Annotated in this window: 51 protein-coding genes (1 of these 51 running past the window's edge); 14 read left to right on the forward strand and 37 right to left on the reverse strand. The window is 51.4% G+C overall.

The window, feature by feature from the left end:
• Positions 1–255: 255 nt before the first annotated feature.
• Positions 256–579: a cupin domain-containing protein gene (locus INP79_RS00005; protein WP_194752429.1), complete on the reverse strand. Its 324-nt coding sequence runs from the start codon at positions 577–579 to the stop codon at positions 256–258.
• A 102-nt stretch (positions 580–681) separates the two neighbouring features.
• Here INP79_RS00005 and INP79_RS00010 point away from each other — a divergent pair, with 102 nt between their 5' ends.
• Both INP79_RS00010 and INP79_RS00015 read left to right on the forward strand, forming a co-directional pair.
• Positions 682–1,638 carry an L-threonylcarbamoyladenylate synthase gene (locus INP79_RS00010; RefSeq protein ID WP_194752430.1) on the forward strand — a complete coding sequence of 319 codons (957 nt, stop codon included), beginning with the start codon at positions 682–684 and terminating at the stop codon, positions 1,636–1,638.
• Positions 1,639–1,710: 72 nt separating this feature from the next.
• Positions 1,711–2,073: a hypothetical protein gene (locus INP79_RS00015; RefSeq protein ID WP_194752431.1), complete on the forward strand. Its 363-nt coding sequence runs from the start codon at positions 1,711–1,713 to the stop codon at positions 2,071–2,073.
• 67 nt (positions 2,074–2,140) lie between these two features.
• Here the strand turns inward: INP79_RS00015 and INP79_RS00020 are convergent, their stop codons facing one another.
• The 4 genes from INP79_RS00020 to INP79_RS00035 all read right to left on the reverse strand — a co-directional run bounded on the left by INP79_RS00020 (position 2,141) and on the right by INP79_RS00035 (position 7,450).
• Positions 2,141–2,374, reverse strand: a complete 234-nt coding sequence (locus tag INP79_RS00020; protein WP_194752432.1) for a hypothetical protein — start codon at positions 2,372–2,374, stop codon at positions 2,141–2,143.
• A 181-nt stretch (positions 2,375–2,555) separates the two neighbouring features.
• Positions 2,556–4,040 (reverse strand): TolC family protein, encoded by a 1,485-nt coding sequence (locus tag INP79_RS00025; protein WP_194752433.1) that lies wholly within the window; start codon positions 4,038–4,040, stop codon positions 2,556–2,558.
• On the reverse strand, positions 4,037–6,160 hold the full coding sequence (locus tag INP79_RS00030; RefSeq protein ID WP_194752434.1) for a peptidase domain-containing ABC transporter: 2,124 nt from the start codon (positions 6,158–6,160) through the stop codon (positions 4,037–4,039). The genes INP79_RS00025 and INP79_RS00030 overlap by 4 nt, the downstream gene beginning before the upstream one ends.
• A 21-nt stretch (positions 6,161–6,181) precedes the next feature.
• Positions 6,182–7,450: an HlyD family secretion protein gene (locus INP79_RS00035; RefSeq protein WP_194752435.1), complete on the reverse strand. Its 1,269-nt coding sequence runs from the start codon at positions 7,448–7,450 to the stop codon at positions 6,182–6,184.
• Positions 7,451–7,801: 351 nt separating this feature from the next.
• Between INP79_RS00035 and INP79_RS00040 the strand changes: the two genes are divergently transcribed.
• Positions 7,802–8,905, forward strand: a complete 1,104-nt coding sequence (locus INP79_RS00040) for a porin (protein ID WP_194752436.1) — start codon at positions 7,802–7,804, stop codon at positions 8,903–8,905.
• A gap of 59 nt (positions 8,906–8,964) precedes the next feature.
• On the opposite strand, the gene INP79_RS00045 is transcribed toward INP79_RS00040, so the two are convergent.
• The 9 genes from INP79_RS00045 to msuE all read right to left on the reverse strand — a co-directional run bounded on the left by INP79_RS00045 (position 8,965) and on the right by msuE (position 17,629).
• Entirely contained in the window at positions 8,965–9,531 is a 567-nt protein-coding gene (locus INP79_RS00045; protein ID WP_194752437.1) for a PEP-CTERM sorting domain-containing protein, read from the reverse strand.
• Between the two features lie 98 nt (positions 9,532–9,629).
• Positions 9,630–10,403, reverse strand: coding sequence for an ABC transporter ATP-binding protein (locus tag INP79_RS00050; RefSeq protein WP_194752438.1), 774 nt, complete (start codon positions 10,401–10,403; stop codon positions 9,630–9,632).
• Positions 10,404–10,519: 116 nt separating this feature from the next.
• Positions 10,520–11,866: an ABC transporter substrate-binding protein gene (locus INP79_RS00055; protein WP_194752439.1), complete on the reverse strand. Its 1,347-nt coding sequence runs from the start codon at positions 11,864–11,866 to the stop codon at positions 10,520–10,522.
• Positions 11,867–11,983: 117 nt separating this feature from the next.
• Positions 11,984–13,051: a branched-chain amino acid ABC transporter permease gene (locus INP79_RS00060; protein WP_194752440.1), complete on the reverse strand. Its 1,068-nt coding sequence runs from the start codon at positions 13,049–13,051 to the stop codon at positions 11,984–11,986.
• A gap of 22 nt (positions 13,052–13,073) precedes the next feature.
• Entirely contained in the window at positions 13,074–13,955 is an 882-nt protein-coding gene (locus INP79_RS00065) for a branched-chain amino acid ABC transporter permease (RefSeq protein ID WP_194752441.1), read from the reverse strand.
• Positions 13,956–13,964: 9 nt separating this feature from the next.
• Positions 13,965–14,756: an ABC transporter ATP-binding protein gene (locus INP79_RS00070; protein ID WP_194752442.1), complete on the reverse strand. Its 792-nt coding sequence runs from the start codon at positions 14,754–14,756 to the stop codon at positions 13,965–13,967.
• Positions 14,753–15,919, reverse strand: a complete 1,167-nt coding sequence (locus tag INP79_RS00075) for an AMP-binding protein (RefSeq protein WP_194752443.1) — start codon at positions 15,917–15,919, stop codon at positions 14,753–14,755. Before INP79_RS00075 ends, INP79_RS00070 begins: the two co-directional genes overlap by 4 nt.
• Before the next feature lie 19 nt (positions 15,920–15,938).
• Positions 15,939–17,027: a dimethylsulfone monooxygenase SfnG gene (gene sfnG / locus INP79_RS00080; RefSeq protein ID WP_194752444.1), complete on the reverse strand. Its 1,089-nt coding sequence runs from the start codon at positions 17,025–17,027 to the stop codon at positions 15,939–15,941.
• A 26-nt stretch (positions 17,028–17,053) separates the two neighbouring features.
• A complete protein-coding gene (msuE, locus tag INP79_RS00085) occupies positions 17,054–17,629 on the reverse strand; it encodes an FMN reductase (RefSeq protein WP_228519648.1) in 576 nt (191 codons plus the stop codon).
• 443 nt (positions 17,630–18,072) lie between these two features.
• Here msuE and INP79_RS00090 point away from each other — a divergent pair, with 443 nt between their 5' ends.
• A complete protein-coding gene (locus INP79_RS00090) occupies positions 18,073–19,305 on the forward strand; it encodes an SfnB family sulfur acquisition oxidoreductase (RefSeq protein ID WP_194752445.1) in 1,233 nt (410 codons plus the stop codon).
• 74 nt (positions 19,306–19,379) lie between these two features.
• On the opposite strand, the gene ribB is transcribed toward INP79_RS00090, so the two are convergent.
• The 4 genes from ribB to ssuD are packed head-to-tail and all read right to left on the reverse strand — an operon-like array spanning position 19,380 to position 23,344.
• Positions 19,380–20,087 carry a 3,4-dihydroxy-2-butanone-4-phosphate synthase gene (gene ribB / locus INP79_RS00095; protein WP_194752446.1) on the reverse strand — a complete coding sequence of 236 codons (708 nt, stop codon included), beginning with the start codon at positions 20,085–20,087 and terminating at the stop codon, positions 19,380–19,382.
• A gap of 20 nt (positions 20,088–20,107) precedes the next feature.
• Positions 20,108–20,962 carry an amidohydrolase family protein gene (locus tag INP79_RS00100; protein WP_194752447.1) on the reverse strand — a complete coding sequence of 285 codons (855 nt, stop codon included), beginning with the start codon at positions 20,960–20,962 and terminating at the stop codon, positions 20,108–20,110.
• A gap of 19 nt (positions 20,963–20,981) precedes the next feature.
• The gene (locus INP79_RS00105; protein WP_194753777.1) at positions 20,982–22,202 is read right to left on the reverse strand and encodes an acyl-CoA dehydrogenase family protein; all 1,221 of its coding nucleotides are present in this window, start codon (positions 22,200–22,202) and stop codon (positions 20,982–20,984) included.
• An 8-nt stretch (positions 22,203–22,210) separates the two neighbouring features.
• A complete protein-coding gene (gene ssuD / locus INP79_RS00110; RefSeq protein ID WP_194752448.1) occupies positions 22,211–23,344 on the reverse strand; it encodes an FMNH2-dependent alkanesulfonate monooxygenase in 1,134 nt (377 codons plus the stop codon).
• 381 nt (positions 23,345–23,725) lie between these two features.
• On the opposite strand from ssuD, the gene INP79_RS00115 reads away from it, so the two are divergent.
• Genes INP79_RS00115 through ribA form a run of 3 tightly spaced genes read left to right on the forward strand, consistent with a single transcriptional unit; the run spans position 23,726 to position 26,710 of the window.
• Positions 23,726–24,934, forward strand: a complete 1,209-nt coding sequence (locus INP79_RS00115) for an acyl-CoA dehydrogenase family protein (protein WP_019880623.1) — start codon at positions 23,726–23,728, stop codon at positions 24,932–24,934.
• A gap of 5 nt (positions 24,935–24,939) precedes the next feature.
• The gene (locus INP79_RS00120) at positions 24,940–26,055 is read left to right on the forward strand and encodes a sigma-54-dependent Fis family transcriptional regulator (protein ID WP_194752449.1); all 1,116 of its coding nucleotides are present in this window, start codon (positions 24,940–24,942) and stop codon (positions 26,053–26,055) included.
• Positions 26,042–26,710 carry a GTP cyclohydrolase II gene (gene ribA / locus INP79_RS00125; protein ID WP_194752450.1) on the forward strand — a complete coding sequence of 223 codons (669 nt, stop codon included), beginning with the start codon at positions 26,042–26,044 and terminating at the stop codon, positions 26,708–26,710. The genes INP79_RS00120 and ribA overlap by 14 nt, the downstream gene beginning before the upstream one ends.
• Here the strand turns inward: ribA and INP79_RS00130 are convergent.
• From INP79_RS00130 to INP79_RS00140, 3 genes are all read right to left on the reverse strand, one after another.
• Complete coding sequence (locus tag INP79_RS00130; protein WP_194752451.1) at positions 26,707–27,315, reverse strand: hypothetical protein; 609 nt, start codon at positions 27,313–27,315, stop codon at positions 26,707–26,709. The two genes, ribA and INP79_RS00130, sit on opposite strands and share 4 nt — an antisense overlap.
• A gap of 73 nt (positions 27,316–27,388) precedes the next feature.
• On the reverse strand, positions 27,389–27,922 hold the full coding sequence (locus tag INP79_RS00135) for a single-stranded DNA-binding protein (protein ID WP_024930123.1): 534 nt from the start codon (positions 27,920–27,922) through the stop codon (positions 27,389–27,391).
• Between the two features lie 7 nt (positions 27,923–27,929).
• Entirely contained in the window at positions 27,930–29,321 is a 1,392-nt protein-coding gene (locus INP79_RS00140; protein WP_019880654.1) for an MFS transporter, read from the reverse strand.
• 77 nt (positions 29,322–29,398) lie between these two features.
• On the opposite strand from INP79_RS00140, the gene uvrA reads away from it, so the two are divergent.
• The gene (uvrA, locus tag INP79_RS00145; RefSeq protein ID WP_194752452.1) at positions 29,399–32,233 is read left to right on the forward strand and encodes an excinuclease ABC subunit UvrA; all 2,835 of its coding nucleotides are present in this window, start codon (positions 29,399–29,401) and stop codon (positions 32,231–32,233) included.
• 142 nt (positions 32,234–32,375) lie between these two features.
• Here uvrA and mtgA read toward each other — a convergent pair whose 3' ends face one another.
• Genes mtgA through INP79_RS00160 form a run of 3 tightly spaced genes read right to left on the reverse strand, consistent with a single transcriptional unit; the run spans position 32,376 to position 34,388 of the window.
• On the reverse strand, positions 32,376–33,062 hold the full coding sequence (gene mtgA / locus INP79_RS00150; RefSeq protein WP_194752453.1) for a monofunctional biosynthetic peptidoglycan transglycosylase: 687 nt from the start codon (positions 33,060–33,062) through the stop codon (positions 32,376–32,378).
• Between the two features lie 10 nt (positions 33,063–33,072).
• Positions 33,073–33,897 carry a shikimate dehydrogenase gene (gene aroE, locus INP79_RS00155; protein WP_194752454.1) on the reverse strand — a complete coding sequence of 275 codons (825 nt, stop codon included), beginning with the start codon at positions 33,895–33,897 and terminating at the stop codon, positions 33,073–33,075.
• 41 nt (positions 33,898–33,938) lie between these two features.
• Positions 33,939–34,388, reverse strand: a complete 450-nt coding sequence (locus tag INP79_RS00160; protein ID WP_194752455.1) for a rhodanese-like domain-containing protein — start codon at positions 34,386–34,388, stop codon at positions 33,939–33,941.
• 351 nt (positions 34,389–34,739) lie between these two features.
• Between INP79_RS00160 and glnA the strand changes: the two genes are divergently transcribed.
• The 4 genes from glnA to ntrC all read left to right on the forward strand — a co-directional run bounded on the left by glnA (position 34,740) and on the right by ntrC (position 39,387).
• Complete coding sequence (glnA, locus tag INP79_RS00165; RefSeq protein WP_024930129.1) at positions 34,740–36,149, forward strand: type I glutamate--ammonia ligase; 1,410 nt, start codon at positions 34,740–34,742, stop codon at positions 36,147–36,149.
• 125 nt (positions 36,150–36,274) lie between these two features.
• A complete protein-coding gene (locus INP79_RS00170; RefSeq protein ID WP_194752456.1) occupies positions 36,275–36,766 on the forward strand; it encodes a DUF4124 domain-containing protein in 492 nt (163 codons plus the stop codon).
• Positions 36,767–36,875: 109 nt separating this feature from the next.
• Complete coding sequence (gene glnL, locus INP79_RS00175; protein ID WP_194752457.1) at positions 36,876–37,976, forward strand: nitrogen regulation protein NR(II); 1,101 nt, start codon at positions 36,876–36,878, stop codon at positions 37,974–37,976.
• A 19-nt stretch (positions 37,977–37,995) separates the two neighbouring features.
• Positions 37,996–39,387: a nitrogen regulation protein NR(I) gene (gene ntrC / locus INP79_RS00180; protein ID WP_194752458.1), complete on the forward strand. Its 1,392-nt coding sequence runs from the start codon at positions 37,996–37,998 to the stop codon at positions 39,385–39,387.
• A gap of 1 nt (position 39,388) precedes the next feature.
• Here the strand turns inward: ntrC and INP79_RS00185 are convergent, their stop codons facing one another.
• A complete protein-coding gene (locus INP79_RS00185; RefSeq protein WP_194752459.1) occupies positions 39,389–40,063 on the reverse strand; it encodes a DUF6445 family protein in 675 nt (224 codons plus the stop codon).
• Between the two features lie 106 nt (positions 40,064–40,169).
• Entirely contained in the window at positions 40,170–41,396 is a 1,227-nt protein-coding gene (locus tag INP79_RS00190; protein ID WP_194752460.1) for a porin, read from the reverse strand.
• A 433-nt stretch (positions 41,397–41,829) separates the two neighbouring features.
• On the opposite strand from INP79_RS00190, the gene INP79_RS00195 reads away from it, so the two are divergent.
• Positions 41,830–42,252: a hypothetical protein gene (locus tag INP79_RS00195; RefSeq protein ID WP_370583198.1), complete on the forward strand. Its 423-nt coding sequence runs from the start codon at positions 41,830–41,832 to the stop codon at positions 42,250–42,252.
• A gap of 8 nt (positions 42,253–42,260) precedes the next feature.
• On the opposite strand, the gene mutY is transcribed toward INP79_RS00195, so the two are convergent.
• From mutY to katG, 4 genes are all read right to left on the reverse strand, one after another.
• On the reverse strand, positions 42,261–43,298 hold the full coding sequence (gene mutY, locus INP79_RS00200) for an A/G-specific adenine glycosylase (protein WP_194752462.1): 1,038 nt from the start codon (positions 43,296–43,298) through the stop codon (positions 42,261–42,263).
• 2 nt (positions 43,299–43,300) lie between these two features.
• Positions 43,301–45,991, reverse strand: a complete 2,691-nt coding sequence (locus INP79_RS00205) for an AsmA family protein (RefSeq protein ID WP_194752463.1) — start codon at positions 45,989–45,991, stop codon at positions 43,301–43,303.
• A 19-nt stretch (positions 45,992–46,010) separates the two neighbouring features.
• Entirely contained in the window at positions 46,011–46,814 is an 804-nt protein-coding gene (locus tag INP79_RS00210) for an undecaprenyl-diphosphate phosphatase (RefSeq protein ID WP_194752464.1), read from the reverse strand.
• Positions 46,815–47,684: 870 nt separating this feature from the next.
• Positions 47,685–49,868: a catalase/peroxidase HPI gene (gene katG, locus INP79_RS00215; RefSeq protein ID WP_194752465.1), complete on the reverse strand. Its 2,184-nt coding sequence runs from the start codon at positions 49,866–49,868 to the stop codon at positions 47,685–47,687.
• A gap of 346 nt (positions 49,869–50,214) precedes the next feature.
• Between katG and INP79_RS00220 the strand changes: the two genes are divergently transcribed.
• Positions 50,215–51,105 (forward strand): hydrogen peroxide-inducible genes activator, encoded by an 891-nt coding sequence (locus tag INP79_RS00220; protein WP_194752466.1) that lies wholly within the window; start codon positions 50,215–50,217, stop codon positions 51,103–51,105.
• A 25-nt stretch (positions 51,106–51,130) separates the two neighbouring features.
• Here the strand turns inward: INP79_RS00220 and INP79_RS00225 are convergent, their stop codons facing one another.
• The 7 genes from INP79_RS00225 to dsbD form a co-directional block, all read right to left on the reverse strand.
• The gene (locus INP79_RS00225) at positions 51,131–52,000 is read right to left on the reverse strand and encodes a DUF3426 domain-containing protein (RefSeq protein ID WP_194752467.1); all 870 of its coding nucleotides are present in this window, start codon (positions 51,998–52,000) and stop codon (positions 51,131–51,133) included.
• Positions 51,991–52,893, reverse strand: coding sequence for a 50S ribosomal protein L11 methyltransferase (prmA, locus tag INP79_RS00230; RefSeq protein ID WP_194752468.1), 903 nt, complete (start codon positions 52,891–52,893; stop codon positions 51,991–51,993). Before prmA ends, INP79_RS00225 begins: the two co-directional genes overlap by 10 nt.
• A gap of 2 nt (positions 52,894–52,895) precedes the next feature.
• Positions 52,896–54,245: an acetyl-CoA carboxylase biotin carboxylase subunit gene (accC, locus tag INP79_RS00235; protein WP_194752469.1), complete on the reverse strand. Its 1,350-nt coding sequence runs from the start codon at positions 54,243–54,245 to the stop codon at positions 52,896–52,898.
• A 124-nt stretch (positions 54,246–54,369) separates the two neighbouring features.
• Complete coding sequence (accB, locus tag INP79_RS00240) at positions 54,370–54,828, reverse strand: acetyl-CoA carboxylase biotin carboxyl carrier protein (RefSeq protein WP_194752470.1); 459 nt, start codon at positions 54,826–54,828, stop codon at positions 54,370–54,372.
• Positions 54,829–54,860: 32 nt separating this feature from the next.
• A complete protein-coding gene (gene aroQ, locus INP79_RS00245) occupies positions 54,861–55,298 on the reverse strand; it encodes a type II 3-dehydroquinate dehydratase (RefSeq protein ID WP_194752471.1) in 438 nt (145 codons plus the stop codon).
• A gap of 194 nt (positions 55,299–55,492) precedes the next feature.
• Positions 55,493–56,026, reverse strand: coding sequence for a TlpA disulfide reductase family protein (locus INP79_RS00250; protein WP_194752472.1), 534 nt, complete (start codon positions 56,024–56,026; stop codon positions 55,493–55,495).
• Positions 56,019–57,671, reverse strand: the 3' portion of a protein-coding gene (gene dsbD, locus INP79_RS00255; protein WP_194753778.1) for a protein-disulfide reductase DsbD. The gene runs 171 nt beyond the window's last position; the window shows 1,653 of its 1,824 coding nt (coding positions 172–1,824); its start codon lies beyond the right edge, outside the window — the gene reads right to left on this strand; its stop codon occupies positions 56,019–56,021. The genes INP79_RS00250 and dsbD overlap by 8 nt, the downstream gene beginning before the upstream one ends.

Here is a 57,671-nt window from a genome sequence, read left to right on the forward strand (position 1 = left end):
TTTTTAAAGAACATCAGCTTTTCGCTGTTTTCGTTACCGTTATTTCGTAACGAGGTGCGCATTATACAGAGGTTTTTTACCGCGTCAACAGCAATTTAAAAACTCATTTCAAATCACTATCAACCCACCCCGCTAAAGGCACTTCCTGATAACTCAACATGTCGTTTCGTTTAAGGAAGCCGCGCATTCTACAGCGATGAGGATTGCGGTCAAGCCCCCATTCGCCACTATTACAATTCTGTTACAAATTGATGATTATTTCTTGAAAGCTGCTTTGAGTCGCAACCATGTTTGCGTCAAGACATTGCCATCCAGATGATAATGCTTATGCAAAGGCTGCTTCACTTCCCAGCTGACTTTGAGGCCTGCCGGAAAAGTAACGAAGTCACCCTTGCCAAAACTGACAGGTGTGCCGCCTACCGGAGTGACCACACATTCGCCATCTAATATATATGCCTGCTCTTGTTCATGGAATGTCCAGTCAAAAACAGACACTTCTTTTTGCCAGGTGGGCCACTTGGCAACACCGAGTGTCTTTAATTGTGTTTCGGCAGGATTATGTTGAACTTGAATTTGCATTTTGCTGCTCCTTATACTGAACCGCGCATTTTATAGGAAGCCATGCTTTAGCACGCATGGTTTTCGATAGTAAAATAGAATTTTTACAAAAAAACAGAGTGCATGATGCGTATCAGCCCGGCAAAGGCGATTGAACTGTTAAAGCGTGGTGAGGTGGTCGCCATCCCGACAGAAACGGTATATGGATTGGCGGCTGATGCACGCAACGAATTGGCCATTGCCAAAATATATGCGACGAAGCAGCGCCCGGCCAACAATCCACTGATTGTGCATATTGCCAGCTCAGCACAAGTGGTGGACTGGGCGAGTGAGTTTCCACCATTGGCACAACAACTGGCACACGCATTCTGGCCAGGACCGCTGACATTAGTATTACCAGCGCGCGCTGAGGTATCGCAAACCGTACGTGCTGGCGAACCAACCGTGGCTTTGCGCGTGCCGGCACACCCGGTGGCACTTACCCTGTTAAAAGATAGCGGTCTGGGGCTTGCCGCGCCTTCTGCCAATAAATACACACAGTTGAGCCCGACCACGGCTAAGCATGTGGAGTCCGGTCTGGGCCATGACATTCCGGTATTGGACGGCGGTGCCTGCCAGGTAGGGATAGAGTCAACCATAGTCAGCGTGCACGGAGACGAGTGGCAATTATTGCGCCCAGGCATGATAGAGGCTGCAGCGATCGCCGCGATTGCAGGCAAACCGGCCACCCAGCAATCGGTGCCAACACCGAAGGTACCTGGCCAGCATTTGCTGCATTATTCGCCACGTACCCCCTGCCTACTATTTGCGTCAATCCCAGCCATGTTGCACTACGCCCAAACCAGGCCAGCAGCCGCTGCGCTGTTGTTTGACAATGCACAGCAGGTGACAGCCAAAGATGTTTACCTGCCGAATAACCCAGCGCAAGCAGCTGAGCAACTCTACGCCGCACTACATACACTGGACACCGCACAGGCTGAGGTGATCCTGATTGAATCGCCACCAGCCAGCCCGGAATGGGATGCATTGCGTGACCGCTTGCAGCGTGCTGCCTACCAGCCCCACGACCAAAACAATTGAGTCTGTGAGGCATGACTGGCACAATATGGTGCATATTTATTTATAGCCTCTGATTAGAACAAGATACACACAATGAAAAATACCTATCAACATTTGATGATCGCTGCCGCCTCTGCCTTATTGTTTGGCTGCGCCAGCTTTGAGTTTCCCAGCATGTTTGACAAAGGCACCAAGGAGATACCGCGCTATGGCAAAGAAGCCATCCATTACCAATGCGACAACTACCAGTCTTTTGGCCTGAAACTATCTGCAAATGGTGACGAAGCCTGGGTCATGCTGCCTGATCACGAAATTGGCCTGGCCAGAGATGCGAGCGATAAGCAGCTTTATCACTATGGCACCATGGATTTGCGCCTGAACGGCGAGCAAACCACGCTGGATGACAGTGATCATTTACACCTCAAAAACTGCAAACCTGCCGAGACCAAAAAGTAAGTAGCTTTTGGCACAAAAAAGCCCTGCAAAAGCAGGGCAAATACATCGGAGGGGAAAACCGAGTCTGTTAAATGCTGACCAAGCCGCCAAACAGGCCAAGCACGCTACCTAAGAGGGGGCCAACCAATGGGATCGCCGACAGGGTACTGACCAAACCGTTGACCGTGCCGCCGGTAGAACTGGTCGCACCGCCCAGCAAACCACCTAACAACGGAATGCCACCCAGCAAACCGGACAGATCCAAGCCCGCACCGCCAGAAACCGCTTCAACTTCAACCTTTTTCAAGTTTTGAATTGCCATTTACTTCTCCTCATTTACGTTATTAATGTGCTCTTTCTAACCATGCAATCCTTGACGACTGCACAATTAACTCGCACCCACCATCACCTTGATTCAAGATAATTCAGACGGTGATATCGCTGCATAACAGCCACATCACAGCAACATAATATTAACTAAAATTAACAATTACGTAAACAGGTTAACGGCCATTGATGTTCAAAGGTTCGACAATCGCCCACAAGCCGACATTGCCCATATTGGCAGCGAGTTTCAATCTGGCCGCACGCAAGGCCGCCAGCGACTTGATATGCTGCTGCCTGGCGCTGGACAGTGCATTTTGCGCCCCCAGCAACTCGATCATATTGCCCACCCCGGCCTGATAACGCCCTTGCGCGACCTGAAACGCCTCTTGAGCATGGCGCACGAGCTCCTCCGTCGCACGCAGATTTTCGCGTTCTGACATCAAAGCGTGATAGCTTTTCCATACCTCCAGCGAGACCTGTTGCATGATGCGATTCAGTTCTGCCACGCGTGTTTGACGCTCTGCTTCGGCAGATTGCATCTGATAGCTACGCGAAAACCCTTCAAATAAAGGCATATTCAGCTGCAAACCGACGGTGGCCGTGGTCGAGTACACACTACTGGCCGGAAAGTTTGCCAGTTGCTGATAGCCCATCTGATCCGAACGACTCAATTCAGTATTAAGGTTTAAGGTTGGCAGTCCTTCTGCACGCACAGCCTTCATATTTTCTTCAGCGGCCTGTACTTTAGATTTCGCGGCAAGAATGGCCGGATGCGATTCGAGGGCCTGTTGGATCAGCACATCCACCCGGTTAATAAAATCCGCCTGCTCCAGCGGTTGGCTGCGTTTTAACAGCTGAAAGGGGGTATTGGCCATTAAGCCCATGGCGGCGGACAACGTGCCATGGGCATTTCTCAGGTCGCCTTCGGCTTTGATTCTATCTAGCCGTGCTTGTGCATAAGCGGTTTGCGCTTGTAACTGGTCGGTGAGTAAACCGACACCAGCCTTGAATTTGGCCGTTGCCGCGGCCAGGCTCTCCTTGGCCAACGATTCGGCATCCTCAAAAGCCGTCAAGGTGACCTGTGTGGTCAGGTTGTCGAAATAAGCCTGGGCAGCGGTGATAAACACTTCTTGCAAGGCAGCATCATGCGCAGCATTGGCGGCATTTAATAAGGCCTGTGCCTGACCAAGCTTAGCCGAGCGCTGCCCTAGGTCAGCCAGCAACCAGCTCAAGCGCAGGCTGGCCGTGCGGTTAGTAATGTTATTGTCCTGGTCCAGCGAAGAGAACAATGAGTTTTCAACGTGATTTCTCACTTTGGCCGTGCCTGCCGTGACATTGATACGCGGTAAATAATTGGACTTTTGTACCGCCACTTGCGCGGCCTGCGCTTTGGCGATGGACCAGGCCTCGGCACTGCGTGGACTATTACATAAGGCCTGCTCAACCACATCAAGCAGTGTCAGCGGCCGTTGCGGCAAGGCCGCGGCACAGGGGGCTAATTCAGATTCAGCCGCTGTCGTTAACATCTCTTTGGCCGGGCTACCGGCGACGCGCCCCTGGAACTCAGTAAAGTCGGTCAATTGCAGTGCCATGGCGCTGACTGGCAATACAAGCCCCAGCACCCAGCATAATGGCAATGCCTGGCGCAAAGATACGTTCATGCGCCTGCCACCGCCGTCATATGGACTTTACCCGCCACCATCACAATCACGCGCTTGGCCGAAGCGATGGTCTCGGGCCGGTGCGCTATAATCACGCGCGTCATATCTAGCGCCTGTATGGCCTGGTTGACCATGGCTTCACGCGCCACATCTAGGTGGCTGGTTGCTTCGTCGAGGAACAGGATTTTGGGCTTTTTATATAAAGCGCGTGCCAGCAGGATGCGTTGTTTTTGCCCGCCAGACAGCGCTGCGCCCATATCGCCGATCAGGGTATTAAAGCCCATGGGCATGACGGCAATTTCTTCATAGACTGCCGCCTTGCGCGCACATTCTTCCACCCACGCCATATCAACTTGCTGATCAAAAAAGGCAATATTGTCAGCAATCGAGCCTGCAAACAGCGCATCGTCCTGCATCACCGTACCGACCATATTGCGCAGATGCGACAAGCCCAGTTTGGACAACGGTTGCCCGCCCACCAATATCTGCCCTTCTTTAAAAGGGCGCAGCCCGAGCATAATGCTCATCAAGGTCGACTTACCGCAACCAGAAGCGCCGACAATGGCCACCGATTCGCCTTCAGCAATCTCAAGGTCAACACCATCCAGCACCCAGGGCTCGCCATCCGCATAACGGTAACGCAGGCCCTGAATCACAATATTGGCAGGCAGTTTTTCAATCTCCTGCTTGCTCATGGTATCCACAACTTCAGGCTCTTGCTCGGCCAGGGCAATATCCGCCAGGCGCTCACCTTGCAAATGCAACATACGCATCTCAACCATGCGGTCAATCAGGCCGCTCACGCGCGTCACAAACTGGTCTTTATAGGCAATAAAAGCCAGCAAAACCCCAATCGTGAACGCACCATCCATCACCAATTTGGCGCCCAGCCAGATAATGAGGATACGTTCCACACCGAATAACAATCCATTCAGCAAGCGATACATCACCTGCAACTTTTGCGTACGTAAGTCAGCATTCACTTGCTCGACAAACAAGCCTAACCAGCTACTCCTGCGCTCATCTAATCGCTGAAATAATTTAAGCGCACGCACACCGCGCACGGTTTCAATAAAATGGGTTTGCTGTTTGGCGGCATGCACAATTTGCTCTTCGGTCGCATTGCGCAGGGGCCGAAACCAGGCCCAGCGCCCGAGGCCATACAACAGCATGGCACCGATGGCGATCCAGGCCATGGTCGGGCTATACAAAAACATCATGGCCAAGGTCGCCACCGTCAAGACACCATCCAGAATGGCTTCGACAAAGGTGCTGGTCAGCGTATGCTGGATTTGATCAATAGCGCCAAAGCGCGACACCACATCGCCCAGATGCCGCTTTTCAAAAAAGTCGACCGGCAAGCGGATCAAGTGCGCAAATAAATTGGCCCGCCATTGCACGTTGAGCGTGGTAGACATATGCATGATGACCCAGGCGCGCACCGTACTAATGGCCTGCTGCATGAAGACCAGCAGGCCAAAGCCAAGTGCCAGCGTGGTGAGCAAATCCCGGTCTGCCGACACCAGCGCATGGTCAACGACCCATTGCATATAAAACGGCGACACCAGCGCAAACACCTCCAACGCCAGCGCTAACAGCAACACCTGCCCCAGCGAACGGTAAAGGCCAGTGACATGCCCCATCATGTCACGCAATTTCACGCTTTGTTTAAAGGTCACCTGCTTAAAGCCTGGGTTGGGCCACAACTCGAGCGCAACCCCCGTAAAGGCAGCCGATACCTCCTCAAAGGTCAGCTTGCGTATACCCATGGCAGGATCATGAATCACCACATGACGCGCGCCCACTTCTTTCAACACCACAAAGTGGTTGAAATTCCAGTGCAAAATGCACGGCCGCCGTAAATCTTTCAGATCTTCGAGCTCCAGCTTGACCGGGCGTGTGGTAAAACCCACGGCTTGCGCCATGCCCATCAGGTGACTCAGGGTCGTGCCCTTGATTGAGATCAGGAACAATCGGCGCATGGTCGCCAGGTCGGTGCGAAACCCATGATAGTTTGACACCATGACCAGGCAGGCCAAGCCGCACTCGCTGGCCTCGGTTTGTAACGTGATAGGCAGCGTACGCCCCAGACCAAAAGACAGCTGACTAAGAAAAGACATGACTCACTTTCGTTTCCATGGCTACAGCTTGCCAGTCAAACTAATTAATGGCTCCAGCACCCACTCATACAAGCGCCGACGTTCGAGCATGACGTCAGCATCCAGCAACATGCCTGGCTGCAAAGGCTGCTTGACGCCATAAGCGACGATGGCTTGCTGGTCTAGCACGACTGAAATACGGTAATAAGGCTCACTGCTTTGATTATTGCCAGACAGATTACCCATGGTAAAAATCTCACTGGCTGGCAACGCGGTCCTGGATACTGACACTACTCGACCAGTGGCCTGGCCAAATTTCTGGTAGGGATACGCCTGGTAACGCAAACGCACTGGCACACCGGGGCGGACGAACCCCACGGCGCGGCTGGGTGCAAACAAATGCGCTTCCAGCCTGGCGCCGCGCGGCACAATACTCAGCAGCGGCCGACTGCTTTCGACCGCCATGCCGACATTTGTAACGACGGCAGTGGCCGTGCCGGACTCAGGCGCACGGATCACCAGGCGCCGCTTGGCTTCGCTTTCGGTCAGTTGTTGATTCACACTGGACACGCTGCGCTCCAGTTGCGCAATCTGGTTTTGATGCTTCGCGCGTAGGCTGGACAACTCGTCCTGACGGGCAAGCACATCACGTTGCATGCGCACCTGTTCGCGCGCCATGGACTCTAGCCGCGAAGACTGCTCTATCCAGTCCTCTTGTTTTTGCTGCGTTTGCTCACGTGAAATATAGTTTTTCTCCAGCAATCCCTGATAGCGCTGATACGCCTCTTCGCTCAATGTCACGCGCGTCTGCTGCGCTTTATATTGTGCTGCCAGCCGGGTCAGCTCTTCCTGAATCCCTAGCAGACGTGACTGCAATGCCTGTTGTTCATCATGCTGTTGCAGCCTGGTTTTGACGATTTCGTCGCGCAGCGATTGCCGTTGTTGGGTATGTTGTGCGCTGATGGAGGCCTGCACAGAACCCTGCGCATCAGAATAACGCTCACTGGAAAGCACAAACAGGATATCGCCCTGCTTCACCAGCTGCCCTTCCTGCACTTTCTTTTCAACCACCAGCCCTAATTGCGGCGCATAGACTTTCAGTAAGCCAGTTTCTGGCACCAACTGCCCCATGACCGTACTACGCTTGGTATAAGTCGCACACGCCATAAACAGCACCACAATCACCGCAAAAACGATGGCCATACCGGTGAGCAACAAGTAACTGACAGGACGCACCAGCAGGATAGTGCCCAGCCAATGGTTTTTTTGTGCGTTGAGCGCAGCGTGACGGAATAAAGGCTGATTGGCCATGACGGTAGATGCCAGCGACGGAGATTACACCTGGTAAATTGAGATAATATTTATTAACAAACCAGCGAATTATAGGGGTGTGACAAATTCAATGTCAATCTATGTTAAGAAAAACATCGCCACCAAGTCGGACAGTACACATGCTGATTGCAAGGCAGGCTAACAGCACCCTGCGGATAAGCCAGCATCCGCCATTCCCACAAAACAACTCAAGCCATTGATTTTTATAACTTAATTTTGTGGCACACATTCTGCAATTAAACATTATGGAACGTGACCTCATCACGCCTGCGCGTGATGAGGACGACTGATATCCATTGATAACCGAATGACTAATCTCAGAGTGAATACATGAAAAACAAACCTACCCTTCACAGCCTGCACCGTATTTCTTTATTAACCAGCCTAGCCCTGCTCAGCAGCCAGACATTTGCCGAAGCCACCATACAGCGCAATGACAACCAGTTCATTAATATCGGCATTGCCTCACGCGTCAGCTTTAGTTCGATTAAAGACGCCGCCCCCAGTGGTAAAGACCGTTCTAATGACTTTGAAGTGGAAGAAGCGCGTTTATATACCAACGGCAAACTGCACGAAAACGTCTCGTTTGAATTTAACTTTGCCCGCAATACGGCAGACGACAAAATAGAGTTACTGGATGGTCACCTGGGCCTGGAGTTCAACAATTACGCCAATTTCTGGATTGGCCGCTTTTTGCCAGCCGCCAGCCGCGCCTCTGCCGTTGCGCCCATGTATTCGACCACGTTTGACTTCCCTATTGCCGAGCAAGGCTCTTACCAGTTTGGCGGCCGTGACAATGGTGCTGTCTTCTTTGGCTCAGACAGCAGCAATGCCTTTAAATACTATGTCTCGGCCACCAATGGCCGTCAGGGCGGCTCTAACCAGGCTGACAACCTGTCTTACGCCACACGCCTGCAATACAACTTCTGGGATACCGAGCCTGGCTTTTACAATTTATCCAGCTACGACGGCAAGAAGTCCATCCTGTCGGTTGGCGGTTCGTATCGCTACCAGAAAGATGGCACCGGCACCATTTTGAATAAAGGCGATTCCAAGTATTGGAACCTGGATGCGCGACTGGAAAAGCCGTTGAGTAATGGCGCTGTGCTGGGCGCGGAGGCCTCATATTACAACTACGATAACGACAATACCGGTGATACCGTATTGCCGGAAGCCAAAGGCTTTTTCATCAACGGCAGCTATACGTTTGCTGACAAAGTGGGTATAGGCAAATTCCAGCCCAAAGTGATTTACCAGGAATTCAACAATGACACCACTGGCCTCGACCGCAAACGTATTGATGTGGGTGTAGGCTATTTAATCGACGGCGACAGCAACAAGCGTATTGATGTGTTCTACTTCAGGGAAAATCGCAACAACTTGCCGGATATTGACGGCATTAAAGCCATTTTCCATGTCGCACACTTCTTCTAAGCCTTTGTTCAGACAATAAAAAACGGCCTGCAAGGCCGTTTTTTATACTGCTGCAATACTTATTTACCAGCTTTTCTTCTGGCGGCAAAGCCTACCAGGCCTAAACCAGCCATCAACAAGCCATAAGACTCTGGCTCAGGGACAGTGGTCACGGACAAGTTTTTAACACCCCAGCCCTCATCACCCAACCCTTGTGGAATGGCACTGGCGTAACTGAAAGTCAGGTTATTGCTACCTAATACCAAAGTGACTGGCAGTGTAATGGTCAACGAGCCGCCGTTATTAAAACCGTTGTAGACATAATTTGACACGTAACTTGCGTCACCTTGAGTAATCGTGATCGGACCACCATCACCACCCAGGTTAAAGCTCGCAGAAAACACAGCGCTGCCGTTCACTGACAGGGTGAAATAGTCTTCATAATTGTTATCTGGAAACCCATCCAGCGTTGCGTAACCAATCAGGTCAAATGAAACGGTCCCAGCCGTCGCAGCCGCATTAAACGAATAGTCTACAGCGGCCGGACTGGCCAAAGCAGTACCATCAAAGTCATAAGCCATGGCCATCGGCGTCATGAAGGACGTGATTGCAATAAATGAAAAAGCACTAGCAAGTTGTTTTAGCATCGAAAGCTCCCAAAGTGTTTACAGTTAGTTTTATATAATTGCAACAAATATGTTACACAATTTATTACTAAATTGTAACTACCTGAATGGGTCATGCATTAGCGGCCACCCAGATAAGCGTCACTTAAGACCTGGCTGCTGGCAATGGTTTGCGCATCGCCGTGGTGGGTGATTTGCCCGCTTTCGAGCACATAAGCATAGTTGGCATAACGCAACGCCACGGTGGCATTCTGCTCAGCCAGTAAAAAGCTCAACCCTTGCGCCTGCTGTAGCTGATGCACAATCTCAAAAATTTCTTCGACAATCTGTGGTGCCAGACCCATAGACGGCTCATCGAGCAAAATCAGCTTCGGATTAGCCATCAGCGCACGGCCGATGGCGACCATCTGCTGTTCTCCGCCTGAGGTATATCCCGCATAGTTTTTGCGCAGTAATTTGAGGCGTGGAAAAAAGGCATAGACCCTTTCCAGATCCTGTGCCAATGCCTTACTGGAAGGCCGGCGGATAAATGCGCCGGTCAGCAGGTTTTCTTCCACGGTTAAATGCCCGAAGCAATGCCTGCCCTCCAGCACCTGTACCAGGCCTTGTGCCACCAACTGACGTGGTGTGGCTTGGGTGATCTCCTTGCCGCCATAGACAATCTTGCCTTGCACGACTTCTCCGCGTTGCGCCGGTGCCAGGCCGGAAATTGCTTTCAGGATAGTGCTTTTACCGGCGCCATTCGCACCCAGCAACGCAACGATAGACTGCCGCCCGACTTGCAGTGAAATATGTTTAATGGCAAAAATGACCTTTTCATAGATCACTTCAATATCATCCAGTTGCAACAGCGGCTCACTCGCCAGATTTATTTTTTCATGTGCTTGTGACATCACAATCTCCTCAATTCGATCGCGTCGGCAATCTATGCACAGTGCCCACGACATCAAACTGCACATGCACACCGCCTAAGCGATGTGCATGTCTGTTTTAAACGTTGCCGAACAATTTATTTGGCAGCAACTTCTTCTTTGCTGCAATCACGCGGCGTGATGCCTTTTTCCTTGGCATACTCGTGTGAAGACTTTTCAATAATCGGGCGCAACAACTGGCGGTCGGCCTGTACCCACTCTGAAATCACTTTCCACTTGCTGCCATCCCATTGCTGGAAGCGCACCGCACCACCACCTTCATGGTCAGCGCAACTGAGTTTCAATGGCTGCACCAGGCCCAATGCACCCAGTTCTTTCAAACGCTGGTCGTCAAGTTTGATGTTCTCAAAGCCCCAACGTACTTCTTCACCGGTGAGCGGACGTTTGCCAAATTTGGCTTGTGCCACGCGCACGGCTTCGACGTTCAAAATGCCGTTGACCACGCCCAGGTTGTAATACACATTGCCAAAGCGTTTAGGGTCTTGCAGATTGCCTTTGCCAGCTTTAATCACATATTGGTTAATGCCCTGCAATACCGGGAAGCTGGTGCCAGAAGGATGGGTGGTAATCGAGATAAACCCTTTGGCCGCATTGCCTGCAGGCGCCGCGTCGTCTTCGGAGTTGCTCCAGATGTTGCCGATGATATGGTCAGCCGGGAAGCCAGTCTTTTGTGCGGTCTTCAAAGCCACTGGGTTCATCACGCCCCAGCCACGCAGAATCACCCAGTCTGGTTTAATACGGCGGATGCTCAGCCACTGTGACTGCTGCTCGTTGCCTGGGTGCGGCACTTCAATCAGCGTCAACTCAAAGCCATATTTCTTCGCCAGCAGTTCCAGAATCGGGCTGGTTTCCTTGCCGTAAGGTGAGCCGTGATACAGCGTGACGATCTTCTTGCCTTTGAGTTTATCGAGGCCGCCAGATTGTTGGGCGATGTAGTTCACAATCGCCGACACTTCGCTGTAAGGATTCAATTGCAGCGGGAAGGCATACGGAAACACGCTACCATCGGTGGAGTCGGTACGACCGTGGTTAATGGTAATCAACGGCAATTTGTCAGCGGTAGAACGATCCAGCGTGGCATAAGCAATGCCTACAGACAGTGGATTGGTCGCCGCCGCTGGTGCGCCGTTCAAGCCTTTTTTCAGGCGCTCGTAGCACTCGACGCCTTTTTCCACCACGTATTCAGTTTCGCACTCGCTCCAGGTGAATTTCACACCGTTCACGCCGCCGTCTTTGGCATTGACGTATTGCAGGTAGTCAATAAAGCCACCAAAAAAGCCGGAGCCACCCGCGGCATAAGGCCCGATGCGGTAACTCTGTAACGGAAAATATTGCTCATTGGCGGCCTGCACTTGCGTGCTCACACTGCTCACTGCCAAGCCGAATGCTAGCCATAGCCAGCGATGTTTAGCTAAAAATTTCACTCTAAAACTCCTTATTAAAAATATAAAAACAGCCACTAATCGTTTTTAGTTATATAAAAGTCCGTATTAAGCGTTCAACACATGAAAAGTCTCCTTTATTCGATGGGAATGAACGGCCTAAAAACGCAGCGGCCAGACCCGCAACCGTTGCTTGATGGTTTGCCAGACTTGGGCCAAACCATTGGGTTCTTTGATCAGGAAAAAGATAATCAGCGCGCCAAAGATCATTTTCTGGAAATTCTCTAGCTGCCCTGGGTCTATAGACCCAGCCAGCAGGCCAGAAGACAAGTTGGAAAGCAAGATAGGAAACAGCACAATAAACGCCGCGCCGAGAAAACTACCCAAGATGCTGCCCATGCCGCCGATGATAATAATGAACAAAATCTGGAAAGAACGAGATAGATCAAAGCCATGTGGCTCAACCGTCCCCAGGTAAGTGAATGCCCACAACGCGCCAGCAATGCCCAGGTAAAATGAACTGATGGCAAACGCTAACAGTTTGGTTTTGGGCACCGAAATACCGATGACGGCAGCGGCAGTATCCATATCACGCACGGCCATCCACTTTCTGCCCAACTCGCCGCTGACAATGACTTTTGCCAGCACGCCGAATGCCAACACCACGGTTAATGTCAGCAGGTAGCGGCCGACGGGCGAACTCAAGTCGGTGCCTAATAGTTGCAACGGCGGTGCCGTAATGACCCCAGAAGAAGAGTTGTTCGAAAACCAGGAGAAGTTGGTGAATACCCATTGCACCAAAAACTGTGCCGCCAGCGTAGATACAATCAGGTAAAAGCCTTTGATACGCAAACTGGGTAAGCCAAACAGCAAGCCCACGCCCCCCGCAGTCAAGCCACCTAGAATCAGGCTGGCCACTAGGGGCAAACCTTCAATGCGCAGATGAAAGTTATAGGTGGCAAACGCGCCCACGGCCATAAACGCAGCTGAGCCTAGCGACAACTGCCCGGCATAGCCCGTGAGCAAGTTGAGGCCCAGGCCTGCCAGCGACAGCACCAGGAAAGGGATGAGAATGGCGCTAAACCAGTAATCATTGCCGATGACAGGCACCAGCAGAAACGCGAATGCCAGCAATGCCGCAAACGCCCGGCGCTCCTGCTTAAGCCTGAAAAAGCGCTTATCCTGCTGGTAAGCGGTGACAAATTGTCCGGATTCTTGATACAGCATAGTGTTGATACCTGCGCCTTATTTACACACGTTCTATAGCTTTGTCGCCAAACAACCCATATGGCCTGACCAGTAAAAACAACATGGCCAGCACATAGGGAAACCAGTTTTCGATACCGCCACCAATGAGTGGCCCGATAAACACTTCGGCCAGTTTTTCGCTGGCACCGACGATCAGGCCGCCAACAATCGCACCTTCAATCGAAGTGAAGCCGCCGATGATGAGCACCGGCAAAGCTTTAAGCACGATGAGCGACAGTGAAAATTGCACACCCACGCGCGCCCCCCACAACATACCAGCCACCAGCCCGACAAACCCGGCCACCGCCCACACAATCAGCCATAAGCGCTGCAGATGTATGCCGACCGCCAGCGCGGCCAACTGGTCGTCAGCCACGGCGCGCAAGGCAATGCCAATACAGGTTTTATTGAACAAAAAGCCCAGCAACAGCACCAACCCACCCGCAATCGCGGCGGCAAACAGGTCAAACTGAGACAGCAAAATGCCAAACACTTCATAAGGCTCATCGTTAATGCCGATATCCAGCGCATGTACTTGCGCGCCCCACACCGCTTGCGCCAGGCCCTCAACGATATAGCTCAATCCCAATGTCGCCATAAACAAGGTGATGGGTGAGCGGTTGACCAATTTACGCAAGACCAGCAATTCAATCAGCCATGCCAGCAGCGCCATGGTGATCAAGGTGATGACAAACGCGCCCCAAAACGGTACGCCTCGCTCCAGCAAGCTGACAAAGGTCAGTGCGGCAAACAGCACCATAGAACCCTGGGCAAAGTTGAACACACCTGAGGCCTTATAAATCAGCACAAAACCAATCGCCACCAGCGAATACATGACGCCAGCCAGCAAACCACCCGTGAGCACCTCGAGAAAGAAATTCATTTGTTATCCTTAGGCAGTTTCGCCATGCGCGGTGCCCAGGTAAGCGGCAATCACTTCTGGGTTGGCACGCACTTCATCAGGCGAACCGTCACCGATTTTTTTGCCATAATCGAGCACCACCACATGGTCAGACAGCGACATCACCACGCCGATATCATGTTCAATCAGCACGATGGTGGTGCCAAATTCGCGCTGGGTCTCGACGATAAAGCGGCTCATCTCGGCTTTTTCATCGGTATTCATACCTGCCATCGGCTCATCCAGCAGTAGCAATTCCGGCTCGGCCGCCAGCGCTCTCGCCAGCTCCACACGTTTTTGCAAACCGTAAGGCAAGCCGCCAACAATGCTGTTGCGCCAGGGTTGTAGTTTCAAAAACGCAATCACACGCTCTGCCTTTTGCCGCTGACTGACTGCGTCAGCCGGTGCGCGGCCGAGATTGAACACCTGCTCCAGCCAACTGCTCTTCACTTTAAGGTTGGTGCCGGTGAGCACGTTATCCAGCACCGACATGCCCTTAAACAAGGCAATGTTTTGAAAGGTGCGCGCCACACCGCGCCTGGCGGCCCATTGCGGATGCATGGTGGTGCGGGATTCGCCCTGATAAGTGATACGCCCCTCATCGGCTTTGTAGACACCGTTAATCACATTCAGTAATGAACTCTTACCGGCGCCATTGGGGCCGATCAAGGCGCAGATTTCACCTTTTTTCACGGCAAAGCTGATGTTGGTGATGGCTTTCACGCCCTTGAATGACAGTGAAATACTGTCCAGCACCAAGAATGGTTGTGCGGCTGCTGTCATATGGCTGACCTCAATGCTTTCAAGCCAAAGTAGTGACCAAGGTCTGGTGACTGTTGCGGAATCACTTGCAACTGGCTGGTTCGCCAAACGGACTCTTCTGGCCAGGCGCGTACCCGAATACCGATAGACAAAAAGAACTGCTCCGCTTCAGCCGACAAAGGTTCGCCGACCAATAAAGGTACGCGCGTGCGGCGCAAGCCAAGCACGTCTTGCAAGGGCAGAATCACCAGCCACTTTGCAACTGTGGATAACACCGGCAGCCGTTTTTGCGCAATCCGTAACGCCCAGGCCACCAGTAAAAAATGCCAGCTATTGGCGAGCGGCCAACGCGATTGCGTGAGCGCATATAAACGCTGGTAAGTCGCTGCCGTGCCCGCCACCAGCGTAGGCCCCAGCTCCCGCCGGTCGGTGTCGCGGGTGGCCAGGTTTTCGGGGAAGTTCAGCGTAAAACCGGCCAGCAACCACGGCGACAGCAAATACCGGGCATGGCCACTAGCAGCAAATGCCCGCGCCGCCAGCGCTTGCTCCTGGTCGCTGAGTGCTTCCTGTGCGACCAGTTGCCGACCGTTATTCAACAACTCGGCATGGCTTAACTCGCGATACTCCAACTGATACCCATCACTCAACCGGTAAAAACGGAACGCAATATCGTTAGTGCCCGCCACACTGCCCAACGCAGGCAACGCCTCGTCAATGGCACCCGTCATGATCTGGCTGTATGCCTGTATGGCCGGATGGCGATAATCCGCCAGGCCGCGGGCATCCGCATAGATCACCAGTTGTACATCTGGTTTGGCGGCCAATACCTGGTCAACCTGAGCCTGCGCTTCTGCAAACACAAACTTGGGCCGCAGTGTATGCAGCAAATCCAGCAACTGCGGTTCTGCGTAGGCAGGATCCAGCAGCGCAGACACGCCGCCTAACCAATGCGCTGCCAGCGAAAGCAACAAAGCCTCTGGCCTGGGCTCACTGAGCAAAAATAGCGTATCGCCCTTGCTAAAACCTTGTTGCTGCAACAGCCGTGCAGCACGCAACACGGCATCATGCGCGGTCTGCCAGTTGATTTGCTGCCAGATACCCAGTTGTTTGTGGCGGATAGCCACTCTGGCTGGGCGCTCTCGCGCCTGCCAGGCTAACCAGTGTGGTAATGTCTCAGCGGCCATAGGGTTTCTAGTCGATTGATTAAGCAGCTTTAGCCAGTTTTTTGGCTTCGAGCTCACGCACCAGTGGCAATACTTTTTCGCCAAAGTAGGCCACCTCCTCCTGAAAGTGCAAAAAACCGGACAGAATCAAATCTACACCCACCGCTTTTAATTCAACGATACGTTCGGCAATTTGTTGTGGGGTACCGATCAAATTGGTTTTAAAGCCATCGTTGTATTGCACCAGGTCTTCAAAGGTCGACTTGGCCCAATTGCCTTCTTTCTCAGGACTGGCAGCACCTGCATTTTTCACCTCATGGCCAAAGGCATTCACCGCTTCAGGGTTAGCTTTGGCAATAATCTCGGCCAATACTGCTTTTGCTTCTTCTTCGGTATCACGCGCAATCACAAAGGCATTGACGCCGATTTTGACCTGGTGATTATTAGCAGCAGCTTTGGTACGAATATCATCCACTTGTGCCTTGATACCCTCAACCGTATTGCCGTTGGTGAAATACCAGTCAGACACGCTGGCCGCGTTGTCACGCGCGGCACGTGAGCTGCCACCCTGGAAAATTTCCGGATGTGGCTGCTGCAATGGTTTTGGTTTCAGGGTGTAATTGCTAAAACGGTAAAAATCGCCCCGGTAGGTAAAGTTATCTTGCGTCCAAATACCTTTAAGCGCCTCAATAAACTCTTTAGAACGGCGATAACGTTCATCATGGTCCAGCCAATGCTCGCCAATCGCGGTGAATTCACCACGAAACCATCCAGACACAATATTCACGGCGATACGGCCTTCGGTCAGCAGATCAATAGTCGCCAACTGCTTGGCCGCCAGCACCGGGTTCCAGGGCCCGGGCAAAATCGCTGCAATCACTTTTAATTTAGTGGTCGCCGCCAATAACGCGTGCGAAAAAGACACAGACTCATGCTGGAACTCCGCGCCATAGCCCGCCGTAAAACGGATCTGGCTCAAGGCGTATTCAAACCCGGCCTTCTCGGCAATTTGCGCCAGTTTGCGGTTGTAGTCGATATCCCAACTGGTGCGCTGCTCAATGTTACTCACCACCAGGCCGCCACTGACGTTAGGCACCCAATAGGCAAATTTAATGTTTTCTGTACTCATGTTTATTCTCCAAATAGTCGCCTGGCTTATACCGCCAGCAAACGGTCTTTATTAATCAGCTCACGATGTTTGAGCAAAGGCAGGGCACGCTCGACGGCCAACGCGATACGCGCAGTGACGGCCTCACTTTTCACCTGGTAGTTTTCAAAATCGGCTTCGGTGGCATACACACCGATCGGCAAAGTCAGCGCCTGGAAAAAGCTAAACAGCGGACGTAACTCATGATCAATAATCAAGGCATGGCGCTCGCTGCCACCTGTCGCCGCCAGCAACACCGGTACATCGACCAGTGCTTCGTAGTCGACCAGGTCAAACAGATGTTTAAACAAACCGGTATAAGACGCGCGGTAGACCGGCGTCGCGACGACTAACAGGTCAGCGGTTTCAATGGCCTGAATATCTTTTTGCACTTTCACTGGCAGCGCTTTGGGGTCGTAAGAAGCGACCAGGCTGCCGCCTATTTCACTTAACTCAATCACATGCAGATCAATAGGCAATTGCTGCCCCAGTGTTTGGGTGATTGCTTCCACCAGCGCAGCGGTTCTGGAAGGCAATTTATAACTACCGGACACGGCAGTGACTTTTAACGGACGGCTCATCATGACTCCTCATTAAGATTGCTGCTGCCACTTTGCATGTGCAATAGCGGTCAGGCCAGCTCACTTAATACTTAGCAGCATCCATGCCAAACTAATTTAGTGTTAAATTTCAAATACTTATACTGTTTTTAATGATTTTCACCCTGTTGAATTCAGGCCTGTTTTGCTGATGCACTGCTGCTATACCAGCAACCTCTCTCAAAATGCAGCAGCTAAGCCATGGCTTGTTTGTGCATTGCACAGGCTGAATTGCTGATTAATCAGCAGACATTCAGCAAAAAACTGTTTCTATAGAGGCGGTGAAAAATACAAATTGCATGATTGTTATTTAAAAACAATGAGTTAACTATTGGCATGCTAAATGCAAAGTCATACACGGACGCGCAGCCACTTTTTAACTAAACGCTGCGTATTTATTCCCAACCTTTACTTGATAAGGATTCAATATGACTGCACATGCAAGCAAGATTGCGCATTTGCCTAATCACCAGCCGCGCCAACCGGCACATATCATCACCAGCGATGCCGAAGCCATTAGCGTGGCCAAGCAAGTTGCCAGTGAGATCGCCAAAGAAGCCATACTCCGCGACCAGGAAAGACGCTTGCCGCGCAAGGAGCTGGATTTATTCTCCAGTAGCGGCTTATGGGGCATTACCGTACCTAAAGAATATGGCGGTGCATTTGTGTCGAATAAAACACTGGCGGAAGTGATTGCCACGGTAGCAGAAGCCGACCCCAGCATTGGCCAGATTCCACAAAACCATTTGTATATGGTGGAAGGCCTACGCTTGGACGGCACCGAGTTTCAAAAGAAATATTTTTATGAGCTGGTGCTGCAAGGCGTGCGCTTTGGTAATGCGTTTTCTGAGATCGGCACCCGCAGTGTCAATGATGTCAAAACCAAGCTCACCCCCACCAACAGCGGCTACTTTTTAAACGGCAAAAAATTCTATTCCTCTGGCGCCTTGCTGGCTGACTGGGTGCCCGTGGTGGCCAAAGATGAACAGGACAACACCGTGGTGGCTTTTGTGCCCGCAGGCGCAGAAGGCCTGACCATCATTGACGACTGGTCCAGCTTTGGCCAGCGCACCACCGCCAGCGGCACGACTATTTTGGAAAATATTTTTGTGCCTAGCGAATATGTGTTGCCGCACCATTTGGCATTTGACCGCCCGACCGCCATGGGCCCAGTCGCCCAAATTATCCAGGCCGCTGTCGATACCGGCATTGCGCGTGCCGCGTTTAAAGATACGCTGCACTTTGTGCGTAACTACACCCGCCCGTGGATTGATACTGACCTGGAGCATGGTTACGAAGATCCACATACCATTAAAGACATTGGCGATTTGCAGATTCGCTTGCATGCCACCGAGGCTTTATTGGCACGCGCCGGCGAGTACATAGACGAAGCCCAGCGCAACCCGAACGAAGACACCGTGGCAGAAGCCTCCATTGCCGTGGCCGAAGCCAAGGTATTGAGTACCGAAACCGCGCTGCTGGCAGGTAGCAAACTGTTTGAACTGGCCGGTACACGTTCTACACTGGGTGAATACAACCTGGACCGCCACTGGCGTAACGCCCGTACCCATACGCTGCACGACCCGGTACGCTGGAAATATCATGCCGTGGGTAATTACAGCCTGAACCAGGTCAAACCGCCGCGTCATCCGTGGATTTAAGCATAGACTTAAACTAGCTGCAGTAAAAACAAAGCCCTCGCATGAGGGCTTTGTTGTATTGATCAATCGTTGATTTAACCTCTATACACCATGGCTGCATCGAGCAATGTGCTTTGTTGCCGAACAGGGCGCACAGGCTGACGTGGATAGGTCACCTGCAATTGCCGCTCACGGTAAACAATCATATCGGCAATCGTAATCATCTTTAAACCGTGCTGTTTGGCAAAGCGCAGCAAGTCTGGTCGCCTGGCCATGCTGCCATCGTCATTGACGATTTCGCACAGCACCCCCACCGGTTGCAAACCGGCCATCGCGGCCAGGTCATGCGCAGCTTCGGTATGACCTGGCCGCTCCAGCACGCCACCCAAGCGAGCACGCAAGGGGAAAATATGCCCGGGCCGATGAAAGTCGCTGGCCTGGCTGGACGGGTCTGCCAATGCCCGCAAAGTCAGTGCACGGTCAGCGGCGGAAATACCACTGGTGGTACCATATTTGTAATCGACACTGACGGTAAACGCTGTCCTGAACGGGTCGGCGTTATGCGTCACCATCTGCGGTAAATCCAGCGCCTGCAAACGCTGTTCTTGCATGGCCACACACACCAGGCCGCTGCTATATTTCACTAAAAAAGCCATGTGCTCGGTAGTGATTTTTTCAGCGGCAATAATCAGATCACCTTCATTTTCACGGTCGGTATCATCGACGACGATGACAAATTCACCATTGGCAATGGCTTCTACCGCATCGGCGACGGCATCAAATGGTGGTAACGGAGATTGCATAGTTATTCCTGCCTGCATACTTATACGCTGAGCTTTAACAAGCGCGCAGCATTCTGATAAAACACTTTTTCCAGCACCGCATCTTTAAAACCCAAGGCGGCAAAGTCGTCTATGGTTTGCTTCATCGGCCTGAAAGGATAAGAGGTGCCGAACAGTAACTGATCTCCCAGAAACTGGTTCGCCGCCTGTACATATAATTCGGCGCCAGGCTGGAAAATATACATATCGGGCACCAGGTACAGGTTTGGATAACGGAACGCCGCACCGACAATGTCATTCACATACGGGTAATAACCGTGGAAACAAATAATGTTGAGGTTGGGATATTTTCTGGCCAGCCTGGCCACCGCATTCGGGTGCGCGTAGTCCAGGTCTGGCGTGGTGGGGCCGGACATCACGCACACGGGTACGCCATGCTGCTGGCAAGCCTCGTAGACCGGGTCAAAAATGGGGTCGTCGACCTGGCGTGCCGGTTTGCCAAAACCGGGTTCGATATTAATGGCCTTGAAGCCGTAATGGTTGACGGCTTTTTCAATCGCGGCCAAGGCACTGTCTACGCCACGGCTTTCAATATCCACCGAACCCAGGCCCACCAGTTTAGGACTGTGTTTGACCAGGTCGGCAATCTGCTGGTCGCCGATGGTCAGGTCCGGCGTCTCACGCCCCACCACCACGGCAATATCAATCCCGGCCTGGTCGATCTCCTGCAAATAGCCCTCTACCGTATATGAGCGGCGAAAATGCTCGGGTTCAAGCGAACCCACACGCTGGTTGAGCCATTTAGCAGTGTCATAAGCAGGGGTGTTGGGCGTAGCGCCAAAAAAGTCATGCAGAAACGCAGGACGGTTGCGTAGATCGATAATTTTTTGTTTCATAAACTTTCTTTAGTATGCGTTAGGCGTAGAAACTCGGTGTGGGGTACTGACCGTTAAGTGCCCAATCGCCCAAATCCTTGAGTTTGTAGTCCACCGGGTCATGCAGGGTATACACGCGCAAATTGCGCCAGAAGCGGTCCATGCGCAGCTTGGCGGTGGTGGCGCGGGCGCCAGCCACTTCAAACACGCGGGTAGTGACATCCAACCCGGCACGCGTCGCGTTGACCTTGGCCGAGAACACCGCCAAGGCCAGTTCGCCACGGGTCAACTCATCCAGGCTCAAGGTTTGCTGCCAGGCATGATCAAGCAAACTGGCGGCATGGTCTGCCAGCACGGCCGACGCATGCAAGCTGGCCCAGAACTCGCCGTAATGCAGCAAGGTAAACGGGTCTTCGTGTATGGTCTGTGCCAGAGAGCCGGACCAGACCCGGCTGCTGCTACGCGTATATTTCGCACCTTCTGCCAGCGCACCTTCGGCAATGCCAAGATAAATATTGGTAAAAATCAGCTGCGCCACCAATGAACGCAGGCTGGCAAATGGCGAACTCAACGGGCCAGGGTTCATCAGCAATTCGCTGTCTTCCACCCGCAGCTGGTTAAATTCAGCGCTGCCACTGTCTGTCTGCCGTTGGCCGATATTGTCCCAATCACCATTGAGCTGGATACCGCTACGATCAGTTGGCACCGCGGCCACCAGAAACCTGCCTGTGCCTTCTTCAATGGCAGACACAATCAGGTAGTCAGAATCCATGGAGCCTGAGCAAAAGCTTTTTTGCCCGGTAAACACATAGCCAGCCGCTGCTTTGCGTGCCACGGTGCGGTTATCCAAAGGGTTCAAGGCATTGCCCCACCACAGGTTTTGCGCGGCAGTCAGCTTGAAATAGTGCTGCCATTGCACCTCACTACCGTATAGGCGAATCGAGGTCAGCATCAAAAACTGGAAAGCGAATACCTGGGCGATCGAGCTGTCCACACGCGCAATCTGGCGAATAATGCTGTAGATTTCCTGCCAGCTGCCGCCTAGGCCGCCATAGGTTTTCGGTATCAGCAACTTCAACAGCCCGCTATCCCGTACCGCCTGACGCTGTTCATACGGTGTACCGCCTGCGGCATCGCGCTCAATCGCGGTTTCTGCCAGATAGTCGCAAAGCTGTTTGGACCGCTCGCGTGGCGTACCTCCAAACACAATGCCATGTGATGCCTCAACGTCGTCCAGGCGTGAATTCAGTGCCAGAGTCATCATCCCTCCTATGCCGCATGCTTGACCGGTTTGGCCGCACCAAACGGCCCCGTCATATTGGTATTGATACTGACTTCGGCGCTGGCCTGCTGGTGAACAGGCAATAAGGGAAACAGCAATTCAGCCACGCGATAAGACTCCTCCAGGTGCGGATAGCCAGAGAAAATAAAATAATCAATACCCAGTGCCTGATACTCTTTAATCCTGTCAGCCACCTCTTGTGGATTACCCACCAGCGCAGTGCCCGCCCCGCCGCGCACCAGCCCCACTCCGGCCCACAAGTTGGGTGAGACCTCGAGTTTGTCACGTCGGCCATGGTGTAACTCGGTCATCCGTTTTTGCGCCACCGAATCAAAATTGGCGACAGCGGCCTGTGCCGCAGCAATGGTGTCATCGGTCACGTGCGAAATCAGTTCGTCGGCCGCTTGCCAGGCTTGTTCGCTGGTCTCGCGCACAATCACATGCAAGCGGATACCGAAACGGATGTTACGGCCTTGTGCTGCAGCCGCCGCACGAATGACCCTGATTTTTTCGGCCACAGCTGCTGGCGGCTCGCCCCAGGTCAAATGCACATCAATATGCTTGCTACTGAGCTGGATCGCCGCCTCAGAGGCCCCGCCAATAAACAGCGGCGGATAAGGCTTTTGCAGGCTGCCGGTCGGTAAACTCGCACCTTTGACACGTAAATATTCGCCTTCATAATCGACGGCTTCTTCGGTCAATACTGACCGCCAGATAGACAGGAATTCTTCTGCCTCGGCATAGCGGGCATCATGATCCAGGAAGCTGCCTTCCGCCTGCTGCTCTAGCGGGTCACCGCCCGCCACCACATTAATCAGTAAACGTCCGCCGGAAATACGATCCAGCGTCGATGCCATGCGCGCAGACACCACCGGTGAAATAAACCCGGGCCGCGTCGCGACCAAAAATTTGAGCTGTTTGGTTTCATTGATCAAGGCCGAGGAAATCACCCAGGCATCCTCGCAAGAGCGCCCGGAGGGCACCAGCATCCCGCCGTAACCCAGGCGGTCTGCTGCCTGTGCAATCTGTTTTAAATAAGAGAGTGTTGCCGGTCTGGCACCTGTGCTGGTGCCAAGATAACGCTGGTCACCGTGCGTGGGTAAAAACCAGAATATTTCCATGTTGTGTGTTTCCTTCTATTCATGCTGCATACATGGAAAGCCTAGTGCAAAGAGCATGCCACAAATAAAAATCATTAGATTCAGTCACTTACAAAGACACCGAATGCTGTTGCTGAATAATCAGCATATTTTCTGCGGGTGCTGCTGTATCAGCAGCATGTGTGCTGATTATTCAGCAACAGGGTGACGGAGATCGCTGTCCGGCAAAAAACGATGCGGCCGGAAAACCATTCAACATTTTCTCAACCATATGATTTATAAGAATTATTTTTTTATTCATCCGACAATTTCTGCCATAGCAGTAGTGATTCACAGCCCCTGCCGGAGTTGGCACAAATCATGCTGAACTATTAAGCATATGCAACCAGATGGATATTACTTTTGAATATAAATACTTTTGCAATTCCGCCAACGGCACGCCTCAATGAAGGCCAGCATGCATTGGCAGTGGCCAAGCAACTGGCTGAATCGTTTTCGCTGACCGCCGTGGAACGGGATCATCAGGGCGGTACACCAAAACTGGAACGGGATGCGATCCGCAACAGCGGCCTGCTGTCATTGATCATCCCTCGCCAGTACGGCGGCTACGGCGCCAACTGGCAAGAGACGCTGCAAGTGGTCAGAGAATTTGCCAAAGTAGACAGCTCGATTGCGCATGTCTATGGCTTTCAACATCTGATGCTGGCAACGGTACGCCTCTTCTCCCGGCCCGATCAATGGGAGCGCTGGTACGAGCAAACCGCGCAATCCAACTGGTTTTGGGGCAATGCGCTCAATCCGCTGGATGAACGTACGCTGTGCAAAAGTTATGACCATTGGCATGAATTCTCAGGCAAAAAAAGCTTTTGCTCGGGCGCGATGGACTCCGAGATGCTGATTGCTTCTGCCATTAAAAAGACGGATGGCCAGTTGGTGATTGCCGCCATCCCGACCCTGCGTACCGGCGTGACCATCCTCGATGACTGGGACAATATCGGCCAACGCCAAACCGACAGCGGCAGCGTGAACTTTGAAAAAGTCAGGGTGGAAGAAAACGAGCTACTCACCGAGCCCGGGCCACTCAGCAATCCGTTTGCCTGCTTGCGGCCGCTGATCGCACAGCTCATATTGACCAATATCTACCTCGGTATTGCCGAAGGCGCTTTTAACGACGCGCAACACTACACCTTGCGCGAAGCCCGGCCGTGGAAGAATGCCAATGTTGATATCACCAGCCAGGACCCTTACATCCTCGCCCATTACGGCGAATTTTGGGTCGGCCTGGAAGCAACGCGTGCACTGACTAATCAGGCGGCAGAAAAACTGGATATCGCCTGGGCCAAAGGCCTGGCACTCACCGAGGAAGATCGCGGCTTGCTGGCGACCAGCATCAGTGCCGCCAAGGTCCTGGCAACCCGCACCGGGCTGGACATCACCAGCCGAATGTTTGAAGTGGCAGGCTCCCGCGCCACGCATGCCGGACTGCGGCTGGACCGGCACTGGCGCAATTTGAGAACGCATACGCTGCACGATCCACTAGATTACAAAATTAAGGAGCTGGGTGAATGGGCGCTGACTGGTAGCTTCCCTAACCCTACATTTTACTCATGAATATTATGGACAAATTTATCGAGAATCTGGATCAGGCGAGTGAATTGGACTACGGCGAGAATGAGAAGAAACTACTCACGCTGCCCAACTCCCGCGCGCTCACCACGTCTATTCGTGCCACCGCACAAGTGTTTGAGGATCCTAAATCCATTGCTTTGCTCAGTCGCATCCAGCAAATTGCGCCCAGCGATGCGAATGTACTCATCATCGGCGAAACCGGCACCGGCAAAGAGCTTATTGCACGCCATGTGCATGCCTTAAGCAAGCGCAAAGGCAAACCCTTTGTCGCCGTCAACTGCGGCGCCTTTTCTGACACGCTGGTCGAAAGCGAATTGTTTGGGCATGAAAAAGGCGCGTTTACCGGTGCATTTGTCGCCAAGGCCGGCTGGTTTGAAGCCGCCAACGGCGGTACGCTGTTTTTAGATGAAATCGGCGACTTGCCGCTAAGCATCCAGGTCAAACTGTTACGCGTGTTACAAGAGCGCGAGGTGGTGCGCCTGGGCGCCAGAAAATCAACGCCAATTGACGTCCGCCTGGTCGCCGCCACCAATGTCCGCCTGGAAGAAGCCGTACAGGCCGGTAATTTCCGTGAAGACCTGTTTTACCGCCTGCGTGTCGCCCATCTGGAGTTGCCTACCTTAAGAAACCGGCCAGGCGATATCTTGCCGCTGGCTGAGTATTTTGTCAGCGAATATACACGCCGCCTGGGTTACGCAGAGATCCGCCTGGATGACTCGGCCAAACAGAAACTGGTGCAACACAGCTGGCCTGGCAATATCCGCGAACTGGAGAACGTGATTCACCACTCGCTGCTGATTTGCCGCAACAACCTGGTGCGTAGTGAAGACTTACATTTATCCTCCATCTCGCTGCATAGACCGAAGCAGGAGCACACGCCACAGGCCGGTAGTCATGCACCCGACTTACTGGAAGAAGCCTTGCAGCAACTGTTTGAATCTGGCAAACCCCAGCTTTACGATTATTTTGAGGATGCCCTGGTGCGCGCTGCCTACCACCACTGCCATCATAATCAGGTGCAAACCGCCAAGTTGCTTGGCTTAAGCCGCAATGTGTTGCGCGCCAAGTTGATCAAAATGGGAGCGATCAATGCCCTCAAGTAACCTTGCGCTCAAGCCTTTGCCTGCGGACTTACGTGCGCGAATCGCGCCACAGGCGGTTGCCAGCCTGCCTACAGACTATGGCCACTATCAACTACACGCATTTATCGACCACAAAAGCGGCATAGAGCATATCGCATTGGTGCTGGGAGAGATCGAAGGGCAATCTTCAGTGCTGACACGTATTCACTCGGAATGCCTGACTGGTGACGTGTTTGGCTCACAACGTTGTGATTGTGGTGAGCAGTTCAAACAGGCGCAACGACTGATACAGCAACAGGGTAAAGGCGTGATTGTCTATTTACGCGGGCATGAAGGACGCGGCATCGGGCTCAGCAACAAAGTGCGCGCCTATGCCTTGCAAGAACAAGGGCTGGATACGGTAGAAGCCAATGTGGCGCTAGGCCTGCCAGTTGACCAGCGTGAATATGATATCGCGGTTGGCATACTGCAGCATTTGCAGGTCGCCTCGATTCGCTTACTCAGTAACAACCCTGACAAATCAAAAGCCATGTCCGATTGGGGACTAACGGTTGAAGCCGTTGTGCCACTAGAAGTGGCAGGTAATCCGCAAAGTGCTGCCTACCTCACCACCAAGAAACACAAACTGGGTCATCAACTGGCGTTGATAGATAGCCATTCGCCGCCCAAAAACTAGCTGCATATTGCTAAATGCTGCGCTTGCAGCCGCTGCAACACGCTGCTGAGCGCCTGATCAACCTGTTGCCGTGCAAAGGACTGGCTCAAGAGCATGCCTGCCTGTGTGTTAGCCTGCAAGCGCGATTGCACAGACCGCAGCTGACATTGCAGCTTGGCAAGCCTTGGCCTATCACGCTCAGGCGGTATCTCAAATTCATTTTGACTGCCATAAGCTGTAAACAGCAATGTTTCCAGGCCCACCACCAATGCCATGATATGGTCGCCGGTAAAAGCCGGATCAAATACCAGGCTAATTGCGGCAGTGCCTTGCAAGCGGCGGATGCCCTCAAACTTCCAGTTAGCTTTACCATCAAATACCCACTCGGTCATTTCACGCGGCCCCACTTGGGTGCTTTTAGCCAACTCATCCGGGTATTCGGTATATAACTGCTGCATCAACGTACGCAGATCATCGGTATGTGCGCTCATCTCCTGCTTGGTGGTCAACGGTGGTGGCAATGGTGATTGCTTGACCGGGCGCGCCTGCGCCGTATTTATCGTCACGAATACCAGCCATACCACACCGAACAATCGCCAAATCAATCTTTGCTGTTTTAAACGCATCGCGCACCTGCCAGAAATTAAAAAGCCCGAACATATTGCTCGGGCTTTGGATGTTAGCGCTAAAAACGACTGATTAGAACGGGATATCGTCATCAAAATCGTCAAAATTACCGGCTGGCTTGCTCGCTGGTGCGGGCTGGAATGCATTACGGTTACCACCGCCTGCATTATTACCGCCACCCATGGCTGGCTGGCGCGCCGGAGCCTGGTTGTAATCGTCCATGCCGCCACCGCCCTGTTCCATATCGCCGCCTTCATAAGGCGCGCTGCCACCTTCGCGGCCAGTACCCAGCATTTGCATCTGGTCAGCCACAATCTCGGTGCTGTAACGGGTGACGCCATCTTTTTCCCATTTGCGGGTTTGCAAACGGCCTTCGACATATACCGGGCGGCCTTTTTTCAGGTATTCACCGGCGATTTCGGCTAAACGGCGATACATGACAATGTTATGCCATTCAGTTTTTTCCTGGCGTACGCCGGATTTGTCTTTCCAGTTTTCGGTGGTGGCGATGCTGAAGTTAGCCACGGCTTCGCCGTTTGGCATATAGCGCACTTCCGGGTCACGCCCCAGATTACCCATCAAAATCACTTTATTGACTGATGCCATGGTGTCACTACTCCCCTATTCTATTCATGATTGCTTGCGACAATGCCGCCTGAAATTCTTTGCTGCGCTGATTTTCCAATTTTACCATGAGCATGGTTTCTGAAGGAATGGCGACCACTTCATACACGCCTTCCATGGCACGGATATCCTGCACCAGGATGGCGGCTTGTTCGTCATTATACCCTTGTATATGAAACATTTTTGTTTTGACACTGGGAGGTGCCTGCATGCCAAGCGCCAGACCAAACCAGATCACCATCAAGGCGGCACAGAAGACAAATACGGTGGGGCTGCCATAGCTGTGTGATAACCAGCCCCCCAGCGCTGCGCCCAAAAACATGCCAAATGATTGCGCGGTATTGTGGATGCCCATCGCCGTGCCTTTGGCCGCCACCGGCGCCATTTTTGAGATCAGCGACGGCAAAGAGGCTTCGAGCACATTAAACGCAACAAAGTATGAGAACAGCGTCGCCACAATGCCCCATAAGCTATTCAGGCTGAACATAAATGCAATCTGTGTCAGCAACATGAGGCCGACTGCACTAATAAACACCGGTTTCAGTTTGGCTTTTTTCTCGGCATAAATAATGGCAGGCACCATGAGGATAAATGACAGCACCAACACCGGCAGGTAGATTTTCCAGTGCGTATTTTCATTCATGCCCGTGCTGTGCTTAATGGCAAACGGCACCACCATAAACATGGCCATTTGTGCGCCATGCAGACAAAAAGTGCCAAAGTTCAGGCGCAATAATTGGGTGTCACGCAGTACTTCACGAATCTTGGCCGGTGCGGCTTGCGCATCGGAGTGAAAGTGCGCATGCAAAGGCTCTGGCACAGCAAATTTCACCACGGCAATGGCTAAAATAGATAACACGGCGGTTAACCAGAAAATGCCTGACACCCCTATCCATTGATTTAAAATCGGCCCTGCCACCAACGACACGGCAAATGTGACACCGATGGTGGCGCCTATCATGGCCATGGCTTGTGTGCGGTGTTCTTCACGTGTGGAGTCTGCCACTAGCGCTGTGACCACGGCAGAAATCGCGCCCGCGCCCTGAATCGCACGGCCCACAATCACCATATAAATATCTTGCGCGGTGGCGGCAAACACACTGCCCACCGCAAACATGATCAAGCCCAGGTAAATCAGTTTTTTGCGGCCAAAACGGTCAGAGGCCATGCCAAACGGTAACTGGAAAATCACCTGCATAAAGCCATAGGCGCCAAGTGCCAAGCCGATGAGTGCGTGGTTATCCCCGCCCTGCAAAGTTTCAGCATAAATCGCAAAAATAGGCAGGATCAAAAACATGCCCAACATACGCAGCCCGTAGATAGACGCCAAGGCCGCAGTGGCACGCGTTTCTATTCGGGTCATTTTTTCGGAGAACTGCATGAATCTGTAAGAAAACTTGGCTTAATTTTGAATAATTGCGTATATTATCAGGTTGGCTGTCTGTTCGTGAAAGTATCATGGAATTTATCAAAATTCGCGGGGCGCGCACCCATAATCTGAAGAACATCAATCTGGATATCCCACGCAACCAACTAGTGGTGGTGACCGGCCTCTCCGGCTCCGGAAAATCTTCACTGGCCTTTGATACGCTCTACGCAGAAGGGCAGCGCCGCTATGTCGAAAGTTTATCGGCCTATGCCCGCCAGTTTCTGGCACGCATGGACAAACCCGATGTCGACCTGATCGAAGGCTTATCGCCGGCGATTTCCATCGAGCAAAAATCCACCTCGCACAACCCGCGTTCTACCGTGGGCACCGTGACTGAAATTCATGACTACCTGCGTTTGCTGTATGCGCGTGCCGGGGACCCGGAATGTCCGGATCATGGCATCAAACTCGAAGCGCAAACCGTCAGCCAGATGGTGGACAGCATCCTCAAATTGCCCGAAGACACCAAATTGATGATTCTGGCGCCTGTGGTGTCTAACCGCAAAGGCGAGCAGCTCGATTTATTCGATACCCTCAAAGCACAAGGTTTTGTACGTTTGCGCATTGATAGCAAGGTCTACGAAATGGACAGCCTGCCGCAACTGGCCAAAACGACCAAACACAGTGTGGACGTGGTAGTGGACCGACTCAAAGTGCGCGAAGATATGAAACAGCGTATTGCTGAGTCATTCGAAACCGCCCTGAGACTGGCCGATGGCAAAGCGATTGCCCTGGAAATGGATAATGAAAAAGAACATCTGTTTTCAGCCAAATTCTCCTGCCCGGTATGTGATTACTCATTGGTCGAGCTAGAGCCGCGCTTATTCAGCTTTAACAACCCCATGGGTGCCTGCCCCAAATGTGACGGCCTCGGCCAGGTCACGTTTTTTGACCCCAAGCGCGTGGTGGCTTTTCCGCATTTGTCCCTCGCCAGCGGCGCGATTAAAGGCTGGGACAAACGCAACCAGTTTTACTTCCAGATGCTGGCCAGTTTAAGCCAGCATTACAGCTTTGACCTGGAAGCGCCGTTTGAGAATCTGCCGGAAGACACCCAGCAAATTCTGCTGTTTGGCTCTGGCCGCGAACAAATCACCTTTAAATACCTCAATGAACGCGGTACATTTTTCAGCAAGTCGCACACCTTTGAGGGCATTATCAACAACCTGCAACGGCGCTACCGCGAAAGTGATTCAACGGCAGTACGTGACGAACTGGCCAAATACATCAACGCGACCAGCTGCCCGGATTGTGCAGGCACACGTTTGCGCCGTGAAGCGCGTCACGTCAAAGTCGGTGACCGCAACATCCACCAGATTTGCGAAGTGCCGCTAAAACAGGCGCTACACTTTTTTGAAACGCTGCAACTCAGCGGCCAAAAGCTGGCCATTGCCGACAAAATCGTCAAAGAGATTGAAAACCGCCTGAAATTTCTGACCAATGTCGGCCTGGATTATTTGTCACTGTCGCGCTCGGCTGAAACCTTATCTGGTGGTGAAGCGCAACGTATTCGCCTGGCCTCACAAATTGGTAGCGGCCTGACCGGCGTGATGTATGTGCTGGACGAACCTTCGATTGGCTTGCACCAACGCGACAACGACCGCTTACTGGAAACCCTGAAGCGCCTGCGCGATATCGGCAATAGCGTCATTGTGGTCGAACATGATCAAGATGCGATTCAACTAGCCGATTTTATTGTCGACATTGGCCCTGGGGCCGGTGAGCATGGTGGCAATATTGTCTCCTTTGGCACGCCAGCACAAATTGAAGCTGATCCCAACTCACTGACCGGGCAATATATCAGCGGCAAAAAGCAGATTACCTTCAAGCTGCCGCGCACGCGCCCTGACCCGGCACGTTGGCTCAAACTCAACAATGCGACCGGCAATAACCTGAAAAACGTCAGCATCGAGATCCCGGTTGGCCTGCTTACCTGCGTCACCGGCGTCTCTGGTAGCGGTAAATCCACGCTGATTAACGATACGCTTTATCGCGTAGTGGCGACGCATTTATATGGCAGCACAACCGAAGCCGCGCCGCATGACAGCATCGACGGCCTGGAGTTTTTCGACAAGGTGGTCGATGTAGACCAAAGTCCGATTGGCCGTACGCCACGTTCTAACCCGGCCACTTACACAGGCTTGTTCACGCCTATCCGTGATTTATTTGCCAGCGTGCCCGAAAGCCGCGCCCGCGGTTATGGCCCTGGCCGCTATTCATTTAACGTCAAAGGTGGTCGCTGCGAGGCGTGCCAGGGCGATGGTGTACTGCGCGTAGAAATGCACTTTTTGCCGGACGTGTATGTGCCGTGCGATGTGTGCAAAGGCCAGCGCTATAACCGTGAAACACTGGAAATTCAGTTTAAAGGCAAAAATATCCACCAGGTACTGGCCATGACCGTGGAACAGGCGCACCAGTTTTTTAATGCGCAACCGGTGATAGAACGCAAACTGAAAACCCTGCTGGATGTGGGCTTGGGCTATATTACGCTGGGGCAATCGGCCACTACGCTGTCGGGTGGTGAAGCACAACGGGTCAAGTTGTCACTGGAGCTGAGCAAGCGCGATACTGGCCGCACGCTGTATATTCTGGATGAACCAACTACAGGTTTGCATTTTGCCGATATCCAGTTATTGCTGGATGTGATTCATAGACTGCGTGACTCAGGCAATACAGTGGTGATTATTGAGCACAACCTGGATGTGATTAAAACGGCTGACTGGCTGATTGACATGGGGCCTGAGGGCGGTGATGGTGGAGGTGTAGTGGTTGGCGTGGGCGCGCCTGAGGAACTGGCAAAAAATACGGCCAGTTATACTGGCCGTTACCTCATACCCTTATTAAAACATCTCGCTGTCAAGGGCTAGGTCAACATGCAACCGGTCCCCGAGATGCGCCGTCATTTGACAGTGCATCCAATACGGATGTGGTAAAGCCACATACATATATTTATATAAAACATTGTATGTGGCGGTATGAGGGTTTAATAGCTTAAACAAGCCCTTAAAATCAGGGTATTTTCACCAATCGCATGCGCGCCTGTATGGTGCCAGCGTGCCGACCCAAATAGCGCGTACTGCGATGTACATCATAAAAGCGTGGATTCGGGATCATGGCCGCCAACCTGGCAGCCTCTGCTGGTCCAAGTGATCTGGCATTCCCATGAAAGTAATGACGCGAGGCCGCTTCGGCACCAAACACACCATCGCCCCACTCAATCACATTCAGGTAAATTTCCAGAATACGGCGCTTGGTCAATAACTTTTCTAGCATAAAGGTGATGACCGCCTCTTGCGCTTTGCGCCACGGCGTCCGGTGGCCGGATAAAAACAAGTTCTTAGCCAATTGCTGGCTGATGGTGGAACCACCCGCCACAATTTTGCCTTTTTTCAGGTTTTTCTCGAACGCAGTTTCTATGCCCACCCAGTCAAATCCCTGGTGATCGACAAACTTACTGTCTTCCGCAGCAATCACAGCGCGCTTTAAGTGGTTACTGATTTTTGCATAGGGCACCCATTGCTGCTGCAACTTTGCATCAGGGTGACTTTCCTGCATGACTTCGAGGCGTGCTTCCATAAATGCGGTTGACGTCGGGTTATGCTCAATCCACCATAACACATGTAATAGCACCCATACCTGATACAGGCAAATCCACAGCAGCAAGAGGCCAAAAAACAGTTTAATGGCTTGTTTCATCGTGAGAAACCTAGGACTGACGGAAAGACTGGATCACAGAAGCAGTGTCTGGACGCAAACCATGCCAGAGATAAAACGCTTCGGCCGCCTGTTCTACCAGCATGCCCAAGCCATCTGCCACGCGCGCGCCTGCTGCGCGCGCCTGCTGCATAAATGGCGTGTCTCTGCCATACATCATTTCGTAGGCCAGCGTATGTTGTTGGAATACCATTGCTGGAATGTGCAACACACTATCGGTTAAGCCGGCCGAAGTCGCATTAATCACCACGTCATAGCCTTGCGATAAGTCGGCAAATGTCTGCACCTGCAATTTCACCTGCACATGCGCAGCGTCTACGGCAAAACGATCTGCCATGGCCTGCGCTTTATCCAGGCTGCGATTGGCAACTGTCAGTTTTAATGGCTGCTGCTCAAGCAATGGCAACACCACGCCTTGCGCAGCACCACCTGCACCAAGCAACAATATGGTTTTGCCAGCCAGGCGCGTTTGCTGATGTTTGAGGATGTCGTTAACCAGGCCGCAGCCGTCAGTATTGTCACCAAGTAACTGCGAAGCTTTGAAGCTTAAAGTATTCACCGCACCTGCCGCCTGCGCCCGCGCAGATAAGTCCTGGCAGGCATCAAAAGCCTCAAACTTAAATGGCACCGTCACATTGGCGCCCACATAACCGTCGGCTTGCAAGCGCGCAATCGTTGCAGCAAAGCCATCCAAAGGCGCCAGCACCCTCTCGTAAACAATCGATTTATTGAATTGCTGTGCAAAGGCCTGGTGGATCAATGGCGACTTGCTATGTTCGATTGGATGACCAATCACTGCATACTTTTCAACGGTCATACGCGGCAAAGCTTCATTTGTCTAAAGTGATTAATACAGCGTTAATTAGTCCACGGCAGGCCAGCATGCTTCCAGCCATTAATCAAGGTTCTTTGCTTCAGCGCATTGGCCTCGCCTTCAAAGCCTTCAATCATATTGTAAGCATTGCTATAGCCCAGTTGCTGCGCCAACAACGCCGCATTATGGCTGCGTCCGCCTGTACGACACATAAAAATCACAGTGCGCGATTTATCCACTTGCGCTTGCAACTGTGCAGCAAACTCGGCATTTGCCACCATGCCAGGGTAAAACGCCCACTCTACATGGGTCGCTACCGGCACGCGCCCGACCAACTCCAACTCCGCGCGTGAGCGTACATCGACCAACACCGCTTCGCTATTCTGGCTAATCAATTCATAGGCCTCTTGTGGTGTCACCGCACCCGCATATGACAAGCCAGTTTGTGAGGCGCGGGCATGGGCCTGAGTTAAGATATTTTCTACGCTTTCCAAATCACACCTTCATTCATTCACACAAGGACTAAAACGGCGAGTATACCCGCGAAAGCAAGTCAAAATCACAATGCACAATTTTGGTGCTCAATTTGTTGCATTGCACATCAATGGTGCATGATGTTTTTATAATTTTATGTAAGATACCCCTTAACCATGCAAAATGGTTATTTTGGCGTGGCATGCTTCCTGCTAATATTACACATTGAGATTTCCTGGGATTCGGTCATCCGGCTGAATCCCAACTATCCATTGTTTGACACTTGCTCACGTTCCGGGACATCCGCAACATGCCCCGCTTTTTGCGTGTGCAACTTAAAAATTTAGACCTTGATCATTGAGGAGAATGTAATGTCCGTTGCAAACGTAATGAAATTGGTTGCAGAAAACGACATCAAATTTGTCGATTTCCGTTTTACCGACACCAGAGGTAAAGAGCAGCACGTGACTGTGCCAGTTTCTCACTTCGACGAAGATAAATTTACTGAAGGCCATGCATTTGACGGCTCTTCCATCGCTGGATGGAAAGGCATTCAAGCCTCTGACATGCAACTGATGCCTGATGCAAGCACCGCATACATTGACCCGTTTTTTGACGAGCCAACATTGGTTTTAACCTGTGATGTTGTTGACCCTACAGATGGTAAAGGTTACGACCGCGACCCACGCAGCCTGGCAAAACGCGCAGAAGCCTACCTGAAATCCAGCGGCCTGGGCGACACAGCCTACTTCGGTCCTGAGCCAGAGTTCTTCATTTTTGACAGCGTACAATGGGATGCCACCATGGGTGGTAGCTTCGTTAAGATCAACTCCGAAGAAGCAGCCTGGTCATCAGGTGAAAAATTCGAAGGCGGCAACACAGGCCACCGTCCAGGCGTTAAAGGCGGCTACTTCCCAGTGCCTCCAGTCGACTCATTGCACGACATCCGCTCTGCGATGGTGATGACACTGGAAGAGTTGGGCGTGCCTGTTGAAGTGCATCACCACGAAGTGGCGACTGCTGGTCAATGTGAAATCGGTACTAAATTTGCAACATTGGTACAACGTGCTGACTGGACACAAATCCTGAAATACGTGGTCACAAACACAGCACATGCTTACGGCAAAACTGCGACCTTCATGCCTAAACCAATGTTTGGCGATAACGGTTCTGGTATGCACGTACACCAATCCGTATGGAAAGATGGCAAAAACCTGTTTGCAGGTAACGGCTACGCTGGTTTGAGCGATTTCGCCCTGTACTACATCGGCGGTATCATCAAACACGCTCGCGCATTGAACGCGATCACCAACCCAGGCACTAACTCATACAAGCGTTTGGTACCGCATTACGAAGCACCAGTAAAACTGGCTTACTCTGCTAAGAACCGTTCTGCTGCGATCCGTATTCCATTCGTGCATTCAGACAAAGCACGCCGTGTTGAAGCGCGCTTCCCAGACCCGATTGCCAACCCATACCTGGCTTTCTCAGCTTTGCTGATGGCTGGCCTGGACGGCGTTCAGAACAAGATTCACCCAGGTGAACCAGCGACAAAAGACTTGTACCATCTGCCACCAGAAGAAGATGCATTGATTCCAACCGTGTGTTCTTCATTGGAGCAAGCGCTTGAGTACCTGGACAAAGACCGCGAGTTCCTGACACGCGGTGGTGTATTCACTGATGACTGGATCGACTCTTACATTGCATTAAAAATGGAAGAAGTCACTAAATTGCGTCAAACACCACACCCTGTTGAGTTTGGTTTGTACTACTCCTGCTAATCGCAAGAGACGCACCAAAACAGGGCAGCTTAGGCTGCCCTGTTTTTTTATGCACACTCAGCATCGTCAACCTTTTGCAGTAAAGACACGTTGATAACCTCAACAATCTACTCTAAACTATTGCCATGAAAAGACTTTTTTACATTTTTGCTTTTGCGCTGATATGCAATCACGCTACCGCGGATATTTATAAATATACCGACAGTAATGGGGTAACGACCTACACAAACATCAAGCCAGAAGGCAACAGCAAAGCGGAGTTGGTCATCAGCGGCCCCAAAACCACCGAACCACCACCAGCACCACGCGAAAAAAAACCGACGTCAAAAACACCGACGCCAGCCAACTTCCCCAAGGTAGATAACCAGACACAGAATCAGCGTGACCAAAAACGCCGCGAAGTGCTCATGAATGAATTAGAGCAAGAAAAACAATCACTTGAGCATGCTAAACAGCTCTACGAAGAGGCGCAAAATACGCCGGAGGTATATAGAGGCGCGAATGGAAAAACCTTTAGAAACGTCGCCAAATACGATGAAAAACTGCGCGTCATTGAAGCCGAAATTCAGGCACATGAGCGCAATATTGAACTGCTAAACAAAGAACTCAATCTTTAAGCGCACCATTTTGGCAACTCTTTAAGCCATTTTTAACAAGTGGGTTAGAATTGGCTTGGCTTTTGCTTTAAAACAGGGCGTGATTCACTCTTTTTAACAAGCTTAGGATATGGTTCAAAAATCTCCCCACGGGTTTAGCGGTTTAGAGCACATTGCTACGGCAGTGATTCTGCTCAATAACCAGTTGGAAGTCACCTATGCAAACTCGAGTGCAGAGATACTGTTCGCGTTTAGCGCCAACCAAATTCAAGGCCTGCACATTCACGATGTATTCGTGAATTGCGAGATCCTGCAAATGGCAGTGACCAATGCCATCCAAACACAAGGGCCGTTCCGCGAGCACGAGTTCACGTTAACCACGCAACGCGGTCATACCACAGCGGTGACTTGCACCGTCACGCCTATTTCAACCACCTTTAACCAGACCCCAGAAGACATGCTGATCCTGGAGTTTGTGCAGATGGACCAGCAATTGCGCATTGCGCGTGAAGAACGCATGCTGATTCAGCAACAGGCCAATTCAGAATTATTACGTAACCTGGCACACGAAATCCGCAATCCCTTAGGTGGCTTGCGTGGAGCAGCGCAATTGCTGGAGTTTGAGCTACCGCAGCCCAGCCTGAAGGAATACACGCAAGTCATCATTAAAGAGGCCGACCGGCTGCACAGCCTAATGGACAGGTTGCTCGCCCCGCACCGCGTGCCTAAATATGAGCCAACCAACATCCATGAGGTATTGGAGCGTGTACGCAGCCTGCTGCTGGCGGAGTCGCCCAATCACATCCGCGTGATCCGCGATTACGACACCAGCCTGCCGGAGTTGATTGGTGACCGTGAGAAGCTGATTCAGGCCGTGCTCAACATTGCCCGTAACGCGGCACAAGCCATGCAACAAAGCCAGACAGAAAATGCGAGCATCACCTTCCGCACGCGCGCAGAACGCCAGATTACGCTGGCCAGAAAACGCTACCGCGTCGGTATCCATCTTGAGATTATTGATAATGGCCCGGGCATCCCGGCCGGCATTAAAGAGCGTATTTTCTACCCGCTGGTCTCTGGCCGCGAAGGCGGCACCGGCTTGGGCCTGGCGCTGGCGCAGACATTCATTACACAACACCACGGCATGATAGATTGCGATTCGCAGCCGGGTAAAACCATTTTCCATATATTGCTACCCATTGAGAGTACGCAATTAAAATCATCAGCATAATAATTGACGAGAAATAGCTATGAAGCCAATCTGGATCCTAGACGACGACAAATCCATCCGCTGGGTGTTTGAAAAAGCACTGGCACGCACTGACTTTGACTTTAAAACCTTCTCGTCCCCTGCAGAAGCACTCAATGCCTTGAACCGTGAGCAACCACAAGTCATCGTCAGCGATATCCGCATGCCTAACGGCTCCGGGTTGGACTTTCTGTCAGAGGTAAAACAACGCTTCCCTGACATCCCTGTCATTATCATGACGGCGTACTCCGATCTGGAAAGCGCAGTGGCGGCATTCCAGGGTGGCGCGTTTGAATATCTGGCCAAGCCTTTTGATGTCGACCAGGCGATTGAAATTATCAAGCGCGCGGTTGAAGAAAGCATGCGGCAATCGGTTGAAGCCGTCGAAGACACAGGCCCATCACCAGAAATTATCGGCCAGGCACCAGCCATGCAAGAGGTTTTTCGTGCCATTGGCCGATTGAGTCGTTCACATTCCACCGTACTCATCAATGGTGAGTCTGGCAGTGGTAAAGAGCTGGTAGCGAGCGCATTGCATAGACATAGCCCACGCGCAGACAAACCATTTATCGCCATTAACACCGCAGCGATCCCCAAAGATTTGCTGGAATCCGAATTGTTTGGTCACGAACGTGGCGCGTTTACCGGCGCAGCAGCAGCTAGAAGAGGGCGCTTTGAGCAGGCTGACAATGGCACCTTATTTTTAGACGAAATCGGCGATATGCCCGCAGACTTGCAAACGCGCTTATTGCGCGTGTTGTCCGATGGCCAGTTCTACCGCGTCGGTGGTCACCAGCCCATCAAGGTCAATGTGCGCGTCATTGCAGCCACCCACCAGGATCTGGAAGAGCGCGTTAAACAAGGCCTGTTCCGTGAAGATCTGTTTCACCGTTTAAACGTCATCCGCCTGCGCCTGCCGCCTTTGCGCGAGCGCAGGGAAGACATTCCCTTGCTGACCAAGCATTTTCTCGCCCACAGCGCTCAGCAACTGGGTGTAGAGCCTAAACAGTTATCCCAAGCGGCTATCAAATACCTAATGTCAGTCAATTGGAGCGGTAACGTCCGCCAACTGGAAAACGTCTGCCATTGGCTGACAGTGATGGCACCGGGCCAGAACGTCGACGTGAACGACCTGCCGCCAGAACTGAAAGAAGACACCGGCAAACATAGTACAGCCGGCTCCTGGCAAGAAGCACTGGCACAAGAAGTCACCGATGCACTCAACCGCGGGGAAACCAATATTCTGGATGCAAAAACCAAAGAGTTTGAGCGTATCCTTATCACGCGTGCGCTCGCCCACACAGATGGCCGCCGTATTGAAGCGGCCAATCAGTTAGGCATGGGGCGCAATACGCTGACGCGCAAAATTCAAGAGCTTGGTATAGACGACTAGTTTATATATGAATCTGTTGACTGCGCCATAGCGGGAATGAGCTGTGTTTCTGCGCATCAATACTGCTGACAAAAAAGACTTGCGCCAAACGTGAGTCTTTTAGCGTTTTACCAAAAAAGTTATTTGCTGCATGAAAATGTCGGCCCTCATACAAAATCAATGTATTGTAGACATTATTAATTCTTACGATTTCATCAAACATTGAGTGATAAGCAGTATCCATCCTAACTGTCCCATCTGCAAAGCGCTTATCGTTTACCTTTAACGCTCTCTCATAGGCATCTTGATCAAAACTCTTATTTGGCCTGAACAGCGAAGTGCCTGAGTCTAAGGGTGCATCAGGACTCAAATACAGCACAGCAGCAAATACCGCATTGCCATCAGTGTGAATCACGCCTCTACCATAATCTTCGCTCACGCTCTGGAAGTTGGTCGAAATGGCCCAACGCATGCGCTCAAATTCTGAGTTATGAAACAATGAGACTATCTTTGTGCTTACCTTCTCAAATAACGGCTTATTAATTACCGACAAATCTTTCGTCCGCGCACCAGGAAACACATAAGGCACATCCTTTAATTGATGGCGATACTGATATTTCTGATTGAGAGCGAAAGTGCGCACTGCATCCGCATCTTCATAAAAGTTTTCAACAATCGCCACAGGATACAAATTCATAATTCATTAACCATTAGTTAGTAAAAGCCTTTTATAGATAAAAAAACGGCAACCGAAGTTGCCGTTTTTTCTGACTTTTAATTTAAGCAGTTAAACTGCAATTAAACTAGAAGAACAGGATCGCACCAAGAGAAATGGTTTTTGCTTTTGCTTTCAAATCGTTAGCAGCAACGCTTGAATCAACGTCGCGCTGTGATTGTGAATATTCAGCAACCAAGTTCAAGTGCTTCGTCAGTGGGTGGTATGCACCAACAGTCCACATAGAATCTTGTACTTCTTTCCAAACTGCTTTGTCAACTGAGTTTGCATCCAATGTTGACTCACCGTAAGAAACGCCCAATTTAGTACCTACGCCAGGAATAGCATATGTACCTTGTACGTACCATTGGTCAGAATCACGACGTTTGCCAGTTGCATCAAAACCATCACGCAATTGGAAAGTTTGACCAATACCTTTACCTTGACCGTAGTAACCTGTCAACGCAAAGTCGGCAACCTTAATTGTTGTACCCAAGTCCCAACCATAAGCACGCTCGCTACCCAATGCACCAGCGAACTCAACTTTCTGAGAAATCGCAGAAGCCCAAACTTTACCAGCTACATCACCAGTCCACTCATAAGAAGCTTTACCTTCGTAAGCAGTTTGACCTTCGCCGCGAGCTGTGCTTGTTGCGCTAGTGATTGCAGGAGTTGGAACACCACCATTTTGTGCATTCCAAGCCTGTGTCAAACCAGCAGTGAATTGGAAGCCATTCCAGTTTGGTGAAGAGTAAGCAATCTGGGATTTCCAGTCAGCGTACATGAAACCTGTACCGATACGACCCAATGTTGTTGTGTTACCAGCCAAGTTACCAGCACCACCACCAACACCCAGCAATGTCATGTCGTTCAAGATAGCGTCTGAAGCATAGATGCCCAGATCCTTACCTAACTTCACAGAACCCCAAGAAGCATCACCGAATGTCAAGAATGCTTGACGGTTTTCTTGTTGAGAACCTTGCACACCAGCGCCTGTAGTTGAAGCACCTGGGTTGATGCTAATTGTGAAACCAACATCCAGGTCGTTTTGGCGTGTTTTACCTGAAACGCTCAGGTAGTTTGGCAGCAAGCCAGTTGTGATGTTTGCGCTGCTGTTTTGGTTACCAGTACCCAAGCCCAGAGGAGCAGTATTACCAGTATTGTCACCACTGTAAGTAGTGTGAGTGTAGTAAGCGTTAACAACGCCACCGATGTCCAGAGTCCAGTCACCAGCTGGGATAGTGATGCCAGCTTGTGCGCCAGTAGCGGCAGCGAACAGAGCTGCTGCAACTGCAACGTTCAATTTTGTATTCATACGAATCTCCAAAAATGTTGTTTTCACAACTTGTGTAAGGATATTGCCTTTTAAGGATCGAGCGCTTAAAACGCTCAACCTCGATAACTCCTGCGGAATCACTTAAAGCATTTCCAACAAGGTCAGAGCAATTTTTGCAAATGCAGGGGTTGCGGCGCAAGTGAATACGTCAAATTGCTTAGCGCAAGTTTGATTTGTTGCAGAATTGCAACAGTCTGACTAGTTCAGTCAATTGCAAGGTTATGAAAAGGAGTGGTTTTATCAAGCTGTTCAAACTGAATTTATCTAAAAGTTTCTGCTAGCATAGCAATGTCTAACAGTGTCTTTCTTTGGACTGTATTCTTTTATATGCACATTCTAACCGGGGCTTCTCATGATTTCTGACATTCAGTTGTGTAGTCGTTTTATAGATACATTAGACTGGATTTGCCAAGTGCTGATCAGACACTCTGATGACTTTAACGTCGCGTTAGTCAGAATTGCTTATGGCGACGATAACAGCCTGGGCGAGGCTTACGGTGCGCCTGAGGCTTTACGTCAGCTATCGTCCTTGACACATGATTTGCAGCGCTCGTTTAGACGGTCAGACTTGGTCGGTAGGGAAGGCACTGACTTCTGGATTTTATTCCCTTATACCCGCGTCACGGACAATGTTTATGACAAACTCATGGATGTGATTCAAGGCTCTGCGCATACGAACCTGAATATTGTTGAACGAGAAATTGCTATTTTTGAATTACCAGTGATTTATACCAAAGCACTGGTCAAGCCTGACAGTGCAACGTCTTTACTAAAACACCTTAAGATCAATCAGGCAGAGTTGGCAAGCCACGTTTTTCGACTCGCCAATATCTAATTAACCTCTCAAGGCTGTTTGAACGCTTTAATGAGCGTGCGCACCGGCGTTGGCAGCGCTGCTGAAATCGCATCAGAAAATGTCAACCACTGCATATTAGGCGGGAGGGCAGGTCGTCGCCCGGTCAGTTGTAATGGTTGCGGCGTAATCTCTAGCTTGAAGTGAGTAAAGGTATGCCATAACACCGGCAACACTTCCAGTGACTCTGTTTCCAAGCCCAGCCTATCCTGTACATGCGGCACCGCTATTTGGGTAGACGATAATTCAGGCAGGCTCCATAGACCGCCCCAGATGCCCTGATTGGGTCGCCGTTCCAGCAAAATCTCGCCAGCATCCACAATCATGAGCATGGTGACTTGTTTTTCTGGCAATGCTTTGCGAGGTTTAGAAGCAGGCAGTTGAGCCACGCGTTGTTGCTGATAGGCCTGACATTGGCTCTGCATAGGGCAGCTATCGCAACGTGGCTTGCTGCGTGTGCACAAAGTCGCACCAAAATCCATTAAGCCTTGCACATAGGCTGGCAAGCCTGCGTCAGGCAACAAGCCTTCCGCGATTTGCCAGAGTTTCTTTTCAACCTCGGGCAAACCTGGCCAGCCATCTACCGCATACAACCTGGCCAGCACACGTTTAACATTGCCATCTAAAATGGTCTGGCGCTGATTAAAAGCGAATACACTAATCGCGGCAGCCGTTGAGCGGCCTATGCCTTTAAGTGTCTGGATGGTATCGAAATCTGTTGGAAAAATACCACTATGCTCACGCATAATCGTCTGCGCAGCATGATGCAGGTTACGTGCGCGGGAATAATAGCCCAAACCGCTCCAATGACGCATCACCTCGTCCTGCTCAGCCTCGGCCAGACTGGCGATGGTGGGAAAACGCTGCATAAAGCGGTCATAGTAGCCAATGACGGCCGAAACCTGCGTTTGTTGCAGCATGATTTCAGACACCCACACGGCGTAAGGATCACGCGTTTGTTGCCACGGCAAATCATGGCGGCCATACGCCTGTTGCCAGGCGATTAATTTTTCAGCAAACACACTCACAGCTAGAAGTTCAACAGCTTTTTCAAAGCCTTTTGTTTGAGCTGGTCGGCAGGCTTGGCAGGCTCTGTTGTTGTCCCGCTTTCGGATTTGGCGGCATCACCACTCGCACTATCGCTAGATGATTTGCCATTGAGCAATCCTTTTAAAGCGTCGGCCTTCGTGCCGCCAAGTTTGTCGGTAATCGCATCCAGTGCCACGGATTTCGCCAATGCTTGCCCCAACGCGGCCATATCGATACCAAATTTAGGCGCTGCAAAAGTACCGGTGATTTTAACCGGCACCCCTATGCTACCTAGCTGTTCGGCATCTTTACCACCTTGGCCTTTGAGCGAATTGACCAGCGTTGGCTTGGCTACATAGTTAATCTGCTCTTTGCCGATATCGATATCGCCTTTACTCTCACCTTTGGTCAGGCGGAAGACTGGCGCCTTCATGGCCAGGTCGTCATTGTGTGCAACGCCATTTTTGATATTAAACGTTGCCGTCAACTCACTAAAGTCTGTTTTTTTGCCTTTATCTGCATCGGCATTAGACTGGCCTTTGAGCACATTCAGCTTGCCCTTGGCATCCCGGATCGCGCCAGCCAGATCAAAGCCTTTCACGGCGCCTTCGGCCATACGCAAATCAACCGAGCCGCCCAGTGACTTTTTTAGCGCCGTCACCGTATTACCTTGCGCTGTCACATTCAAATTCAAGTTACCGTTGCCAGACAGCATGTCATTATTAATAGTGTCGACCAGCAACGGGCCGACGGCGATATTTTGCAGGCTTTGCTGAATCGCCACCGCAGGGGTCGCGCGCGCATCCAGCTTGACTGCGCCGCGCACCGTGCCCTGATAGACATCCACATTGAGCGGATCCAGGCTAGCCAGACCATCTTGTGCTTTTAAACCGATATTGAGGTTTTTAGCTTCTGTTTTGCCATATTTCAACCAGCCCACACGAATACTGCCCTGCGCATTCAATGCTTTCAAGGCAGACAAATCAATCGGTTGCTCAGCCTTATCGGCGGCTTTCTCAGCAGGCTTGCTTTCGCTGGCGCTGGCCGTCGATTGCGGCAAGTAGCGATTCAAATCCAGCTTGTCTATATTGAGGTCAAATGTATATAAAGGCTTGCTGAACTGGCTCACGCCGACATTGCCCTGAATACGCGTGTCATCCAGTTTGACATCCAGGCCTTGCAAGGCGAGCTTTTGTCCATCGGCTTTGATGCCAACATTGAGGCCACTCAAGGTATAAGGACTGTATAAAATCTTGCCGATATTGATGCTGCCATCAAGGAACAAGGTTTTTAACGCACTCAGGTCAGCAGGTTTATCTGCTTTGGTGCTGGCTTTAGTGCTGCTCGCTGCAACGTCTTTTTTACCACTAGCATTGCCGAGCAGTGCGTTCAAGTTCAGAGTATCAGCATGCAGCTTGAAACCAATATGCGGCGTACTGAAACCGGCCACACTCACATCACCATTCAGTTTGGTTTCCGCCAGCGCTAAGTCAAAGGTGGTTTTAACCTGCTCTTGCTTCACATTGGCATTGGCTGCCAGCTTGAACTGGCCCTGCATGGCACCATTAGGCAAAGCCGGGTCTTTAATATCAAACTTGCCAGCCAACGCAGGTACTTCAAAAACCAGGTCGGTCAGATTAGCTTTTACCGGGGATGCGAAGTGGCCTTCTACTTTGCGTGCACCTGCATTGACATTAATATCCGCTGTAATGCCTTTGCTTTCTACTGCCTGTTGATTCCCCTTTAATTCAGCCAGTACTACGGCCAAGTCCACATCGCCGTTGGCATCTTTCTGCTTGAGTGACAGCAATACTTTGTCGCTACTGATCAACGTTGGATTCACTTTCAAGGCAGGGGCTTGCACGCTGACATCGCGCTGAGCACCTTTAAAGTTGCCTTGCATGGCCAGTTTCAGGCCAGATACATCCAATGCCGTTTTCGCCGCATCCACATCAACCGAGCCTTGCGCAGTGACTGTGACGTCCTGCCCATCCAGCAGCGCACCCTTTAATTGTGCGTCTAAGCCTTTCACAACAAAATGCTTACCTTCCGGGTCAGCCATGATATTGACCTTGAGCGCCGCTTTAGCATCGATAGCAGGCTGGTTAGCCGCCAGGTGAAAATCTGTCGCCACATCAAACGGCTTTTTCAACGCCACCTGACCGGTGGTCAGATTAAACTGGTCTACACTATATTTAGCCCCGGTGCCTTCATTGCTAAAACTGGCCTGGGTGTTAGTGATTTTGACGCCTTGCACATCAAAATTAATCTGCTGTGACTCTTCCTCTTCCTTGCTCAGCAAATCATCAAAGTTGAAGCTGCCATCGGCATGCTGAATCACATTGACCTGCGCGCCATCTAGGTAAACGGTATCCACCACGATTTCTTTTTTGAGCAGTGGCAATACCGCCAGCGCCACTTTGGCGCTTTTAATCGCAGCAAACTGTTTGTCAGATTGATGCTCGGACAAGGTAATCTCGCCCAGATCAGCACCAATTTTTGGCCAGAAGCTGAGCTTGATGTCACCTTTGATATCCAGCGTGCGCTGTTTTTTGTCTTTTACCAACTGAATCACGGTTGGCTTGTAATCATTAGGATTGAAGGTCACCGCCAGGTAAACCACCACCAATAGCAACAGCGCCAGGATAGCAGCGATGCCAAACGCAATTTTTTTAAACAGTGCACGATTCATGAATCACACCTTAAACAGATTAATGTGCAAAAAAGGCCAATATCAGAATACCAAATACGATGCGATACCAGGCAAACACCGCAAATGAATGCTGGGCCACGAAACGGATCAACGCACGAATCACCACCAGCGCAGACAAAAATGAGACCACAAAGCCGATTAAAAAGATCAGCGCATCATCAGCAGACAACAAATCACGCGCCTGGTATAAATCCAGCCCGGTCGCCGCAAACATAATCGGCAACGCCAGAAAGAATGAAAACTCGGTCGCGGTCTGACGGCTCAGGCCAAAACACATACCACCCAAGATGGTAGCCCCTGAACGTGACATGCCGGGGAACAAGGCCAGCGACTGGGCAAAGCCAATCTGTAATGCTTGCTTGGCCGTGATCTGGTCAACATCGCTCGTTTTGCCTGCTGGCGCAAATTTTTCAATCAGTAAAATCAGTATGCCACCAACGACCAGCGCAATACCCACCGTGAATGAGGAAAACAAATGTTCTTTAATCTGATGATGAAATGCCAGGCCAATCAGCGCAGCAGGTAAAAAGGCAATAATCAGGTTGCGTACAAAATGTTGAGCGTTGGTGTCGGTTTGAATACGCTGCACCGTATTCCAGAGACGCTGGCGATACTCCACGCAGACCGCCAGGATCGCGCCCAGCTGGATAATGATTTCAAACACATCGCGTTTATCTTTAGAGAGAAAATCCAGCCACTCTCCGGTAATGATCAGATGTCCAGTACTACTGACAGGAATAAACTCGGTCGCGCCTTCGACCAGGCCCATGATCACGGCCTTCAGCATCAAATAAATATCCATGGCTGTATTCTAGCAGACACTGCAAAGGACTTGCGGAGTGTTGGGAAAATTAGCAGGATCAGTCATACCCTGAAATATTTAGTCATAAATTTAGCGTTTGGTGACTTAGCGGAATGTATACGGTTATCTGTGCCATTCCGACGTGACTGGGATCCATGCGATACCAGATTTGAACAAAAGGTTGTTCTTCATTGATTTACTCTCTTTCGCCTTGTTGGCGAGTCACTTTCTGGTGCTTGCCCCCCAGAAAGTAACCAAAGAAGAGGGCACCCAGCCACCACGGCCTAAAGGCTCCCTTGCGTTGCTCAACAAAACAAGCGGTCACGAAACTCGCCCTAGCAGCTTGCACACTACACAAGCTGCCGCGGAACTCAAACAGTCGCTCCCTTCCTTCTTGTTTTGTCTCCGCTACTCAGCGTGATGGAATGGGATTTATCTCAACTAACCTGCATTACTTCAGTTTGAAGGGTTAGAAAACCAGATTCATTTCTTAAAATCACTTGCCGTTGCGTTCATTGGGTGTTCGGGGTCCCCATCTGCCGCGCCGAGCAACGCAGGGTTGACGGGAGTATTCGGCCATCGGCTGTTTGAGCTCCGCAACAAGCCACGTCTTGTGTGGCTTGTCAGGGCGAGTTTCGATGGCCGCCCGGCAAACCGAGTAGCACAAGGAACAAGCGGAAGTTGGGGTGCACTTTCTTTTGGTTACTTGTTCTTTGTGCAAGCAAAGAAAAGTAACTCGCCAAAAAGGCGAAAAGCAACCTTACCACCCCTAAAAAACAGCAGCTCCAAAGAATTACCTTCCCGCCTGATTCCAACAAATAAAAAAGCGCCTCGATTTCTCAAGGCGCTTTCGCTTTACAAAAATAGTAATTACTTCAGATCAAACCGATCCGCATTCATGACTTTCGTCCAAGCAGCCACAAAATCCTGCACAAACTTCTGTTTGGCATCGTCTTGTGCATACAGCTCTGCATAAGCTCGCAGTATGGAATTAGAACCAAACACCAAGTCCACACGTGTAGCAGTCCACTTCACTGCACCGGTGCTGCGGTCACGCACTTCATACAGGTTTTGCCCTGTTGGCACCCATGTATAACGCATGTCAGTCAGGTTAACAAAGAAGTCGTTACTGAGCACACCTGGCCTATCGGTAAACACGCCGTGCCTGCTGCCACCGTGATTGGTATCCAGCACACGCAGGCCACCGATCAACACCGTCATTTCCGGTGCGGTCAGACCCATCAGTTGCGTACGGTCCAGCAACATATCTTCCGGACTGGGCACATAGTCCGCTTTCAGCCAGTTGCGGTAACCATCATGTACTGGCTCCAGCACATCAAAAGACTCCGCATCGGTCTGCTCGGCAGTCGCATCGCCACGGCCTGTAGTAAATGGTACTTTCACCTCAACACCTGCCGCCTTGGCTGCCTGCTCAACTGCGGCAGTGCCTGCCAGCACAATCAGGTCGGCCAGACTGACTGGTTTGCCAAACGCTTGCTGAATCGCTTGCAGAACAGCCAACACTTTTTGTAAGCGGACGGGCTCATTGCCTACCCAGTCTTTTTGTGGCGCCAGGCGAATACGTGCACCATTGGCACCGCCACGATAATCCGACGCACGGAAAGTGCGCGCGCTGTCCCAGGCGGTAGCAACCAGTTCAGCCGTCGTCAGGCCGCTACCCAGGATTTGCGCTTTCAAAGCAGCGACATCCGCCTCGCTCAGCGCATTGCCGACAGGCACCGGGTCTTGCCAGATCAGGTCTTCTTGCGGCACATCCGGGCCAATATAACGGGCTTTTGGCCCCATGTCGCGGTGTGTCAGCTTGAACCAGGCGCGGGCAAACACCTCGGAGAAATACGCCTGGTCATCGCGGAAACGTTCCGAGATCTGGCGGTAAGCCGGGTCTTTAATCATGGCCATGTCAGCATCGGTCATAATCGGGTTATAACGGATGCTAGGATCTTCGACATCGACCGGTTTGTCTTCCTCCTTGATGCTCACAGGCTCCCACTGCCAGGCACCCGCCGGGCTCTTGCTAAGCGTCCATTCGTGGTTAAACAGCATGGCAAAATAGCCGTTATCCCAGCGCGTCGGATGCGTGGTCCAGGCGCCTTCAATACCGCTAGTCACTGAGTCACGGCCAACACCGCGTGTCGTATGGTTATTCCAACCCAGGCCTTGCTCATGCACATCGGCAGCTTCAGGATCGGCGCCAAGATTACTGGCCTGGCCGTTGCCGTGTGCCTTACCTACAGTGTGCCCCCCTGCCGTCAATGCCACGGTTTCTTCATCATTCATGGCCATGCGGGCAAAAGTTTCACGGATATCGTGCGCTGTTCTTAATGGGTCAGGGTTGCCATCTACCCCTTCAGGGTTGACATAAATCAGGCCCATCATCACCGCCGCCAGCGGGTTTTCGAGATCGCGCTGGCCGGAATAACGATTACCTTCGCTACCGGTTTTGGCCAGCCATTCTTTTTCGTTACCCCAGTAAATGTCTTTTTCCGGATGCCAGATATCTTCACGACCAAAGGCAAAACCAAAGGTTTTGAGGCCCATGGACTCATAAGCGATAGTGCCGGCGAGGGCGATCAAATCTGCCCAGGACAGTTTGTTGCCATATTTTTTCTTCACAGGCCATAACAGGCGGCGCGCCTTATCTAGGTTGACGTTATCTGGCCAGCTATTAAGTGGCGCAAAGCGCTGGTTACCGGTTCCTGCACCGCCGCGGCCATCTGCCACACGGTAAGTCCCGGCTGCGTGCCAGGTCAGGCGGATCATTAAGCCACCGTAATGACCCCAATCAGCTGGCCACCACGCCTGGCTGTTGATCATTAAAGCATGCAAATCTTTCTTCACAGCCGCCACATCAAGGGTCGCGACAGCCTCACGATAATTAAAAGCCTCCCCCAGAGGATTAGTTTTACGGTCATGCTGATGCAAGATATCCAGATTTAATGCATTAGGCCACCAATTGGTATTGGATTGACCGCTAGCAGTAATGGCCCCGTGGCTAAAAGGACACTTGCCGGTCGTGTGTTGTTTATTCTCCATCTTTAAGCTCCTTTTTTGATTATGGTCATCCAGACACCAGAAATGGCCAGATGATCAATATACTACTTCTTACTTATTGCGATAATAGTTCATCGTCCCAACGATCATAGCGATCTTGTCGCTGATTAAAAGCAGGCAGCGTAAGCCGCCAATGTTTCCTGCAAATCAGGGGGTTCGGTATACAGCCAGGCCAACATGTTTTCTCCTTATGAATGAAGCACGAATGAGTACATGACTTGCATTCTAGGCAACCGATATTAATTTGTATAATTGTATGTTTTGATATTATTGATTAATAAAATTAATAGAATTACACTATCAGCCATCACCTTATAAGAGCACCGCCATGACCCTGATTGAATTGAAGTTTGTGTTAGCCGTGGCACAAGAACGTAATTTTCGCCGCGCCGCCGAAAAATGTTTTGTCACCCAGCCCGCCCTGAGCCTGGGCATTAAAAAGCTGGAAGAGGAATTAGGCGTGTCATTGTTTGAACGCAATCGTAATGAGGTCACACCCACCGAGATCGGCGAGCAAATTATTGCTCAAGCGAATATCGTGCTGGAGCAGGCGGCCAAAATCAAAGACATGGCTAAACATGGCAACGACCCGCTCAATGGCCTGTTTAAACTGGGCATGATTCACTCGGTAGGGCCTTACTTGCTGCCGGAAATCATTCCACCATTGATAAAAACGGCGCCACATATGCCGCTGGAGGTGGAAGAAAATATTACCGCCACCCTGGAGCAGCAACTCAAAAATGGTGTCATTGATGCTGCCGTCATTGCTTTGCCGTTTGATGTGCCTGGCATTGAAACCATCCCGCTTTACGATGAAGATTTTAATGTCGTGGTGCCGGTGAGCCACCCATGGGCGACGCGCAAGACCATTCATGCGGATGAGTTAAGTAACGAGAAAGTGCTGCTGTTGAATACTGGCCATTGTTTTAGCAACCAGGTGACGCAGGCTTGCCCGGAGTTGAGCCGCAAAGGGGAGGTATTACAAGGGAACTCGCTGGAGACCATACGCAATATGGTGGCCTCCAACCTGGGCATCACGGTATTACCGGCCATGGCAACCGTATCGCGCTATCAAAATCCGCTGATTCGGGTCATCCCGTTTAGCAAACCGGCGCCTAGCCGACGCATTGCCTTAGCCTGGCGGAAAAGCTTTGTACGCACCGCCGCTATTGAGGTGCTTGGACAAGTGATGGCAGAAGTTGGTAAAGCGCAGGCATAAATGCCATGTGCTACGGGATAGCAAGCTAGTAGGCGATGGCGACGCGAAAACCGGTGACTAGTTTTTCATCGACACCGAGCAAAGCTTTGACGGCCTGCTCTTGCTGTGGCGGCAGGCCTTCAGCAACCTTGACCGAGGCAGGTAAGTAAGCTGCAGGCTCAAGGATTTTACGCAATACCGGTTCATCTGCCATATTGGTCAGGGTCAGCTCTACTTTGGGGTAAGCCTGCGCAACCGTGCCATGATTCATCAGCACGCTGGAAAAAATGAGTACGCCCTGACGCTCTTTATGTTCCTGGATATCGGCATCGTCTATGGTTAACTGCGCAAGGTCACGTGGCAGACTCACCTCACAATGCAATGACTGGCACATGGCCTGCAACAGCGGCTTGGCAGGTGGGTAATTGGCCGCCAGGCTGGTGCGTGTGAAGTATATCCATTGCCATACAATTAATAGCGCTAGCAGGCCTGATAACCCAATAAACAGGCGCTGGCTGGCTGGCGTTTCAATAACAGCAGGGCGCTCATCGGCCAGAGAAACGTCGCGCAAGAATGCAGGAATAAGCGGCTCAGGATCAGTGTCTGTGTCAGCGCTAAAGTCTGGGGAAACCATATCAGGCAAAGGTAAATCAGGCACCGCCGCGGGCACGTCGGCATTGGCTGCTTCGGCACTCACCTTGAAATAAACCGCTGCATCGCTGGTGGCTTCTGTAGTATTTGCTTCAGCTAAGGTTGCCTCTGTTGAGGCTGAAACAGGCGCATCCAGCAAATGTGAGCGGGCATCAAACACATGGTCACATTCGCCACAACGCACTTTGCCTGCGTAGGCTTGCAGTTGCTCATCCGTAACTTCGAATTGTGTTTGGCAGGCCGGGCAGGCCGTAATCAAGGACATTTTCTGGTTCCCGTCAGCAAGACCCATCCATCTTGCTGGATGGGGGCATCCATTTCAAACCACTCTGCGTAATGTGCCAACAAGATATCCTGCTGGCTATCCAATATGCCGGATAATGCAACTTTGCCGCCACTTTTGCAAGATGCGGCAATCACGGGCGCCAATACCATCAGCGCACTGGAAAGAATATTGGCCACCACAATATCAAATGGCTCGTGCAAGTAATCTGCCGAGTCATAAAAAATCGCATCGACCTGATTATTCGCCGCATTATCGCGACTGGCAATCACGGCTTGCGTATCAATATCCACACCTGTTGCACTTTGTGCGCCCAGTTTTTTAGCGGCGATGGCCAAAATACCAGATCCGCAACCGTAATCCAGTACATTGGCACCAGCCAGCAACGGCTTGGGCAATTGCGCCAGCCAGCTCAGGCATAAATGCGTGGTTGGATGACTACCGGTACCAAAGGCCAGGCCAGGATCCAGCACAATATTGATCGCATCGGCATTTGGCGCCTGATGCCATGAAGGCACAATCCACAAGTCATCGGTGACACGAATGGGGTCAAACTGGGCCTGTGTCGCACGCACCCAGTCCTGCTCCTCGATCTGCTCCAACTGGTATTTCAAGCCATCCAGTTGCAAGTCAGATTGCACATTGGCCAGCAAGGCTTGCACATCTGCCCCGGCATCCAGCATGGCAGTGACGATATTCTGTTCCCAGATACCCGGCGGCGGATCGCCAGGTTCGCCAAAAATGGCCTGCTCGGCCATTGTGTCAGCGTGCGCATCTTCGATGCTGACAGACAATGCACCATGTTCCATGAGCACATCGCTGAGCGCCTCTGCCTGCGGCTCAGTCGATTGAATTTTAAGTAACAGCCAATGCAAAATTATTTCGAGCTGATACCCAGCTTCTGCTCCAGGTAGTGAATGCTGGTACCGCCTTGCTGGAAGGCCAAATCGGCCATCAGGTCAGAATGCAGCGCAGTATTGGTTTTAATGCCTTCAACATACATCTCAGACAAGGCCACGCGCATTCTGGCAATCGCCTGTTCGCGAGTCGCGCCATGCGTGATCAGCTTGCCGATCATGGAGTCATAATGCGGGGGCACGGTATAACCGCCATAAACATGGGTATCCATGCGCACACCAGGGCCGCCAGGCATATGAAAGCGATTGATAAAGCCTGGTGAAGGCACGAAAGTGTACGGGTCTTCAGCGTTAATACGGCACTCAATGGCATGGCCATTCAACACGATATCGCGCTGGCGGAACGGTAATTTTTGGCCGGCAGCAATAAAGATCTGCTGTTGCACCAGGTCGATACCGGTGATCATTTCGGTCACGGTATGCTCCACCTGCAAACGTGTGTTCATTTCAATGAAATAGAACTCGCCATTTTCGTACAAAAACTCAAAAGTACCTGCGCCACGGTATTTAATCTTGCGGCAAGCCTCTGCACAACGCTCACCAATCTTGTCACGGATTCTATCCGTTAACAGTGGCGAAGGTGCTTCTTCAATGATTTTCTGGTGACGACGCTGCATAGAGCAGTCACGGTCACCCAGGTAAACCGCGTTACCATGCTGGTCAGCCAAGATCTGGATTTCAATATGGCGCGGATTTTCGAGGAACTTTTCCATGTAAACCATGGGGTTACCAAAGGCCGTTTGTGCTTCGGCTTTAGTCATATTCACGGCATTGAGCAACGCCGCTTCGGTATGCACCACACGCATACCACGACCGCCACCGCCACCCGCTGCTTTAATAATGACAGGATAGCCAATACGTTTAGCCGTTTTTATGATTTCGGCCGGATCGTCATTCAAGGCGCCATCAGAACCTGGCACACAAGGCACGCCCGCTTTTTTCATGGCATCTTTAGCGGAAACCTTGTCACCCATTAAACGGATGGTTTCGGCACGCGGGCCGATGAACACAAAACCACTTTGTTCTACACGCTCGGCAAAATCTGCGTTTTCCGACAAAAAGCCATAACCAGGGTGAATCGCCTGCGCATCAGTCACCTCTGCAGCACTAATCACTGCTGGAATATTCAGGTAACTTTTAGCTGACGGCGCAGGGCCAATACACACAGACTCATCGGCCAATTTGACATATTTAGCATCACGGTCGGCCTCAGAGTGCACCGCTACCGTTTTAATCCCCAACTCACGACAAGCGCGCTGCACACGCAAGGCTATTTCGCCGCGGTTGGCAATCAGTATCTTCTCAAACATTATTAACTCCGCGTCTCAATAGCCGCGTGGCTTGCAGCCACGACGCAATTTAACTTCGTTGCTGCGCTGCCTGCAGGCAGCTGGTCACCGCGGTTGGCAATCAGGATTTTCTCAAACATAGTGATTAACCAATCAGGAACAGGGGTTCGCCGTATTCGACAGGCTGACCGTTTTCAACAAAAATCTTTTTAATCGTGCCAGAGAACTCGCTCTCAATTTCATTGAGCAGCTTCATCGCCTCGATAATGCACAAAGTATCGCCAGTGCTGACACTGCTGCCAACGTCGACAAAGGCTTTGGCATCAGGTGAAGACGCGCGGTAGAACGTACCCACCATTGGTGATTTAACCACTTTGCCATCCAGCGCTTCCGCTGGGGCAGCCGCAGGGGCTGTGGCCGCTGCTGCAGGTGCCGGTGCTGCTGCCACGGGCGCTGGGGCAGCGACATATTGTGCGACCGGTGCAACGCCTGGTGCCATGGCACGGCTGATACGTACTTTTTCTTCGCCCTCGGTCAGTTCCAGCTCGGAAATCCCCGATTCCTCGACCAGATCAATCAATTTTTTGAGTTTACGTAAATCCATAAAAGCCTCGAATGTAAATGTTTTAATGTTTATTAGAGTTGTTGGATGTAACGATAAGCAGCGAAGTATCCCTCTGCGCCCAAACCGCAAATGACTGCGGTTGCAATATCGCTGAAATAAGAATGATGACGGAATGACTCTCGCGCATGCACATTCGACAAATGCACTTCAATAAACGGCACCTTGACCGCAGAAATAGCATCACGAATGGCCACGGAGGTATGTGTGAATGCAGCCGGATTAATGATGACATAATCGACGCGGTTCACGGAAAGTGCGTGTATTTTCTCAATGATCTCGGCTTCAGAATTACTTTGAAAAGTATCCAGACGCACCTGATCAGCGCGCGCCAAATCTTGCAAACGTTGATTAATGTCTGCCAGTGTTTGACTGCCATAATGCTGCGGCTCACGGGTGCCCAGCATATTTAAATTGGGTCCGTGAATCACCAGGATGGATTTGGTGCCCATTTCACACGCCTCTCATGGAGAAAAGTACAACCTTCATGGCGTCGAAGTTTGCCGAAGTTATTGCATTTTGTCCAGCGGAATTCGCAGTTTAAAGAAAATTGAAAGTCGCTAATTTAGCCGACAATTGAAGTGGTTTTGTAGCGAACAGACGGGATTTGACCGCCTGTGCACACTAGAAAAAAGCCATTAAAACGCTACAAATTGAGTGCACTTTGCAGCATTTGGCGATTGACGCGGCCAAAGAAAATTTGCGTCACCTCGCCTTGCGCGGAAATCACCACCGTATAAGGCAACACACCTTTATGGTTACCCAATGTTTCAGCCAATGGCATGCCTTCATTCTCGGCTATCAGCAGGGGATAGCTCACTGGCGTGCTTTCTATAAACTCATGCACGGCGGCAGCCTCATCAATCGCCAGACCCAATACAGCAACCTGAGGGTGCGCACTGGCCAAAGCAGAAATCTCCGGCATTTCTTCACGACAAGGCTCACACCAGGTCGCCCAGAAGTTCAAAATAAGCGGCTTGCCTTTATATTGCGCCAGTGGATATGCTTTACCGCCATGATCGAACAGGGTGGTGGCCCATACCGGTGCAATGTCTGCCGCAGTCGGCAATGCGGATTCTGTTGCCATAAACTGGTGGCGGTTAAGATATAACCAGCGAAAACCGCTGCCAAGCACCACCATGAGCAGCACCGTCATGACCACGCGGGCGACATTACGCATGCGGCAAGGCCTCTACTGGTTTTAATTTAAGTGCGCGCACCGTGCGCACAAAGCGCTCAGCATCCTGATAGCCTTTAATCACGGGCTGCATGGCCTGGCCCTGTGCATTGAAAAACACGATGCCAGGCGGCCCAAATAAGGCAAATTGCTTCAATAACGCGGCATCTTCAGCATGATTGTCTGTCACATCGGCCTGCAACAGTAATACGCCTTGCAATTCAGCCCGCACAGCGGGGGCGCTGAATACAAACTGCTCGTACTCCTTGCAAGACACACACCAGTCGGCATAAAAATCCAGCATCACCGGCTGGCCATTGGCAGCCTTCAAACGTTGCTCAAGCGCTTGCACGCTATGCACGCGCTCAAACGCCAATGGCTGCACACTGGCAGGTGAACTTGCCATCAGATTTTGTAATGGTTGTAGCGGCGAGCGCGCCCCTGACCAGGCACCGACGAGCAAGGCGATGCCATATAGCAGCAAGATGACCGCAAATCCTTTAAATAAGCGCTGTACCGTGCCCGCCGTGGCAGGCAGGGGATCAATTGCCCGCAAATAAATTGCAGGCACAATGCAGAGTACCGCCCATAATACCAATTGAGCTGTTACCGGCAAAATCGGACTGATGACCCAGATGGCCACACCTAGCATCAGCACACCAAACAAGCGCCGAATCGTATTCATCCACTCACCAGCTTTGGGCAGCAATGTGCCCGCAGAGGCACCGATCAATAACAATGGCACACCCATACCTAAAGAAAGTGAAAACAAAGCCACCGCGCCCAGCGTGACATCATGGGTTTGGCTGATATAAAGCAAGGCACCCGCCAGCGGCGCTGCCACGCACGGGCTGATAATCAGTGCGGAAATGGCGCCCATCAGAAAATCACTGAATAAATGACCACCTTTAAAGCGGCTGCTCCAGTTAAAAAAGTAATTCTCAACCGCGCTTGGCAACTTCAACTCATAAAAGCCAAACATCGAAAAAGACAGCACCACAAAAATCAACGCACCGGTGATCAGGGCAGCCGGCGTTTGCAAGGCGTTGCTCAACAACTGCCCCGACAAACCTGCCGCCACCCCTGCCAATGTATAAGTCAGACACATGCCCAAGGTATAAGCCAATGACAGCGTGAAGGCTTTACCGCGCGAAACATGCGCATTTTTACCGACAATAATGCCGGATAGAATAGGAATCATGGGGAACACACAAGGCGTCAATGCCAACAACAAGCCCGCCCCGAAAAAGCCCGCAACAATCTGCCACCAGCGGCCAGAAGATAATAGTTTTCCGGAGAACTCGTCTTCAACAGGTGCAACGTCTGACGCAGCAGATGTGATGCTGTGAGAAGAAACCGCAGATCCAAAGGAAGGTGACTTGGACAAAGGCAGTGATTTGGTTTGCGGTGGGTAACACAAGCCCTTTTCGCTACAGCCCTGATAACGCACCTGCAACATGTCAGGCGCGGCGCCCGTAAACACGACCTCGGCTAAGGTGTCGTGGTGAAACACCTGCTGCTCACCAAAATTAGGGTCATTTTTAGTTTCGCCCGCAGGCAATGTGATTTTGGCAGTGTCCCCGGCGGGCAACACCAATTGAATGCGCTCACGGTATAAATAATGTCCCGGTGCCACGGTGAACTTGAG

Origin of the sequence: Methylophilus sp. QUAN (assembly GCF_015354445.1) — a bacterium.
In the GTDB taxonomy this organism is placed as follows: Bacteria; Pseudomonadota; Gammaproteobacteria; order Burkholderiales; family Methylophilaceae; genus Methylophilus.

Bases quoted from the DNA above. Each gene is read 5' to 3' on its own strand.
- INP79_RS00005 (WP_194752429.1), bottom strand. From the start codon at position 579: ATGCAAATTCAAGTTCAACATAATCCTGCCGAAACACAATTAAAGACA.
- INP79_RS00010 (WP_194752430.1), top strand. From the start codon at position 682: ATGATGCGTATCAGCCCGGCAAAGGCGATTGAACTGTTAAAGCGTGGT.
- INP79_RS00015 (WP_194752431.1), top strand. From the start codon at position 1,711: ATGAAAAATACCTATCAACATTTGATGATCGCTGCCGCCTCTGCCTTA.
- INP79_RS00020 (WP_194752432.1), bottom strand. From the start codon at position 2,374: ATGGCAATTCAAAACTTGAAAAAGGTTGAAGTTGAAGCGGTTTCTGGC.
- INP79_RS00025 (WP_194752433.1), bottom strand. From the start codon at position 4,040: ATGAACGTATCTTTGCGCCAGGCATTGCCATTATGCTGGGTGCTGGGG.
- INP79_RS00030 (WP_194752434.1), bottom strand. From the start codon at position 6,160: ATGTCTTTTCTTAGTCAGCTGTCTTTTGGTCTGGGGCGTACGCTGCCT.
- INP79_RS00035 (WP_194752435.1), bottom strand. From the start codon at position 7,450: ATGGCCAATCAGCCTTTATTCCGTCACGCTGCGCTCAACGCACAAAAA.
- INP79_RS00040 (WP_194752436.1), top strand. From the start codon at position 7,802: ATGAAAAACAAACCTACCCTTCACAGCCTGCACCGTATTTCTTTATTA.
- INP79_RS00045 (WP_194752437.1), bottom strand. From the start codon at position 9,531: ATGCTAAAACAACTTGCTAGTGCTTTTTCATTTATTGCAATCACGTCC.
- INP79_RS00050 (WP_194752438.1), bottom strand. From the start codon at position 10,403: ATGTCACAAGCACATGAAAAAATAAATCTGGCGAGTGAGCCGCTGTTG.
- INP79_RS00060 (WP_194752440.1), bottom strand. From the start codon at position 13,051: ATGCTGTATCAAGAATCCGGACAATTTGTCACCGCTTACCAGCAGGAT.
- INP79_RS00065 (WP_194752441.1), bottom strand. From the start codon at position 13,955: ATGAATTTCTTTCTCGAGGTGCTCACGGGTGGTTTGCTGGCTGGCGTC.
- INP79_RS00070 (WP_194752442.1), bottom strand. From the start codon at position 14,756: ATGACAGCAGCCGCACAACCATTCTTGGTGCTGGACAGTATTTCACTG.
- INP79_RS00075 (WP_194752443.1), bottom strand. From the start codon at position 15,919: ATGGCCGCTGAGACATTACCACACTGGTTAGCCTGGCAGGCGCGAGAG.
- sfnG (WP_194752444.1), bottom strand. From the start codon at position 17,027: ATGAGTACAGAAAACATTAAATTTGCCTATTGGGTGCCTAACGTCAGT.
- msuE (WP_228519648.1), bottom strand. From the start codon at position 17,629: ATGATGAGCCGTCCGTTAAAAGTCACTGCCGTGTCCGGTAGTTATAAA.
- INP79_RS00090 (WP_194752445.1), top strand. From the start codon at position 18,073: ATGACTGCACATGCAAGCAAGATTGCGCATTTGCCTAATCACCAGCCG.
- ribB (WP_194752446.1), bottom strand. From the start codon at position 20,087: ATGCAATCTCCGTTACCACCATTTGATGCCGTCGCCGATGCGGTAGAA.
- INP79_RS00100 (WP_194752447.1), bottom strand. From the start codon at position 20,962: ATGAAACAAAAAATTATCGATCTACGCAACCGTCCTGCGTTTCTGCAT.
- INP79_RS00105 (WP_194753777.1), bottom strand. From the start codon at position 22,202: ATGACTCTGGCACTGAATTCACGCCTGGACGACGTTGAGGCATCACAT.
- ssuD (WP_194752448.1), bottom strand. From the start codon at position 23,344: ATGGAAATATTCTGGTTTTTACCCACGCACGGTGACCAGCGTTATCTT.
- INP79_RS00120 (WP_194752449.1), top strand. From the start codon at position 24,940: ATGGACAAATTTATCGAGAATCTGGATCAGGCGAGTGAATTGGACTAC.
- ribA (WP_194752450.1), top strand. From the start codon at position 26,042: ATGCCCTCAAGTAACCTTGCGCTCAAGCCTTTGCCTGCGGACTTACGT.
- INP79_RS00130 (WP_194752451.1), bottom strand. From the start codon at position 27,315: ATGCGTTTAAAACAGCAAAGATTGATTTGGCGATTGTTCGGTGTGGTA.
- INP79_RS00135 (WP_024930123.1), bottom strand. From the start codon at position 27,922: ATGGCATCAGTCAATAAAGTGATTTTGATGGGTAATCTGGGGCGTGAC.
- INP79_RS00140 (WP_019880654.1), bottom strand. From the start codon at position 29,321: ATGCAGTTCTCCGAAAAAATGACCCGAATAGAAACGCGTGCCACTGCG.
- uvrA (WP_194752452.1), top strand. From the start codon at position 29,399: ATGGAATTTATCAAAATTCGCGGGGCGCGCACCCATAATCTGAAGAAC.
- mtgA (WP_194752453.1), bottom strand. From the start codon at position 33,062: ATGAAACAAGCCATTAAACTGTTTTTTGGCCTCTTGCTGCTGTGGATT.
- aroE (WP_194752454.1), bottom strand. From the start codon at position 33,897: ATGACCGTTGAAAAGTATGCAGTGATTGGTCATCCAATCGAACATAGC.
- glnA (WP_024930129.1), top strand. From the start codon at position 34,740: ATGTCCGTTGCAAACGTAATGAAATTGGTTGCAGAAAACGACATCAAA.
- INP79_RS00170 (WP_194752456.1), top strand. From the start codon at position 36,275: ATGAAAAGACTTTTTTACATTTTTGCTTTTGCGCTGATATGCAATCAC.
- glnL (WP_194752457.1), top strand. From the start codon at position 36,876: ATGGTTCAAAAATCTCCCCACGGGTTTAGCGGTTTAGAGCACATTGCT.
- ntrC (WP_194752458.1), top strand. From the start codon at position 37,996: ATGAAGCCAATCTGGATCCTAGACGACGACAAATCCATCCGCTGGGTG.
- INP79_RS00185 (WP_194752459.1), bottom strand. From the start codon at position 40,063: ATGAATTTGTATCCTGTGGCGATTGTTGAAAACTTTTATGAAGATGCG.
- INP79_RS00190 (WP_194752460.1), bottom strand. From the start codon at position 41,396: ATGAATACAAAATTGAACGTTGCAGTTGCAGCAGCTCTGTTCGCTGCC.
- INP79_RS00205 (WP_194752463.1), bottom strand. From the start codon at position 45,991: ATGAATCGTGCACTGTTTAAAAAAATTGCGTTTGGCATCGCTGCTATC.
- INP79_RS00210 (WP_194752464.1), bottom strand. From the start codon at position 46,814: ATGGATATTTATTTGATGCTGAAGGCCGTGATCATGGGCCTGGTCGAA.
- katG (WP_194752465.1), bottom strand. From the start codon at position 49,868: ATGGAGAATAAACAACACACGACCGGCAAGTGTCCTTTTAGCCACGGG.
- INP79_RS00220 (WP_194752466.1), top strand. From the start codon at position 50,215: ATGACCCTGATTGAATTGAAGTTTGTGTTAGCCGTGGCACAAGAACGT.
- INP79_RS00225 (WP_194752467.1), bottom strand. From the start codon at position 52,000: ATGTCCTTGATTACGGCCTGCCCGGCCTGCCAAACACAATTCGAAGTT.
- accC (WP_194752469.1), bottom strand. From the start codon at position 54,245: ATGTTTGAGAAGATACTGATTGCCAACCGCGGCGAAATAGCCTTGCGT.
- accB (WP_194752470.1), bottom strand. From the start codon at position 54,828: ATGGATTTACGTAAACTCAAAAAATTGATTGATCTGGTCGAGGAATCG.
- aroQ (WP_194752471.1), bottom strand. From the start codon at position 55,298: ATGGGCACCAAATCCATCCTGGTGATTCACGGACCCAATTTAAATATG.
- INP79_RS00250 (WP_194752472.1), bottom strand. From the start codon at position 56,026: ATGCGTAATGTCGCCCGCGTGGTCATGACGGTGCTGCTCATGGTGGTG.